The 57,671-nt window shown below is 45.3% G+C and carries 51 protein-coding genes and 1 tRNA gene (1 of these 52 cut by a window edge); 32 read left to right on the forward strand and 20 right to left on the reverse strand.

Annotated features, from left to right (window positions below):
- The first annotated feature begins 179 nt into the window (after positions 1-179).
- The 8 genes from VCHENC03_RS17695 to cobA all read left to right on the forward strand — a co-directional run bounded on the left by VCHENC03_RS17695 (position 180) and on the right by cobA (position 9,333).
- Positions 180-253 (forward strand) — tRNA-Cys (locus VCHENC03_RS17695).
- 427 nt (positions 254-680) lie between these two features.
- Entirely contained in the window at positions 681-1,127 is a 447-nt protein-coding gene (locus tag VCHENC03_RS17690; RefSeq protein ID WP_005440991.1) for a hypothetical protein, read from the forward strand.
- 126 nt (positions 1,128-1,253) lie between these two features.
- Positions 1,254-2,606 (forward strand): sensor domain-containing diguanylate cyclase, encoded by a 1,353-nt coding sequence (locus VCHENC03_RS17685; RefSeq protein ID WP_083481818.1) that lies wholly within the window; start codon positions 1,254-1,256, stop codon positions 2,604-2,606.
- Between the two features lie 68 nt (positions 2,607-2,674).
- A complete protein-coding gene (locus VCHENC03_RS17680; protein ID WP_009705341.1) occupies positions 2,675-4,159 on the forward strand; it encodes a nucleoside hydrolase in 1,485 nt (494 codons plus the stop codon).
- Between the two features lie 280 nt (positions 4,160-4,439).
- The gene (gene nirB / locus VCHENC03_RS17675) at positions 4,440-7,004 is read left to right on the forward strand and encodes a nitrite reductase large subunit NirB (RefSeq protein ID WP_009705342.1); all 2,565 of its coding nucleotides are present in this window, start codon (positions 4,440-4,442) and stop codon (positions 7,002-7,004) included.
- Between the two features lie 13 nt (positions 7,005-7,017).
- Entirely contained in the window at positions 7,018-7,341 is a 324-nt protein-coding gene (nirD, locus tag VCHENC03_RS17670) for a nitrite reductase small subunit NirD (protein WP_005387969.1), read from the forward strand.
- 177 nt (positions 7,342-7,518) lie between these two features.
- Positions 7,519-8,367: a formate/nitrite transporter family protein gene (locus tag VCHENC03_RS17665; RefSeq protein ID WP_009705343.1), complete on the forward strand. Its 849-nt coding sequence runs from the start codon at positions 7,519-7,521 to the stop codon at positions 8,365-8,367.
- Positions 8,368-8,574: 207 nt separating this feature from the next.
- On the forward strand, positions 8,575-9,333 hold the full coding sequence (cobA, locus tag VCHENC03_RS17660; RefSeq protein ID WP_005440981.1) for a uroporphyrinogen-III C-methyltransferase: 759 nt from the start codon (positions 8,575-8,577) through the stop codon (positions 9,331-9,333).
- A gap of 21 nt (positions 9,334-9,354) precedes the next feature.
- On the opposite strand, the gene VCHENC03_RS17655 is transcribed toward cobA, so the two are convergent.
- Positions 9,355-9,795: a DUF4174 domain-containing protein gene (locus VCHENC03_RS17655; RefSeq protein ID WP_005440978.1), complete on the reverse strand. Its 441-nt coding sequence runs from the start codon at positions 9,793-9,795 to the stop codon at positions 9,355-9,357.
- Between the two features lie 120 nt (positions 9,796-9,915).
- Between VCHENC03_RS17655 and VCHENC03_RS17650 the strand changes: the two genes are divergently transcribed.
- A complete protein-coding gene (locus VCHENC03_RS17650) occupies positions 9,916-10,407 on the forward strand; it encodes a LabA-like NYN domain-containing protein (protein WP_032802386.1) in 492 nt (163 codons plus the stop codon).
- Positions 10,408-10,506: 99 nt separating this feature from the next.
- On the opposite strand, the gene VCHENC03_RS17645 is transcribed toward VCHENC03_RS17650, so the two are convergent.
- Together VCHENC03_RS17645 and VCHENC03_RS17640 are read right to left on the reverse strand one after the other, a co-directional pair.
- Entirely contained in the window at positions 10,507-11,838 is a 1,332-nt protein-coding gene (locus tag VCHENC03_RS17645; protein WP_009705346.1) for an anaerobic C4-dicarboxylate transporter, read from the reverse strand.
- A gap of 349 nt (positions 11,839-12,187) precedes the next feature.
- Positions 12,188-12,376 carry a DUF2986 domain-containing protein gene (locus tag VCHENC03_RS17640; protein WP_009705347.1) on the reverse strand — a complete coding sequence of 63 codons (189 nt, stop codon included), beginning with the start codon at positions 12,374-12,376 and terminating at the stop codon, positions 12,188-12,190.
- Between the two features lie 72 nt (positions 12,377-12,448).
- Between VCHENC03_RS17640 and VCHENC03_RS17635 the strand changes: the two genes are divergently transcribed.
- Both VCHENC03_RS17635 and VCHENC03_RS17630 read left to right on the forward strand, forming a co-directional pair.
- Positions 12,449-12,958 (forward strand): GNAT family N-acetyltransferase, encoded by a 510-nt coding sequence (locus tag VCHENC03_RS17635; RefSeq protein ID WP_009705348.1) that lies wholly within the window; start codon positions 12,449-12,451, stop codon positions 12,956-12,958.
- An 84-nt stretch (positions 12,959-13,042) separates the two neighbouring features.
- A complete protein-coding gene (locus tag VCHENC03_RS17630) occupies positions 13,043-13,438 on the forward strand; it encodes a nitrous oxide-stimulated promoter family protein (protein ID WP_009705349.1) in 396 nt (131 codons plus the stop codon).
- Positions 13,439-13,450: 12 nt separating this feature from the next.
- On the opposite strand, the gene VCHENC03_RS17625 is transcribed toward VCHENC03_RS17630, so the two are convergent.
- Entirely contained in the window at positions 13,451-14,836 is a 1,386-nt protein-coding gene (locus tag VCHENC03_RS17625) for an MATE family efflux transporter (protein ID WP_009705350.1), read from the reverse strand.
- 52 nt (positions 14,837-14,888) lie between these two features.
- Between VCHENC03_RS17625 and VCHENC03_RS17620 the strand changes: the two genes are divergently transcribed.
- Positions 14,889-15,788 (forward strand): helix-turn-helix transcriptional regulator, encoded by a 900-nt coding sequence (locus VCHENC03_RS17620; RefSeq protein ID WP_009705351.1) that lies wholly within the window; start codon positions 14,889-14,891, stop codon positions 15,786-15,788.
- Positions 15,789-15,899: 111 nt separating this feature from the next.
- Here VCHENC03_RS17620 and VCHENC03_RS17615 read toward each other — a convergent pair whose 3' ends face one another.
- Together VCHENC03_RS17615 and trxC are read right to left on the reverse strand one after the other, a co-directional pair.
- Positions 15,900-17,060, reverse strand: a complete 1,161-nt coding sequence (locus VCHENC03_RS17615; protein ID WP_009705352.1) for an MFS transporter — start codon at positions 17,058-17,060, stop codon at positions 15,900-15,902.
- Positions 17,061-17,236: 176 nt separating this feature from the next.
- On the reverse strand, positions 17,237-17,671 hold the full coding sequence (gene trxC, locus VCHENC03_RS17610; RefSeq protein WP_005443913.1) for a thioredoxin TrxC: 435 nt from the start codon (positions 17,669-17,671) through the stop codon (positions 17,237-17,239).
- A 165-nt stretch (positions 17,672-17,836) separates the two neighbouring features.
- On the opposite strand from trxC, the gene VCHENC03_RS17605 reads away from it, so the two are divergent.
- Entirely contained in the window at positions 17,837-18,934 is a 1,098-nt protein-coding gene (locus tag VCHENC03_RS17605) for a ketoacyl-ACP synthase III (protein ID WP_009705353.1), read from the forward strand.
- Between the two features lie 84 nt (positions 18,935-19,018).
- Here VCHENC03_RS17605 and VCHENC03_RS17600 read toward each other — a convergent pair whose 3' ends face one another.
- Positions 19,019-20,344, reverse strand: coding sequence for a DUF1501 domain-containing protein (locus VCHENC03_RS17600; protein ID WP_009705354.1), 1,326 nt, complete (start codon positions 20,342-20,344; stop codon positions 19,019-19,021).
- Between the two features lie 9 nt (positions 20,345-20,353).
- The gene (locus VCHENC03_RS17595; RefSeq protein ID WP_032802388.1) at positions 20,354-21,916 is read right to left on the reverse strand and encodes a DUF1800 domain-containing protein; all 1,563 of its coding nucleotides are present in this window, start codon (positions 21,914-21,916) and stop codon (positions 20,354-20,356) included.
- A gap of 578 nt (positions 21,917-22,494) precedes the next feature.
- On the opposite strand from VCHENC03_RS17595, the gene VCHENC03_RS17590 reads away from it, so the two are divergent.
- Positions 22,495-24,963 (forward strand): hypothetical protein, encoded by a 2,469-nt coding sequence (locus VCHENC03_RS17590; RefSeq protein WP_009705356.1) that lies wholly within the window; start codon positions 22,495-22,497, stop codon positions 24,961-24,963.
- A 124-nt stretch (positions 24,964-25,087) separates the two neighbouring features.
- On the opposite strand, the gene VCHENC03_RS17585 is transcribed toward VCHENC03_RS17590, so the two are convergent.
- On the reverse strand, positions 25,088-26,350 hold the full coding sequence (locus VCHENC03_RS17585; RefSeq protein WP_009705357.1) for a hydroxymethylglutaryl-CoA reductase: 1,263 nt from the start codon (positions 26,348-26,350) through the stop codon (positions 25,088-25,090).
- A gap of 541 nt (positions 26,351-26,891) precedes the next feature.
- The gene (locus VCHENC03_RS17580) at positions 26,892-27,905 is read right to left on the reverse strand and encodes a helix-turn-helix domain-containing protein (RefSeq protein WP_009705359.1); all 1,014 of its coding nucleotides are present in this window, start codon (positions 27,903-27,905) and stop codon (positions 26,892-26,894) included.
- A gap of 160 nt (positions 27,906-28,065) precedes the next feature.
- On the opposite strand from VCHENC03_RS17580, the gene VCHENC03_RS17575 reads away from it, so the two are divergent.
- From VCHENC03_RS17575 to VCHENC03_RS17560, 4 genes are read left to right on the forward strand one after another with little or no spacing between them, the layout of a single operon-like run.
- Positions 28,066-29,187, forward strand: a complete 1,122-nt coding sequence (locus VCHENC03_RS17575; RefSeq protein WP_009705360.1) for an HlyD family secretion protein — start codon at positions 28,066-28,068, stop codon at positions 29,185-29,187.
- On the forward strand, positions 29,177-30,190 hold the full coding sequence (locus VCHENC03_RS17570; protein WP_005435260.1) for a DUF2955 domain-containing protein: 1,014 nt from the start codon (positions 29,177-29,179) through the stop codon (positions 30,188-30,190). Before VCHENC03_RS17575 ends, VCHENC03_RS17570 begins: the two co-directional genes overlap by 11 nt.
- Before the next feature lie 29 nt (positions 30,191-30,219).
- The gene (locus VCHENC03_RS17565) at positions 30,220-31,341 is read left to right on the forward strand and encodes an AI-2E family transporter (RefSeq protein WP_009705361.1); all 1,122 of its coding nucleotides are present in this window, start codon (positions 30,220-30,222) and stop codon (positions 31,339-31,341) included.
- Positions 31,338-31,997 carry a potassium channel family protein gene (locus tag VCHENC03_RS17560; RefSeq protein WP_009705362.1) on the forward strand — a complete coding sequence of 220 codons (660 nt, stop codon included), beginning with the start codon at positions 31,338-31,340 and terminating at the stop codon, positions 31,995-31,997. The genes VCHENC03_RS17565 and VCHENC03_RS17560 overlap by 4 nt, the downstream gene beginning before the upstream one ends.
- A gap of 67 nt (positions 31,998-32,064) precedes the next feature.
- On the opposite strand, the gene manA is transcribed toward VCHENC03_RS17560, so the two are convergent.
- The 5 genes from manA to uhpT form a co-directional block, all read right to left on the reverse strand.
- Entirely contained in the window at positions 32,065-33,273 is a 1,209-nt protein-coding gene (manA, locus tag VCHENC03_RS17555; RefSeq protein ID WP_032802391.1) for a mannose-6-phosphate isomerase, class I, read from the reverse strand.
- A 118-nt stretch (positions 33,274-33,391) separates the two neighbouring features.
- On the reverse strand, positions 33,392-34,732 hold the full coding sequence (locus VCHENC03_RS17550; RefSeq protein WP_009705364.1) for an MFS transporter: 1,341 nt from the start codon (positions 34,730-34,732) through the stop codon (positions 33,392-33,394).
- Positions 34,733-34,737: 5 nt separating this feature from the next.
- Positions 34,738-36,237, reverse strand: a complete 1,500-nt coding sequence (gene uhpB / locus VCHENC03_RS17545) for a signal transduction histidine-protein kinase/phosphatase UhpB (RefSeq protein ID WP_009705365.1) — start codon at positions 36,235-36,237, stop codon at positions 34,738-34,740.
- Entirely contained in the window at positions 36,237-36,845 is a 609-nt protein-coding gene (gene uhpA, locus VCHENC03_RS17540) for a transcriptional regulator UhpA (protein WP_009705366.1), read from the reverse strand. The genes uhpB and uhpA overlap by 1 nt, the downstream gene beginning before the upstream one ends.
- Positions 36,846-36,981: 136 nt before the next feature.
- Entirely contained in the window at positions 36,982-38,379 is a 1,398-nt protein-coding gene (uhpT, locus tag VCHENC03_RS17535; protein ID WP_032802392.1) for a hexose-6-phosphate:phosphate antiporter, read from the reverse strand.
- Positions 38,380-38,775: 396 nt separating this feature from the next.
- Between uhpT and VCHENC03_RS17530 the strand changes: the two genes are divergently transcribed.
- The 5 genes from VCHENC03_RS17530 (at position 38,776) to VCHENC03_RS17510 (ending at position 44,032) form a co-directional block, all read left to right on the forward strand.
- Positions 38,776-39,774 (forward strand): helix-turn-helix domain-containing protein, encoded by a 999-nt coding sequence (locus VCHENC03_RS17530; RefSeq protein ID WP_009705368.1) that lies wholly within the window; start codon positions 38,776-38,778, stop codon positions 39,772-39,774.
- A 558-nt stretch (positions 39,775-40,332) separates the two neighbouring features.
- Positions 40,333-41,664 (forward strand): metal-dependent hydrolase family protein, encoded by a 1,332-nt coding sequence (locus tag VCHENC03_RS17525; RefSeq protein ID WP_009705369.1) that lies wholly within the window; start codon positions 40,333-40,335, stop codon positions 41,662-41,664.
- 79 nt (positions 41,665-41,743) lie between these two features.
- Positions 41,744-42,376, forward strand: a complete 633-nt coding sequence (locus VCHENC03_RS17520; protein ID WP_009705370.1) for a DUF3299 domain-containing protein — start codon at positions 41,744-41,746, stop codon at positions 42,374-42,376.
- A gap of 111 nt (positions 42,377-42,487) precedes the next feature.
- On the forward strand, positions 42,488-43,714 hold the full coding sequence (locus tag VCHENC03_RS17515; RefSeq protein WP_009705371.1) for a carbohydrate porin: 1,227 nt from the start codon (positions 42,488-42,490) through the stop codon (positions 43,712-43,714).
- A gap of 99 nt (positions 43,715-43,813) precedes the next feature.
- On the forward strand, positions 43,814-44,032 hold the full coding sequence (locus VCHENC03_RS17510) for a DUF6500 family protein (protein WP_005446898.1): 219 nt from the start codon (positions 43,814-43,816) through the stop codon (positions 44,030-44,032).
- Between the two features lie 48 nt (positions 44,033-44,080).
- Here the strand turns inward: VCHENC03_RS17510 and VCHENC03_RS17505 are convergent, their stop codons facing one another.
- The gene (locus VCHENC03_RS17505) at positions 44,081-45,784 is read right to left on the reverse strand and encodes an FAD-dependent oxidoreductase (RefSeq protein WP_009705372.1); all 1,704 of its coding nucleotides are present in this window, start codon (positions 45,782-45,784) and stop codon (positions 44,081-44,083) included.
- 151 nt (positions 45,785-45,935) lie between these two features.
- Here VCHENC03_RS17505 and VCHENC03_RS17500 point away from each other — a divergent pair, with 151 nt between their 5' ends.
- The 3 genes from VCHENC03_RS17500 to VCHENC03_RS17490 are packed head-to-tail and all read left to right on the forward strand — an operon-like array spanning position 45,936 to position 47,111.
- Entirely contained in the window at positions 45,936-46,229 is a 294-nt protein-coding gene (locus VCHENC03_RS17500; protein WP_009705373.1) for an ArsR/SmtB family transcription factor, read from the forward strand.
- Positions 46,230-46,239: 10 nt separating this feature from the next.
- Positions 46,240-46,656, forward strand: coding sequence for a YeeE/YedE family protein (locus VCHENC03_RS17495; protein ID WP_332307000.1), 417 nt, complete (start codon positions 46,240-46,242; stop codon positions 46,654-46,656).
- A 14-nt stretch (positions 46,657-46,670) separates the two neighbouring features.
- Positions 46,671-47,111, forward strand: coding sequence for a YeeE/YedE family protein (locus VCHENC03_RS17490; protein WP_009705375.1), 441 nt, complete (start codon positions 46,671-46,673; stop codon positions 47,109-47,111).
- A gap of 14 nt (positions 47,112-47,125) precedes the next feature.
- Here VCHENC03_RS17490 and VCHENC03_RS17485 read toward each other — a convergent pair whose 3' ends face one another.
- Positions 47,126-47,989, reverse strand: coding sequence for an endonuclease/exonuclease/phosphatase family protein (locus VCHENC03_RS17485; RefSeq protein ID WP_009705376.1), 864 nt, complete (start codon positions 47,987-47,989; stop codon positions 47,126-47,128).
- Between the two features lie 308 nt (positions 47,990-48,297).
- Between VCHENC03_RS17485 and nrdD the strand changes: the two genes are divergently transcribed.
- Both nrdD and nrdG read left to right on the forward strand, forming a co-directional pair.
- A complete protein-coding gene (gene nrdD, locus VCHENC03_RS17480) occupies positions 48,298-50,418 on the forward strand; it encodes an anaerobic ribonucleoside-triphosphate reductase (RefSeq protein WP_009705378.1) in 2,121 nt (706 codons plus the stop codon).
- Positions 50,419-50,503: 85 nt separating this feature from the next.
- Complete coding sequence (gene nrdG, locus VCHENC03_RS17475) at positions 50,504-50,974, forward strand: anaerobic ribonucleoside-triphosphate reductase-activating protein (protein ID WP_005435220.1); 471 nt, start codon at positions 50,504-50,506, stop codon at positions 50,972-50,974.
- Between the two features lie 146 nt (positions 50,975-51,120).
- On the opposite strand, the gene VCHENC03_RS17470 is transcribed toward nrdG, so the two are convergent.
- The gene (locus tag VCHENC03_RS17470; protein ID WP_009705379.1) at positions 51,121-52,506 is read right to left on the reverse strand and encodes an MATE family efflux transporter; all 1,386 of its coding nucleotides are present in this window, start codon (positions 52,504-52,506) and stop codon (positions 51,121-51,123) included.
- Between the two features lie 155 nt (positions 52,507-52,661).
- Between VCHENC03_RS17470 and VCHENC03_RS17465 the strand changes: the two genes are divergently transcribed.
- The 3 genes from VCHENC03_RS17465 to VCHENC03_RS17455 all read left to right on the forward strand — a co-directional run bounded on the left by VCHENC03_RS17465 (position 52,662) and on the right by VCHENC03_RS17455 (position 55,552).
- The gene (locus VCHENC03_RS17465; protein WP_009705380.1) at positions 52,662-53,519 is read left to right on the forward strand and encodes an AraC family transcriptional regulator; all 858 of its coding nucleotides are present in this window, start codon (positions 52,662-52,664) and stop codon (positions 53,517-53,519) included.
- A 155-nt stretch (positions 53,520-53,674) separates the two neighbouring features.
- Positions 53,675-54,862, forward strand: coding sequence for an amino acid aminotransferase (locus VCHENC03_RS17460; protein WP_009705381.1), 1,188 nt, complete (start codon positions 53,675-53,677; stop codon positions 54,860-54,862).
- Between the two features lie 12 nt (positions 54,863-54,874).
- Complete coding sequence (locus VCHENC03_RS17455) at positions 54,875-55,552, forward strand: putative ATP-dependent zinc protease (protein ID WP_009705382.1); 678 nt, start codon at positions 54,875-54,877, stop codon at positions 55,550-55,552.
- Positions 55,553-55,635: 83 nt separating this feature from the next.
- Here the strand turns inward: VCHENC03_RS17455 and VCHENC03_RS17450 are convergent, their stop codons facing one another.
- Positions 55,636-56,166, reverse strand: a complete 531-nt coding sequence (locus VCHENC03_RS17450) for a hypothetical protein (RefSeq protein ID WP_009705383.1) — start codon at positions 56,164-56,166, stop codon at positions 55,636-55,638.
- Between the two features lie 173 nt (positions 56,167-56,339).
- Positions 56,340-56,711: a YgiW/YdeI family stress tolerance OB fold protein gene (locus tag VCHENC03_RS17445; protein ID WP_005427087.1), complete on the reverse strand. Its 372-nt coding sequence runs from the start codon at positions 56,709-56,711 to the stop codon at positions 56,340-56,342.
- 164 nt (positions 56,712-56,875) lie between these two features.
- Between VCHENC03_RS17445 and VCHENC03_RS17440 the strand changes: the two genes are divergently transcribed.
- Positions 56,876-57,671, forward strand: the 5' portion of a protein-coding gene (locus VCHENC03_RS17440) for a cobyric acid synthase (RefSeq protein WP_032802394.1). The gene runs 656 nt beyond the window's last position; 796 of the gene's 1,452 nt are visible here — the first part of the coding sequence; its start codon is at positions 56,876-56,878; the stop codon falls past the right edge of the window.

Genomic DNA, 57,671 nt, shown 5'->3' on the forward strand with positions numbered 1-57,671 from the left:
TCGATAGAGTGAGTACCATCGCATCTCATTATCGAATGTGCGATTAGGTTGGTGTGATTATTTAAATGATTTGAAGCTGATTTAGCTTCTGGCAAGTTTAAATAGAATCTTTCACAACGACCATCGAAAGGGCAATCCCTTACGAAAACCTCAATGTTTCATCTTAGAAGCAACAAAATGGCGCCTTGGCAGAGTGGCTATGCAGCGGATTGCAAATCCGTGGACCTCGGTTCGATTCCGGGAGGCGCCTCCATTATCTTTCCTCGTAACTCAAACATCTTTGTTCCTAAATCAAACCAGAAGCTTCAATTCAGACCTCTGACCATTCAAGAACTTCAGCAAAACTAACTTCTTAAAATTTCGAAAATAAGTGCATTTCATCGCTATTTACCGACGTAAATTCGACATAAGCCTCATTTTACACTTCTCATCACTCTCGTTAGTTCCCAAAATGCACATTCAACTCTATTAACAGAACGTTGTTAATTATAAACTGAGTGCATTACTAGAATCTAATTGATAACATCATATATAACGTTTTGTTAATATATAACATTTTGATTTTAGCTCAGGATGAGCCCATTTTGTTTTAGGGAGAAGTACACGTGTTATGTCATTTAAGCAGGCGATTCGTAGCCTTATTGTTGGGTGCTACGTCATTTACTGCTTTTGCCGCATCTATGGCTAGCTATCCGGAAGGGTGGCAGGAATGGCCAGTTGTTAAAGAGTCACAAAACCTACCTGCAGACACGATTCTGCCTCCAGACACCTCATTGTTTATTCAAGAATCTGTTCGTGCTTACAGTTGGATTAATAACGGACAAGGATCACCGCTTACGATCCGTGTGAATCCGAAAAAGATTGAACAGTACAAAACCCATGGTCCATACACAGATGGTCCTACGGCAGTCGCGATTTCCGAGGTCGATGGCATTGTTTGGGTGACAGAACACATCGGTGGTATGGCGATTTATGGAAGTTACGATCGTCAGGGGAAAGATATTAGCCACACACATCCTTCATTAGAGCCTTCATTTTGCCAAAGTTGCCACACTACGTATCAAGACATTTGCATTAATGGTACGTGTGCAGAGCCAGTTTTGGGCGTTTATAAAGATAAGCAGTAGTTTATTGTGAGTAATCGAGTTTTCGGCTGGTTGACGATTAACCAGATGCTATTTGTTTCGCATTTGGTGTTGGTTCTGTCCATCATCCTAGGTCTGTCTTTCACGCGTTTTCAAAGCGAATGGAACATGCGTATTGAGCATGCCGCTACCATGGCGAAAACTCATCTCTCTTCTCAAATGACTTTCCTTTCTGGATCGATTGCGGGTCGCAATTACGCTAACTTAATGATGCCATCGACTAAGGCTAACTTAAGTGCGATAGACGATCTGCTCTTTATCGAAATTTCCGGCGTTTCCGATTACAAAACCCAGACGGTTGCTGTCCGTTACTTGGCGGAGTCCAATCAGGTGTGGCGTATCGATGTAAGCGATCTTGAAGTCAATGTCTTAAAAGACCAAAAGGGCAACTTAGTTCGAATGTTATCTATGACGCCAGAAAAAGACGAGATCAAGCGTAATAAGCTGCAATATTTGATAAACAAGACCAACGTTGATTTAGAGGCGTTGCAAGCGAGTCAGTTACTCAATCGTAATACTGAACTGCCTTGGAATAAGGACTATCTGCGCCAGACGGATTTTTACTACGATTCGACACTGTCGGTACTTCACGTCTGTTTACCGCTACGCAATATTAATGGCGGTTACATTTGGGCAGTGCTAGATGCAAGTGACCTCGATACGATTAAAGTCACCTTGATTAAAGAGCTGATCAACGAAGCCTTGATTGCTGCACTTATTTCAATGGTACTGATCTACATGGTGACAATGTGGATTGTGAGCCCGCTTAAACGCTTGTCTCAATCAATGAAAAAAGACATTGAGAAGATCGATCAATCACACATTCCGGAGATCAAACGCTCGGATGAAATCGGCGAACTCGCTCGTTCATATTCAAGCTTAATTACCAAAATAAAGAACCAATTAAGGGTGCTTCGCCAGCAAACTGATACCGATACCTTGACTGGAATCGGTTCTCGCTATTTGTACAAGCGTAGTGCGCCTGTTTTTGTTCATGAAACCCTGAGTAACATGAAATACGCCTGTTTCGTCTTGTGTGATATCGATAATTTCAAAAAGTTTAATGATACTTACGGGCACACCGAAGGGGACAACGCCTTATGTGATGTCGCGGAAGTCTTCCGTTCTCATTTAGGTAAAGACCAGCCCTCGTTTCGTTTAGGCGGCGAAGAGTTTGCTTTGCTTGTCTATGGCAATACGCTAGAGGTGTTGAACTCCAAAGTTGAACACTTAAGACAAGCGGTCGAAACCCTCGCCATACCACACATCAAAAACCTTCCTTCTGAAGTCGTAACGATTTCGGTTGGAGCGGTTCCACTAACTAGAGCCGCGTCTCATCCTAACTTGAACGACTGTGAGAAAGCACTTGAGCGGGCCTTTCAAGTTGCCGATAAGAACCTATACGCAGCAAAAGATAAAGGACGAAACGTTGTCATTATGGCGGAACCCATCACGCTGTAGTTTTTAGTTTCATTGCATTTAATTCGGCCACTCGGCCATTTAAGACCAAAGAAGAGAAAGGAGTCTCGATGCACAACATCGGAGAGGATAAGCATACGTGTCGCCCACAAACACGCGTCTGGGTTGATACAGACATCACCATAGGCCATCACGACGGGTTTAAGCTGTGTGATGTTGACGATGGTTACGCGCTGGGGTTATTGCTCAGAAGCCAAGAAGTCGACATCGTTGGCGTGAGTTCAACACTTGGCAATTGTGATGACATTAAAGTTACTACGGACATCGCTCGCTCTTTTATTAGCCAGTTTGGTCCAACTTACCTCAGCGTTTCTCAAGGAAGCGCCACTTACTTTGATTCAGCCAAAGATATTCCGCCAGCGGTAAAAGACCTTGCTGCTCAACTTGAGCAAGAGCCTTTGACTATTCTCGCTATCGGTGCACTTACCAACATCGCCTTATTGATTCGTGATTTTCCGGAACAGGCCAAAAACATAGAAAAGGTAGTTTGTGTTGCAGGCAGACGAAGCACCGACCAGCATTTTGTTGCCGGAAAGCGTCAACCAAGGCCGTTTCGTGACCTGAACTTTGAGGTGGACCAAACTGCATTTCAAGTACTTCTTGATAGCGACGTTCCGGTGACTTTAGTCCCGTTTGAAGCCTGTGCTCAAGTTTGGGTCGATTTTAAAGAACTTCATAAGATGAGCCATGGCAGTAGTCTTAGTCACTTCTTAGAGTCGCATTCCATTGCATGGTGTACTGAGTGGGAAGTGGTGTTTGGTTCTAAAGGTGGCTTTATTCCTTTTGATATGGTGGCCGCGGCCTATGTGGTGAATCCAGGGTGGTTTGTTTCTCACGCTTGGAAGTCCAAGGTGGAGATCATCGCAGCAAGTGATACGGACAAACACAAAGAGAAAGCTTATCTGGTTTGCAACGAATCGATAGAGCAAGGACGAGTGGTCGACTATGTGGTTGAAGTATCGCCAGATGCTGAACCGGAAATGCTTAAGCGTTTAGCGGAGCGTGATATTGGCGCATTTGTACTTGGTTTATCTCATATCAATATCATTGTCGATGATGTTGATAAGGCGGCTGATTACTACCAACGAGTACTTGGTTTTGAACGCGCACTTGATGCTCAGGGGCAAAAAATGGATTACCGCGGCGTGAGTATGGCCGAGTTTAACCAAGATGCGGGTTTAGCTGGACAAGACGTTGTTGTTGACGTGCTGTTTGTGAAGCATCCGTATGCGTCGGTTTATCTGGAGCTGATGAAATACCATTCGCCTGTTGGTGCGACGGCTATACCGCCACAACCAAGAACCTATGATCTTGGTGGTCCTCGACATATAGCACTCGAAGTTTCCAACTGTGGTGAGGTATTTCGATACTTAAAACAGCAAGAGGGGGTCACTATGATTGACGAGTCTAAAAGTTACCACCCAGAAAAATTGAATGGCTTCCCGATCACCTTTTTCTATTGGATAGACAAATACGGTATTCAATGGGAGATGGAAGAAGGGCGTAGAGTAGGGACATCACGCGGCATTATTTAACGCGAACCTATAAAATCCACTCAAATGTGATTAAAAAGCAAGCGGTTAGTCGCTTGCTTTTTCTTTGTTATGAAGAAATGTGACAAATATGTTGAGTTCATTTCGGCTGGATTACATGAATTTTGTTTAAATTACGAAAGCAAAGGTTTAAACGCTGTTTAAAAACTGCACCTACCCCTTTAGGGTAGTTTAATTCCGTAATTGATTTACATCATGTATTAATTTTCTTTCACAATTAACAATGCGCTCAGTGATAAGAACCTAACCCTTAGGAAGTACAATGAGCAAGTTGAAGCTAGTAGTCATCGGTAACGGTATGGTAGGCCACCGTTACATTGAAGACTTAGTCGAGAAAGCTGATATGTCTAATATGGACATTACGGTTTTCTGTGAAGAACCTCGTGTCGCATACGACCGTGTGCACCTTTCCTCTTACTTTTCTCACCATACTGCAGATGAACTTTCTTTAGTGAAAGAAGGCTTCTACGAGAAACACGGTATTAACATGCTGATCGGCGAACGCGCGATTAACATCAACCGTGAAAACCGCATTGTTTACTCAAGCACTGGTCGCGAAGTTCAATACGACAAGCTGATTCTTGCTACTGGCTCATTCCCATTTGTTCCACCTATCAAAGGTCACGAAAGCAAAGACTGTTTTGTTTACCGTACTATCGAAGATCTTAAAGCGATCGAAGCGTGTGCGAAGAAGAGCAAATCAGGCGTTGTTGTCGGTGGTGGTCTGCTAGGTCTTGAAGCTGCGGGCGCATTGAAAGCACTAGGTGTAGAAACACACGTTGTTGAGTTCGCACCAAAGCTAATGGCTGAGCAACTTGACCTTGCTGGTGGTAACCAACTTCGTCAAAAAATCGAGCGTATGGGCGTGAACGTTCACACCAGCAAAAATACGCTTGAGATTGCGGCAGAAGGCACAAACGCACGCAATGTTATGCGTTTTGCTGACGGTTCAGAGCTAGAAACAGACTTCATCGTATTCTCTGCAGGTATTCGTCCACAAGACAAACTAGCACGCCAAATGGAGCTAGAAGTGGCACCTCGTGGCGGTGTTGCTATCAACGACCATTGTCAGACTTCTGATGAGAACATCTACGCGATTGGTGAGTGTGCGTCTTGGAACGAAATGTTCTACGGCCTTGTTGCTCCTGGCTACAAGATGGCGACAGTTGCTGTTGATCACCTTCTAGGTAACACAGAAAGCAAATTCGAAGGCGCTGACATGTCTGCGAAGCTGAAACTTCTTGGCGTGAAAGTAGGTTCAATTGGTGACGCGAACGGTCGTACTGAAGGCTGTAAGAGTTACGTTTACCAAAACGAAGAGCAAGAAGTTTACAAACGTCTTATTGTTTCTGAAGACAACAAGAAACTGCTTGGCGCGGTTATGGTTGGCGATACGTCTGACTACGGCGACCTGCTTCAACTTATGTTGAACGAAATCGACCTACCAGAACACCCAGATGCGTTGATCCTTCCTGCACACGCAGGCGCTGAGAAACCAGCACTAGGTGCAGACGCTCTACCAGAAAGCGCAGTGATCTGTTCATGTTTCGACGTGACAAAAGGCAAGATCGCACAAGCGGTTGCTGATGGTCACCACACATTGGGTGACATCAAAGCTGTGACTGGCGCAGGTACAGGCTGTGGTGGTTGTATTCCTCTAGTCACTTCTGTCCTAAACGCAGAGCTTGCTAAATCTGGTATCGAAGTGAAGAACGACGTGTGTGAGCACTTTGCATACTCACGCCAAGAGTTGTTCCACCTAATCCGCATTGAAGAGATCAAAACGTTTGATGAGCTTCTCGAGAAATACGGTAAAGGTTACGGCTGTGAAGTTTGTAAACCATTGGCTGGTTCTATCTTGGCTTCTTGCTGGGGTGAGCACATTCTTAAGCCACAACTGGTTAAGCTGCACGACACGAACGATAACTTCCTAGGTAACATCCAAAAAGACGGTACTTACTCTGTTATCCCACGTATGGCGGGTGGTGAAGTAACACCTCAAGCATTGGGTGCGCTAGCGAACGTTGCTGCAGAATACAACCTATACACCAAAGTAACCGGTGCTCAACGTATTGGTCTGTTCGGTGCTCAAAAAGACGATCTTCCAGAGATCTGGCGCAAGCTTATCGACGCTGGTTTCGAAACAGGCCAAGCGTACGCAAAAGCACTTCGTATGGCGAAGACATGTGTTGGCTCAACGTGGTGTCGTTACGGTGTTCAAGATTCTGTTGGTCTAGGTTCTTACATCGAGAACCGTTACAAAGGCATTCGTACACCTCACAAGATGAAGTTCGGTGTTTCTGGCTGTACTCGTGAGTGTGCGGAAGCACAAGGTAAAGACCTTGGCATTATCGCGACTGACGCGGGTTGGAACATGTACGTATGTGGTAACGGCGGTATGAAACCTCGTCACGCAGACCTACTTGCAAGTGACCTAGATAAAGAAACGCTAATCAAGTACATCGACCGCTTCATGATGTTCTACATCCGTACTGCTGCGCCACTACAACGCACATCAGTTTGGATGGAAAACATGGAAGGTGGCGTTGACTACCTACGCGAAGTGATTGTTAACGACAAACTTGGCATCAACGCTCAACTAGAAGCTGACGTAGCGAAGCTTGTAGACGAGTACGAGTGTGAGTGGACTGCGACCATCAACGACGAATCACAACTGACTCGTTTCGCGCACTTCATCAACTCTGACAAGCGCGATGATAACGTTGTGTTTGTACAAGAGCGTGAACAGCACCGCCCAGCAACCTTCACGGAAAAACACCCTGAAGCGAAAGGCGACATCCTACACGTAGCGATCACTGAAGCATAAGGGAAGGTTGATTATGTCATTTGAAAAGATTTGCCAAATCAGCGACATCGTACCGGGCACGGGTGTTTGTGCACTGGTTGATGGTCAGCAAGTTGCGGTATTCCGTCCAACACAAGCAGAAGAAGTGCTAGCGATCAGCAACACTGACCCGTTCTTCCAATCAAATGTGCTTTCTCGCGGTTTGATTTGTGAGCACCAAGGCGAGCTTTGGGTGGCAAGCCCACTTAAAAAGCAACGCTTTAACCTGACAACAGGTGCGTGCATGGAAGACGAGCGTTTTAGCGTGAAAGCGTACAAAACGCGCGTAACCAACGGCGAAGTAGAAATTTCTGCATAAGCTTGGTTTCCATTCCCTCCTCTAAGGGGGAGGGAATGAAACGAAATCTAGATTTAATAGGTAAAGGCTTTCCGTGGTTCATCTTCGGGGACAGGGAAGCTAGGTGTTACTCAGCGGCAAGCCTTTCTCTATTCAATCTTTAATTTTTAACTTTCACTTTTGAATAAGGACACATTCATGTCTACTGATTATAAGCCTGCAGAATTCGTTCAAACCATGATCAACGTGGGTGAAGCGAAAACCAACACTAGCACTCGCGACTTGTTACTTCGCGGTACTATGGCGGGTATCATCCTATCGCTAGCGGTTGTCGTTGCTATTACCACTATGGTTCAAACCGGTATTGGCATCGTGGGTGCGCTTGTCTTCCCAGTTGGTTTCGTGATTCTAAGTGTGATGGGTTACGACCTAGTAACGGGTGTTTTTGGTCTAGCGCCTCTGGCTAAGTTTGCAAACCGTCCTGGTATCACTTGGGGTCGTATCTTCCGTTGTTGGGGGCTTGTAGGCTTGGGTAACCTTATCGGTTCTCTAATCGTTGCTTACCTTGTGGCTATCTCACTAACAGGTAACTTCTCACTAGAACTGAACGCAGTAGCGAAGAAGTTTGTCGCTGTTTCTACCGCGCGTAGCCTTGGTTTTGAAAACATGGGTATGGACGGATGGATCACGTGTTTCGTACGCGGCATCTTCTGTAACCTAATGGTGTGTCTTGGCGTTATCGGCAACATGACAGCACGTTCAGTGTCTGGTCGCGTAGCAATGATGTGGTTCCCAATCTTCATCTTCTTCGCACTAGTATTTGAGCACACAGTAGTAAACATGTTCCTATTCCCACTAGGTATGATTCTAGGTGCTGATTTTGGTATCGCGACTTGGTTGAACTTCAACCTTATCCCAACCATCCTAGGTAACATTGTTGGTGGTCTAGTAATGACTTGTATTCCACTGTACCTAACTCACGCTAAAACTGCGCCTTCTATCAATGCTGAAGAAGAAGTAAAAGCACGACCTGCAATGGCTAAATAACCATTAACGGGTAATTCGCTTAATATGGTCCCGCTTCTGGATGGGCGGGACTGTTCTCTAACTTGGATTTCAATTTTTAACTTTCACTTTCGCGACATATTTTATTGGTTTAGCTATAAAAAGTAATAACTCCTTAGAGTGGTTTTAGCCCTAAGTGCATAACGCGAGTGTTACTCTTTATATCTAAATTTTTCGATAGGCGTTGATATGACTACTGCTCACTCATCTTTAAACAGCGGCTTTGTTTCTCTTGTTGGTGCAGGTCCAGGAGATCCTGATTTGCTCACAGTAAAAGGCTTAAAAGCCATTCAAGCGGCTGAAGTTGTGGTGTACGACCGATTGGTGTCGAAAGACATTCTTGAATTGGCTCACGCATCAGCAGAGATGATTTACGTAGGAAAAAAATTGGACTTTCACTGTGTGCCTCAAGATCAAATCAACCAAATCTTGGTGCAGAAAGCACAAGAAGGTAAGCGTGTTGTACGTCTAAAGGGCGGTGACTCATTTATCTTTGGCCGTGGTGGTGAAGAGCTAGAAGAACTAGCGGAATTTGGTATCAAATACGAAGTGGTTCCGGGGATCACAGCAGCAGCGGGTGCAACGGCTTATGCTGGTATTCCCTTAACACACCGCGACCATGCGCAAAGCGTTCAATTCATCACTGGTCACGTACAAAAAGATGGTCGTGAGATTGAGTGGCATTCACTGGCGCAATCCAACAACACGCTTGTGTTCTACATGGGTTTGAAGCAAAGCGGACACATTATGGATAAGCTGATCACGCATGGATTAGACCCTGAGATGTCATGCGCCATTATTGAAAACGGTACGCGCCCGGAGCAGCGCGTGTTCCAAGGAAAGTTGAACGAGCTATCGAGCATGGCAGAGCAAGCCGTAAGCCCAGCATTGATTGTAGTTGGTAGCGTTACACAGCTGCACAACAAATTGGATTGGTTCGGCAAGTAACCGAAGATGTAATCCTAAGCATTAGATTGCGCAAGGACTGCGTTTCTGCTGCATCTCTCTTTTACGCATTGGCATTTCATCAATCAGATTGTTGATGAATTGCCAATCGGTCTTCGCTCCCCAGCGGTGTTTCTCTTCACCATCTTTACCTAATAGAATCGCCGTGTGTTGGCCTTGTTTCACTTCGTAAAGTTTCGCCAACATTTTCAAATCAAACTCTTCTTTAAGCCATGATGGTTGCGTGTAACCGTCTTCGGCAATAACGAGCGTAATAACGTCACGGTCTTCTAGTTCACATTCATTCATCAGTGCTTCAAGCAAAAACTGCTTAACGTGGTCGTCATTTGCAGGGGCGAAATACAGCACGCTGCGGTGCGGCCAATACTGAGAGTGCGCTGGATATCCAAATGCAGCACTTGATATGAGGCATGAAAGCAACAGGGCAATGGTCGTCTTGTTCATGGCTTCACTCCTTGAAACTCGAATATCAAGTTATACGATAAGTTTAGTGGAATTAGCTCATTGTGCTTTGAGCCAAAGTGGCATAGGGTATGCGACAAACAAATAAAGCGTATTAAGAAGATGAATTCGGATAGCAACAAACAAAAGATCGCAATCTTGGTCGATGTACAAAACGTGTACTACACCTGTCGTGAAGCGTACCGCAGCAATTTTGATTACAACCAGTTTTGGTATGTTGCGACACAAGGGAAAGAAGTGGTGAGCGCACGAGCTTATGCTATTGCGAGTAACGACCCTAAGCAGCGTCAGTTCCACCATATTCTTCGTGGTGTCGGATTTGAGGTGATGTTGAAACCTTACATTCAACGCCGTGACGGCAGTGCGAAAGGCGACTGGGATGTAGGTATCACCCTAGATGCGATTGAGATTGCGCCGGAAGTGGATGAAGTGATTCTGGTATCTGGCGATGGTGATTTCAGTTTGTTGGTGGAACGCATTCAGCAACGCTTCAACAAGAAAGTCACTATCTATGGCGTACCAAGGCTCACTTCCCAAACCTTGATTGATTGCGCGGACCATTTTGTTGCTGTCGATGACGACTTTCTTCTTTGATTCTCGCTTGCGCTAGAAATAGGCAAAAGAAAAGGGCGAGTCACTTCAGGCTGTACGCAAACGTACAATGACTTGCCCCTTATTTCTGATTCAGATGATTTACGAAGGAATGATCATTTGCCCTAGTAAGTAACCCAAACAACACGCACCAATCACGCCGATTAAACCCACAGACATGAATGAGTGGTTGAAGTACCACTTGCCAATCTTAGTTGTACCTGAGGTATCGAAGTTCACAGTCGCGATATCTGAAGGGTAGTTTGGAATAAAGAAGTAGCCGTAAACCGCTGGCATCAAGCCGATAAGCAGAGCAGGCTCCAAACCTAGACCTAAACCGACTGGCAACATCATACGCGCTGTTGCTGCTTGAGAGTTCACCACTACAGATACGATGAATAGCGCAAGCGCGAACGTCCAAGGGTAGTTGGTAACCATCTCTACGATGCCGGATTTAAATTGAGGCATTGCGTATTGGAAGTAGGTATCTGACATCCATGCAATACCGAAGATAGCAATCGCCGCCACCATACCTGATTTGAACACTACGCCATTTGGTACGTCGCGAGGATCGGTCTTCGTCGCTAGCAAAATGATACCGCCGAAGCAGAGCATCATCATTTGAATAACAACGGCCATACTGATTGGTTTTGCACCTTCAACGATGGTACGAACCTCTGGCCACATCGCAATAACGACAATCACAAGAATCGATAGGATGAACAGTAGAACGGAGTTACGCGCACTAGACGGTAGCACTTCATCCAATGATGTCGCAGTTGTGTTTAAGATCTTGTCACGCCAAACCGGATCTTTTAGGCGCTCTTGATACTCTTCATCGTCTTCTAACTCTTTACCGCGTTTTAAGCTGTATAGAGACATCAACAAGGTACCAAACAAGGTTGCTGGCACGGTAACGAGCAAAATAGAAAGTAGGGTGATCTCGTGTTGGATATCAGACAATTGTGCAAGGTAGTAAACCACTGCAGCTGAAATTGGTGACGCAGTAATGGCGATTTGAGAAGCAACCGATGCTGCTGCCATTGGACGTTCAGGACGAATGCCGTTTTTAAGTGCAACGTCGCCAATGATTGGCATGATAGAGTAAACCGCGTGACCAGTACCAAGTAGGAAGGTCATAAAGTAAGTCACGAACGGCGCAATAAGAGTGACGCGTTTAGGGTTCTTACGTAATACGCGTTCTGCCACCTGCAACATGTATTTTAAGCCACCTGCGGCTTCAAGAATGGAGGCACAAGTCACCACCGCGAGGATGATCAGCATTACGGTTACTGGTGGAGACGTTGGAGGCATCTTGAAGATGAAAACCTCAATGACCAAACCAATACCAGAAACGACACCAAGACCAATGCCGCCATACCGTGAGCCGATATACAGCATCACGAGCAAAAATAGAAACTCAAGATACAACATGTTTAATTTCCTTATTAGAAACAGGGACTTCTATTGTTTCGGTATTGAAGGAAAAAATACTTAGCCTTGTTCACATTCCGTTTTATAAGAAACAGCAATGTCCAATAATTGGGAATAACTCACGCTGAGCCGTGTCAGTGTTAATAGCGGTTTGAAAGGGTGTTGAAGGATTGTTTGAATCGTCGTCAGCTAAGGTTACAGCGGTCCATTTTGGTGCAAGGATTTTCAGTGGTTTTGAGTGCTTTTTGACCTAGATGATAATTTAAACGATAGGCGTTAGATTTTCAGGTTACTTAATGCCAAGTTAACCTTGGTTAAAATAAAAAAGCCGCGTTATGCGGCTTTTCTTTTATGCTTCGTCAGTTGCTTGAGTTTCTTCACTCACTTGCGAAGTTTGCTCAGCTGCTTTTTCTTCAGCTTCCATCTTCGCGCGCTCTGCTTTTGAGATATAGCGAGGCTTGTTGCTCTTATGAAGCTTTGCATTTTGTTTTTTCAACTTCGCTTTTAAGATCGAATTGATTTTCTTCTTGCGGTTCATGGTGTTGGTCCTTTAATTTAGCGGGGCAGGATAGTGATTTTTCCACCAAGTTACAAGCCTAATGGATCCCTTATGAAAACACTTATTACAGAACGCCTGACACTTCGTCTTGTTAGTGTAGAAGATGCGCCGTTTATTTTAGAACTCTACAATCAGCCTGACTTTTATCGTTTCGTCGGTGACAAGCAAATTCGAACCCTAGAAGAAGCAAAACGCTACATTCAAGACAACATGTTGAGGATGCAAGAACTCAAGGGTGTCAGTTTGCTGGTGGTAGAAACCAATCATGATAAACAACCTATCGGTATTTGTGGTTTGGTCAAACGCGACACATTAACGGCGTTTGATATTGGTTACGGTTATCTACCTAGCGCTTATGGCAAAGGTTACGCAAAAGAAGCGGCGAGTGTCGTGGTCGACTTTGCTCGGGACGAGATGAAAATAGAAAACTTGGTCGCTATCACCAATAATGACAATATTCGTAGTATAAGTTTGCTAGAAAAATTGGGTTTTCAGTTTGAACGTGTCGAGCAGACTTACGATAATGGCCGTACATTGCAACTCTATACCATGAAGTTGTGACCCGATAAGCGGTAACTAAAGCTTTTTGGTTAGTGCCTTATTGTTAAGGTCTCTGAACCAAAGCTGTTTTAGATTGAGGAAAGAATGAGCGACATTTTATTAGGCAAACTCGCCACAGAATTTAAAACCGTTAAAGCGATGGTGGAGGTTTACTGTAAAGACCACCACGGCACCAAAGGTGAGTTGTGCGCGGAATGTCGTGAATTATTAGAGTACGCGGAAGTGCGGCTTGATCGTTGTCCTTACGGAGAAGACAAGCCGACTTGCAACAAATGTCCGATTCACTGTTACAAGCCCGAGCCGAAAGAACAAATGCGCTTAGTGATGTGTTACTCAGGACCGAGAATGTTGCTTAAGCATCCAATCTTGGCAATTCGACACTTGATGCATGAGAAACGCGAGGTACCTGAAAAGCCTGCTGCCAATGCGTCAAATCGCCACAAACGGATGAGTGCAGAGCGCGAAGCTAAGAAATCCTAGCCAATATAAGAATTAAGAAGTTGTCACGACCGTTAAGTTCTTAATCCAATACTTTTGCGTGTACCTGCGGTAACACAATGCTAGTTTCACCACTTCTTCAGCGATCATGAGTGCGTAAACGTATTTGAATTCCCAACCTAATACAAACGCCGCAACTGCACATAAAGGCAGGCCCGTCATCCACATCGCGATAAAGTCCATGCGCAAGCAAAAGACGTTATCGCCACCCGCACGAATAATACCGTTGATGATGATCATGTTAAGCATGCGAAGCCAAATCGCGCTGCATAAAATCACCACCGCAGGTGCTGCAAGTGGGTAAAGCTCAGGGTTGTCTAAGTTCAAAGCAGCAATGATTAATTCTCGGTTTAGTAGCAATAACGCACCGATCGAAATACCAAACACAAACACTGCTTTGATGAAGAAGCTTGCCATGTGCTGAGCTTGTTCAAAAGCATCACGCCCTAACGACTGCCCAATCATCACTGAACACGCTACAGAGATACCAAAGAAGATGGAATAACATAACGACTCAAACGGGCCTAACATGCTGAATACCGCAAGTTCTGTCGTGCCCATGTGACCAAAAATCATTTGATACACCATGGTGCCAATAGCCCAAAGTAGCGCACCTAAGGTCATTGGCAGCGCCAAGCGGCGGTAGGAGAGCCACAAAGAAGGGCGCTCAGAACCTTCTTTCACCTCCAATAACCAATGCTTACGCCAACGCATGTAGCCAACCATAGCTAGCACTTGGAACAGGCGAGAAATTGTTGTCGCCAAAGCCGCACCCGCAACACCCATTGCTGTTACACCGAACCCACCTTTGATGAGCCAGAAGTTCAGTGCGATATTGAGAACAATCGTCACCGCGCCCATAAGTAAAGGAGTGACGGTGTCACCAGAAGAGCGCATGCTCGCTTCTAAAACAATGATGATATGAGTGAGTAACAGAACAGGGAACGCATACCAAAGATAGGTGGAGCCTAGTTCGATGACTTGCGTATCGTTGGTTTGTAGACGCATGATAAGTTCGCTACCGACAGTGATTATCAGGGTAACAGGAATCAAGACTTTTAAACCAAATCGAATCGCTATACCAGTAACAGTTTTTGCGCTTACTGCGTCATCACGTCCCCAATATTGAGCCACAAGCGTACCATTTGCGGACGCTAAACCTGCCATGATCATAATCGCGACAAAATGCCATTTTGATGCAATTCCCACAGCTGCGGTTGCTTCTTTACCAAAGTCACTAACCATGAGAACATCAGCCAAGGCGAGAATCGCCACCAACGCACTCTGGATCGCGACAGGGAAACCCAAGCGGATGATCTGCTTCAGTAGCCCGCTAGATAAAGAGTTGTCGCTGTTTTTGATGCCAATGTTGTTCGTCATAGTTACTCCTCGAAATTTGTGAGGAATATAAAGCCAATAGGGACAGAAATACATGTGCGAAAAACCACAAAACCTGTGCAAATCCGTCATCGAACAATTTGCCATCAAAACAGAGTGGCATGACGATGTACATTTAGCACCAGCATGTAAAGAACGATTCCTGACCCTAACTGAAATCCCTGAATGGAAACGAGCAGATATCTTTATGGCGGGGCTTGCTGAACTGCGCGATGGTTACCATGTCGAGCGAGACAAAGTGGGCGTTCATACCTTGCTGTTTACCATTGAAGGTGGCGGTGTTTTGATTACACCGGATTTCGTTAAAGAAATTGAGCCTTATACGCTGACTATTTTGCCCGTAGATACGTGTTTTCGATTTGAAATGAATCCAAGCAAAGGACTCTGGAAGATGGTTTGGCTTCTGCCACAAAATACCGAGGCTTGGCAGCATCTCTCCGACTTGGGGCAAACCGTGGTGCCGTTTAGGGGCTCTGAGCAGGTATGGTCATTGATGACCTTACTCTACAACGAAATTGGGGGACGAACGGGGTTTCGTCAGCTGTTGATCAGTGAAGTGCAGCGATTGGTAAAAAGTGTTGAAACCCCAATCAGTACTTCGCTATCGCGCGTTCAAACACTCTTTAACGAAGTGGAAGGTCAGTTACACTTGCCGTGGACCATTGCCGAAATGGCCAAGCAGTGTTTTATCAGTGAAGAGCAGTTCAATCGTTTATCTAAACAGCTTTTCAATATGAGTCCGCGAAGCAAGTTAATTGAGCTTCGTATGCACAAGGCCGCAGACTTATTGCAGTATCCAGCTTGGTCAGTCGCTATGATTGCCAACCGATTGGGTTATCGCGATCCTTACAACTTCACTCATCGATTTAAAAAGTTCTACGGCACTTCGCCAACACGTTATCGCAAGAGGCTACTGGAGAATCAAAACCAATGAGTCGTTTTGATTTCTAATGATCACCTAATGATCGATAAAGTAGAGAATTCAGAAACAAAAAAACGAGGGCATTGACCCTCGTTTTTGTTTGTCTTTTTGGAAAGGCTTGAATTACAAACCCGCAGCCATTTGATGTTTTGACTTGGTCGCTGCGATTAGCATGTAGATGCATGTAGCAAGCAATGCTGCGAACAAGTAGCCCAACAAGCCGTGCATTTGACCCATGAACTTATCAGCAACCACCGGACCTGCTACCGAGCCAACGCTGTAGCTGAACAGCATGACTTGCGTTGCAGAAACAATAAAACGCTCATCCAAACCTTCACAACCCAGGTTAATCGCAATTGGGTATAGTGCGAATGTCGCCATGCCCAATAGGAACAGTGCCGCTGCCAATACTACCGCTGACGAAGAAACGAAGGTCAGACCGATAGAGAAAATACCAAGGATACAGAAGAACGCCATTAGCACTGTACGCGCCATGTACTTGTTTAAGGTTGTCACCATAGGTTGAACCAGCATGCCGCCTAGGATCACTAGCGCCATTAGAGTGCCAATGTCTTGGTGGCTGATTTTGCGGTTTGCAAGCTCAACAGGCATCAAACCGTAAATCGCCCCTAAAGTAAGACCAGACACTACACAACCAATGATCGCAGCGTGGCTTAGTTTAGAAATCTGTTTAAACGACAGTGCAGTCGATTCATGGCTGTTTGGTTGTTCACAATCGATGAACAGCAGCACTAGCATCGCCATTAAGATCAGTGTTGTGATGGCAATAAAAGGAACACCGCCGCTCACACCAAGGATACCAATACCAAACTGACCTAGTGCAGAACCACCGTATAGTGACAGCATGTACAGGCTCAAGCGTTTAGCACGTGATGCTTCATCACCAGACATTAGCCATGATTCAACAATGACAAATACGCCAGCGACCGCAATACCTGCGATAAAACGTGCGACAAGCCATACCATGCCGTTAGGGATAATAGGCAGTACGATGATCGTTAGTGAGAATGCAGCTAAGCTACCTACAAACGCTTTACGGTGACCAACGTTGCGAACAATACGTTCAAAGAACATTGCGCCGATCAATAGACCGCCATAGAACACACTCGCCAACCAACTCGCGTAATCAGCAGAGATGTTGTATTCACCAAGCATAAGAGGGATCAAGCTCATCAAATAGCCTGACGCCACTGCATAAAGAGACAGTGCTACGACAGGAACTGTGACTCGTGGTGATGCTGCAGGAATGGCTGTGTTTTCCAATGTTTTGCGCCTATAAGTTAAGTAAAAATCAGGGGTTATTCGGCGCGAATATGAGGCTAATTAATAGGCAAGTAAAACGATATATTTGAGTCGTTTCGACAAAAGAAATTTATCGAAATTCTATGGGGGAAAGCTGCATAAAAACGCCAGCCTGTAAGCGAGGCTGGCGGAAGGATTTATTTGCTAAGTGCTTGATTTAACCACTGATCGAATTGAGTCTTCGGTAGGGCGCCGTTGATCATATCCACGCGCTGGCCATTCTTGAAAACCATAATGGTTGGGATGCTACGAATACCAAATTGAGCGGCAAGCTGCTGTTGCGCTTCGGTATCAATCTTGACAAAACGAGCGTTTCCGGTCTGTTCTTGTGCCACATCCGAGAAAACCGGCGCAAAACCAACACATGGATTGCACCATGGTGCCCAAAAATCCACCACAACTGGCGTGTTACTTTCTAGCAGCGCCGAGAAGTTATCGACAGTGCCTTCTATCGGTGCGCCATCAAACAGGGCGTTTTTGCATTTACCGCAACTTGCAGCTTCTGCAACTCGCTCATTAGGGACACGATTTAAACCGCCACAAGACGGGCAACGAGTTTTAAACGATGACATGACTTCTTCCTTTATGACAACTTGATGAAAACATGACTTACCAGTCAGCCTCATAATTTGTATACTTATTTTTTAGCCTGCCGAATTATAAGACGGCAAGTCTGTATTTGGACCCGAACAGGTTCTAAGAAATTTCATTAAAATACAACAATAAATAGGTCTGCGATGACAAATTACTACGCTGAAATTACCGGTTGGGGAAAATGTCTTCCACCAGCCACGCTCTCTAACGATGACCTTAGCACTTTCCTTGAAACTTCAGATGAATGGATTCGCACCCGTACTGGTATTGAAAACCGTCGCATCAGCCACGTAAACACGTCTGACATGGCAACGGTAGCCGCGCAACACGCGATGGCTCGTGCAGGTGTAGAAGCGAGTGACATCGACCTAATCATTGTTGCGACATGCTCTCCTGATTCTCTTATCCCAAACATTGCTTCTAAGGTTCAGCAAAACCTTGGTATTCGCTCTGCTGCTGCATTCGATTTAAACGCGGCATGTACTGGCTTCGTATACGGCCTAGAAACAGGCACACGTTTGATTCAATCGGGCAACTACCGAAACGCAATCATTATTGGTGCTGAACGTCTTTCTTTCTACATCGACTGGGCAATGCGCGATACTGCTGTACTGTTCGGCGATGGTGCTGGGGCCGTTGTTCTGACTCGTACAGAGCAAGAAACTGGTCTACTGCAATCGCAAATTGGTTGTGATGCAAAAGGGCGCGACATCCTCTCCGTACCTAAGTTTGGTACATGCATGGATCGCTTTGCGGAAGACAACGGTTACTGGGACTTCAACTTTGTAGGTCAAGAGATCTTCAAACGCGCCGTAAAAGGCATGGGTCTAGCGGCGAAAACGGTTCTGAAAGCTTCAGAACTAACCACAGATCAAATCGACGTGGTAATCCCGCACCAAGCAAACATTCGTATCATCCAAACGTTGTGTGACCTTTCTGGTATCCCGCAAGAAAAAGCGTTTGTGAACATCCAAAACTACGGCAACACTTCGGCAGCGACGGTGCCAATCGCATTGTGTGAAGCGCTAGAACAAGGTCGTGTTAAGCCAGGCGACAACATGTTGTTAGCAGCGTTCGGTGCTGGTCTAACATGGGGTGCAGCTGTGTTGAAGTGGGGTGACCGCGTAACGCCAATTGCTGAAAGTGACGCTGCGCTACCTGAGAGTGACAAGTCTGCACTTGAGCTACTAGAGCGTGCTATCAAGCTTTGTAATGAACGCCCACGTGGTGAAGACGCATAACTAGCGCTAGCGGCTAACTGGTCAAAATAAGTAATAAGCGAAAGGGAGCATAACGCTCCCTTTTTTATGCCTATCCGGTAGGTATTAAGACATAAAACCGAGATTTGATGAAGAGAAGTTTCGGATGTTGGGGAACACGTAATCCAACGCTGCGCCATCGGTAATGCCCATCCATTGTGCGAGCGTTGCGCCCACTTGATCAGTACCGATTTTCGGAATCAAACGTCCTTTCGAGTAATCATCTTCACCATCCAATACCAATTCAGGCCATGTTCCAATTGGCTTCGACCCGTTAACCGCGCCACCCATAATAAACTGATGTCCGCCCCAACCGTGGTCGGTACCGTTACCGTTGTTTGTCATGCGGCGGCCAAAGTCAGACATGGTAAATGTAGTGACATTGTCACGCATTCCAAGTGCATCGATTGCTCGATACATGGCAAATAGGTTTGTCGCCAAGTCTCCCAACAACGCAGGGTGTTTCGACAGTTGCGAATCATGAACGTCATAACCAGTATGTTTAACGAAGAACACTTGTTGCTGTTGATTCAAGTGGCTTTGGCTCGCAATTAATTTGTAGACCGTCTGCATTTGCTTGCCGAGCGTTGTAGAGGAAAACAGCGGTGCATCCTCTACATTGTGCAGTTGTTCAGCCAACACGCCACTCATGGTCATAGACTCATCAACCATTAGATTAAAGTGGCCACTGAATGGATTATTAGGAGAAGTCGCCAAGAGTTGGTCATAGACCTCTTTGTAAAGTGGGTTGCCAATCGCGCTCAGCTGAACAGCTCGGTCTTTCTTAAGCACGGTTTGTCGGTGTTCAAGTGAGCGTAACCACAAGGAATCACCATGAACACTGTACAGAGGCGTAATCTCTGAGTGTGAGCTCATGACGTCAAGCATTCTTCCTGCCCAACCTAGGTTTGTGAACGTGTTCATGCCGCCGCGCATTAAGGTGTTGCTTTGCGAGTTGTGAGAAAAGAGCTGATCAGGCAAAGCAACCTCACCAGATTCAATCATCTGTTTCGTCATGGGTTGCTCAAGGACACCACTGTTAAGCACGACAGTGGCATCACCGTTATCGAACATCTCAGCCAGCCGAGCTAACTTTGGATGCATACCCAAGGGTACCGTATTGCCTTGGTTGTCTGTGGCATTTAGCCCAATAGGTATGATGCTGTTTTTGGCAACAGAGAGTTTGCCTCTCACGTTGGCGTATTGGTCGTAATGGAAGTCGGACAAGGGCAGGAATGTATTAATAGCATCATTACCGCCAGACAAATACACACAGATAAGCGCACGAAAATCATTGGTTTGTGAAGCCATTGCATAACCTGGTAAACCCACGGAAGCCATAGCACCCAAAGAAGCCGTACTTTTCATAAAATTGCGTCGTGAAAGTTTCATAAGTCGCTCCTAATTTTGAATGTAGAATTCGCCGCCAGAAATCGCGGTGAAAATCACTAAGGCAAGTTTGGTGGTGGGAACATAGTTGGTTTGGTATTTGTTGAGTGCGTTGTGCATGATTTGTTTTAGCTGCGGAGAAGCCGTGCCCGCAAAGAAACGCACATCGATGGCCTCAACCAATGCCTCATGATCATCAAGCAACTCGTACAACTCAGTCATATCCAATGAGTAAGTCGAGCCAGAACCTTTGCGTACGCTGTAAAGCATGAAGTTAACCAACTCTGTATATACCGACCAATCCAATAGTTCGTACTCAGGCGAAACCATTCCGGTAAACACAAAGTCGGCTGAAGGCTGATAATCGGGTGAATAGAAGTTAAACACAGAGGGTGACCGCAGTGGTCCTTGATTGGCGATGTTCATCACCGATACAGCGCCATCGTATCGGGCAGCGTCGAGTGTAAAGCCCGCCGCGCGATGGAAATTGGTGAGCACCAAGATTGGCTCTTTTACTTTTATTGGGCGAATGGATGTTTTCCCGCGAGCCTCATCATCAAGCAAGATCGCTCGGATGACAGCATTCAAATCGCCCTTTACATCATTGCCATTGTTATTGAAGACGGTTGCAACTCTGGCAATGTATTCTGGTGTTGGATTAGAGGTCACAAAGCGTTGGATGAGCAGTTTAGAGACAAACGGCCCGATATTGTCGTGACTCATCAAAATATCAATGACACGTTCCAATTCCTCTTCGGCGGTCAATCCCGCAGGGATCTTGCTACCGAGTACGTGTTTTTCGCCAGTATCGTGACGGTTTTTAATCACGCGCATAGGCTTAACAAACGCGGTGTCTGACTTGTTCCAACCCGTCAGCGCGCGTGCGAGTTCTTGTATGTCTGTTTGTGTGTAGGTCGCGAGCGCATGCCCTGTTTCTAAATCGTATTTGACGCTACCGTCTAAGTTCAATTGATACAAACCGATGGTGAACAGTTGCATCAATTCACGAGCAAAGTTTTCATCTGGCAGTGCACCTGTCGCCGCGTTTGCTTTTGCGCTTCCCATCATTGACAAATAGTTTCCCATGGCAGGGTGCATAGCGGTTTTTAGCAACAAGTCACGATAGTTGCCAAAGGCATTTTCGACCAGCAAGTCATAATAATTGACCAGACTTTCCGGCTTGCTACCTAGTAGGCCGCCATATCGGGATACGACGAGCACTTGGCTAAGAGCAAAGGCCATTCTTTGTCTGAGTTGATCTTCCGAAGTGAGGACGATTTGATACCAAGCGTTTTCTCGGTTTGCTTGTGCCCCTTTACTAAAAGGCGTGAAGTAAAGATCACTGTGATAAGTAGGAGGGAGAAGTATTTGTTCTGTAATCCATTCCTCGTAATTGGTTTGGTTTATTTGGTCGATCAAAGCAGGAGTGGGACCAAATGTAGTTTGATATAGAAAGCGTGCAGTTGGTAGATCTGGGTCGTCTTCGTCGGCCGATACTGGTCCTACAAAAAACAACAGCATGGCAACAAAACCTAGCACCCAACAAGAAATCTCATTCTGTTTCTGACGTCTCATAGTTAACTCGCTTACCCAAAGGAACGACTTAAATCCATTTAACGGGAGTAAAATGAAGCTCATAGTGAGCTGTAAAATAAAGTAACAAAATCAAGCAGCTGCAGAGCGGAGTATAGACGGGAAAATTCACTAACAAAGTATGATTTCTCAGAAAATAATCTGGATTGAAAAACGTAGGCTCACGTTTGGTTTGATAAATAACTGATAGATAAGCACCAAAATTGCCTTGTTAAACTTCAAATTAATTATGAAATTTTTAAGCAGGCTTTCATGTTTTGCCTGTTTTTATCATTCGAACACTCAATGGTGGGCTTGTTGATATATCACTTAGTTTGGTTGAAGTGAGCCTTTAAAGAAGTTAGATCTAAAAAAACATGCCAGAGTGATTACTTTACTGATCGATTTATTAATTAAGTTGCATAAAGCGTGAATAAGCTCACGATTGTACATAAATTGCACAAATAAATGCGATCAATAGCTAACATTTACCGGGTCGATAAGTTCGACACAATTCAATCCGCAGCTAGTAAAGAGGAGAGGTAATAGCTGCACCATAAATGTTGGATAGGAGAGCACACATGGAAGCTCGCAAAACTATGCTCGCTGTTGTTATTGCATCTACGGTCGCTGCGTGTGGCAGTGATGACAATGATGAGAGCGCCAGTCAAACGTACACACTTAATGGTACCGTCGTGGATGGGTACATCTATAACGCCTTAGTCTGGTTGGACATAGATAGAGATGGTGAGCCAGACACCGATGAACCTCAGGCAAACACTGGCCTTGATGGTACATATTCATTTCAAATTTCAGAAGCACAAAAGGACACCTTATTGGGTGTGCCAATTTTGGCTCAGTTAACAAACGACTCTGTCGATGTGGGGACTGAACCCCCAACCACGATGGAAGAGTTAGAGCAGAAAATTGCTGCCAATGAAGCAGAGAAAGTCTTTGAAGATGCTGAAGATGGACACGCCATTGTTCTTGGGATGCCACCTTTAACACAAGCCGACTTTGATGATCTTGAAGACGGTGAACTCGATGGTCAGGTCATAAACCCTTTTACTACCCAAGTTCATGAAGAGCTGACGTCTCGAGTAAGCGCCGTTCTGGAAGATCAAAACCTGGATGAGTTGAGTGATGAGGAAATCGCAGCGCTGCTTGTTTCGCTTGGAAGCCTAGTGAACCAAGCAATTGACGATGCAGTCGACGAGTTAAAAGAAGAGCTCGAAGACAGCACCTTGACCGATGAAGAACTTAAAGACCGTTTGATGGGTGATTTTATCGCTGAAGGCGACACAGGCGAAATCCTCGAATTAGCCGAAAGCAAAGTCGACGAGCGTGTATCGGATGAGCGAGTTGCCGAAGAGCTAGAGGATGAATACCCGGATGGTAAGGTTACCCATTACTCGTATACAGACAGCTACTATGGCACGCCGGACAACATGGATATCTCATTGGACTTCACGGTAGAGGGCAGTGAAACGGAGATCGTCGATGAAACCGCGAACACGTTGACCTATCAAGCCACGGCTACAGAGTATTATGAACGAGCCGGCTTAAAAAAGGTGTTCAGTACGTTCACAGAAGAAGCGGTGCAGAACCTCGATGACGGTACTTTCACGGCCAAGATAACGTTTAAAGCAGACTTGAACTTCGATGGCGAGTTTGATTTTACCAGCCATGTATATGATGTTGGTGTCGCAGATGAGGGGGTGACCCGCGGTCAGTGGGAATTTACCCGTTACGTTGATGAATCCAACCCTGCCGATTCTGGCGGTGACAGCGTCACTACGGATGACCCAGAACGCGAGTTAAGTTACAGCACGGTGAATTTGTTTGCAGAAGCGGTTATGGCCGGCGATATGTCTGGTGTGGACTTACTTCAAACCATGGTTGAGATAGAAGAAACAACGGCAGATTATGATTACGAATCTCGTGACTTTAAAGAGTACGACCTAGATGCTGCAGTTCCTCTAGAAGCGGCCACCTATGCGCAAGTTCGTGAACGATGGGACTATGTGGATGGTGGTAACAAAGAAGTCATCAAGCATGATTGGGATGCAGACGGTTCAGTTAATGAAACGACAACAAGTATGAATAATGCCGATGGCTCCGAGTCATACACGAAAGCAGCCCCAGTTTGGAACTGGGATGGTTCAGTTAGCTTCGAATACCAAGTCAATTATTGGGAAGAATATACCTATACCAAGGGTGTCAACGACGACGGTCAGAAAATCGAAACGAGTGTGGGTGGCAAATATATTCTCGATGAAGCTAACGCGGTCAAGAAAGTTGATGAGAATGGCGATGGTATGATGTTCAACCGTTGGGACGAAGTGAAAACCTATTGGTCAGAGACAGATATTCGTACTCATGTTGAATGGCAACACTTTGCAATTGAAGGGTATGACTACACCTTTAATGATGGTGGACAAAAATACAGTACTCTGATCAACGACAATTACACAGGTTATCCTGAGTACGTCGGTCCTTATATTGAAGACTTAGATGAACTGGTCGACGGTTGGCTCGAAGAGGGACTGTCTGAACAAGCGATCTGGTTGCGAGTCATTGGTGAGTCTATCCGTGGCGTGAGCCGCAGTGAGGGTTACGATTACTGCGAGGTCAATGCGACTGGTGAATCAGTCAATGCCGAGTTGTTCGCGACAGAGCTGACAAACTGTGGCGGACTTCAACCATTAACGGAGGATGACGTTGTCGATTCAAGACTGACGAGACGCAAAGGAAACGGAGTCGAAGTTCGTTTCTGGGACATCTATGAAGGTGGTATGGCGGATCGCGAGACTTGGAAAGCCGAAGGCAATACTGAAAACCTCGGGTGGGATTGGAGTATCACTTCAGAAGGATACTTAAGGTTAAGCAAAGGAGACGATTTTGTCCGTTTGATTGCGCCTTACTTCAAAGGTGAATATGGCGCTGCAGTTATTATCTTTGACGAGTACTCAGATACAAGTATGAACGAAATGTGGAGTACGTATTTTGTCGATACTGTGGATTTATACATACCACCGCAACCAGAGTAAAAAAGCGAAGGTGCTTGCAGCATCAATAACGAAATAAGCACAAGAGCTTAAACTAAAAAGCCGCTCACTCATTGCATTAACACGAGTGCGCGGCTTTTTGTTTTAACGAATTAGGCTCAATAGCTTATTTTCTCGCAAGCTTATGATGTGCTCTAGAAAAATGATCGGCACAGAATGCGCCAACAATGGAAAGCTCACCAGCCAAGCAGAGGCCAGCAGCGACTTCTGCTAACGCTTTTGCTTTGCCATTGCCGTGCAAGCCAAGTATGTCCAAACACGCTTTTTGCGTTGGTAAGCCAGTACCACCACCAACGGTGCCAACCATAATGTTTGGTAAAGTGACTGACGTATACAGGTCGCCGTGAGAATCCACATCCATTCTAGTAATACCAACCGCAGATTCTGCAACGCACGCTGCATCTTGCCCGCAGGCGATGTACAGAGCGGTGAGGGCATTGGCGTAGTGCGCATTGATACCGATAGTGCCGCTTAGCAATCCACCTACAGTATTCATTTTGCCAAACTTCACCATCGCCTCTGGTGTGGTGTGCAGGTATTTCTCGACCAAAGCTGCAGGAATCGTCACTTCAGCTGAGACTTTTTTACCGCGCACAGAGCGTAAAGTGTGGGCGTTGGCTTTTTTATCACCAGACAAGTTACCGTCAAGATAAGCATCAACCGGTGCTACCGGGCTGTGTTCAAGAATGTAATGGAAGACTTTGTGTGTCGCGATGGTCACCATGTTTTGGCCAGACGCGTCGCCCGTCACGTATTCAAACACCAAGTAAACATGATTACCCTCAATGTTGACGTTGATGTCTTTAAGCTTGCCGTGCGTGGTGGTGGATTCTGCTTCTTTACGGAAGATATCGTATTGAGTCACCACCCAACATACGAACTGCGCTGCTTCTGCAAGTGATTGGAAACCAAACACTGGAGTACGACTGACGCCTTCGCTGATCAAAAGCGTACTTGCGCCACCAACTGCGGTAATCAAGTTCGCGCCGCGGTTATAAGAGGCAACGAGAGCGGCTTCTGTTGTTGCGAGTGGTACTAGGTAGTCGTCATTCGCGAACAAGCCGTTAATACGTAGAGGTCCAGCAACACCGACAGGGACGTTAACGGTACCAATAAAGTGTTCAATGTTGTTGGCGTATTGGTCGTAATGCGATTGTGTGAAAGGATCCAGAAGAAGATCTTTGTCCGTCATCGATTCGAGTATTTTCCAACGGCGTTCAATGTGCTTTTCCGTCAGACCCGCACTGAGGCAAAGTTTCTTTTCTGGCTTGTGGTATTTCGGTTCTAATGCCGATTGTACTTTTTCGCAGGTTTCATTATCAGAGAGTGCAGAGCTATTCCTTGCGCTGTCTAAATTTAATTTCGGCATACAAACGTTTCTTTATTCATTTGGTTTGGAATTGTAGTGATACAAAACGTGATTACAATCCCGCGTATACGTTTTGCAACAAAAGGCTGCTCAGCTTCAAACTGATGAACATTCGGCTTGACCAATAGATAGAGCGTTATCCATTGGCTGACAAAAACGACATTCTGGCTGATCAATGCAGTATGTTATTGAAAATTCGCCAAAAACCAATATGGAAGCGGGACTGAGAAGTAAAACGCAATGAACAAACCACCGAATTTCTTCTTATTGTAAAAATTGTGCAAAGTGGGCGAACTACTCTAATTTGAGACTTCAAATAATGAGATTGGAATGTGGTTGTGTGGCGTAAAATGGTAAATAACTTGGTTTGCGCCACGGCATAATAGCACCACGTTTTCAATTGAGGGTAATGTATGATTGTTTACTTTCGAGTTCAGGACGTAGAAGTGTTGTGTGATGAAATAGACCTCGCAACACTGATGCAAGCCAAGCTCAAACAATTACCAAGTTCCAAGCCTCAAATGGACTGAGCAGTATAACGTCACGAAGTGCTGGATGCGTTCAGCGCAATAGACTGTTTATACACTTTAGGAGATAACCCGGACACTCTTTTAAAGGCGCGCGAAAAGTGCGAAATACTGGTGTAGCCAAGTTGATTGGATATATAAGTGAGAGAGTGTCCTTCTTCCATCAATTCGCAAGAAACAGAGAACATCAATGACTCTTTAATATGCCGAAAAGAAGTGCCTTCATTCTTTAACTTTCTTTGAAAGGTTCGAACAGAATAGCTCAGCAACTGAGCCGCTTCTTCTATCGACAAATTACGCTCTCGCACATAAGGGCGCAGGAGTTCAAACACGCTATCGGTAAAACTTGTATGCCACTGGATCTGACTCGGTTCAGCGCCTAACTGTGAGTCCGATATTTGGATTGGTACGTTAAGAATGTCCGCGGGAATGTAAACACCGGTCTTCTCTTGACCCACAAATATCTGGCACTGGCTAGGAACAACACTTTTTACGATATCGCTGTTACTGCCTTGCAGGCGTACCTTGCTTGGATACCAAGCGGCTTTGGTCAAAATGCTAATGAGCTCAATGATGTAAATCACAGCAAATGCTTCAGACCAGTTAGCGATTTGCGTGTCTTTCTGTTCCGAATATCGACAGAACCAGGCGTGGCTATGATGGGTTTCGAAAGAAACGTTACTGCCAGGTGAGTCTAAACTGAAGATTTCATCAATGTGCTGCATTGAATCGCCGATGGTTTTAAATGGTACAAACTGATGCAAGACATTGGGTATAACGCGGCGACGAAAGACTAACACCAATAAGTCGGTGAATTTCGTGACGCCAAGTTGAGAAGAAGTGAGATGAATTAAACGTTTTATCGATTCAGACGGAATGTAGTCGCTCTCGGTTTGGAATAAGTCCGCAGGTAAGCCAGCGTCACTAAGTAGCTTATGCTTGTCCAAGCCATAGTCAGCAAAGACCTCGACCAGAATACGAGCATAGTTAGTCTGAATAACGGGTAAATGAAATGTTTGATTTGGCATCAAGCGAATACTCCATGTATGCCCAAGTGACCTTCAACCAATCTTAGCGCATAACGCACGGTTTTAGATATAGCTCGCTATTTATTATTCATTTAATTGAAGGTTGAGCAGGACGGTATATTCTTAAAATGTTCAATCTATTCAATGGCAAGGGGAAAACATGTCCGAGAACGAAAAACAAAAACAGCCAACGGAAGTGGCGGATAATAACGAGGCAAGTAAAAACGACAAGGTGAAGAAGGTCACTAACTATCTCATTTTGTTTATTGTCGTCATGCTCGGGTTCAGTATTGTGGCAGATCGGATTATCCCAGTAACCGATAATGCGCGAGTAAAAGGCTACATCGTTCCGATTAAACCTCAGGTCTCCGGTAACGTTCTAGATATTAGAGTTCGCCCGAACCAACTGGTGGAAGAAGGTGATGAGCTGGCTATTTTGGACAAGTCTGATTACGAGATAGCAGTAAAACAAGCGGAAGAGAATTTAGAGATCGCTGGCCAAAACGTGGGAGCGCAAACCGCTTCTATTGCTTCCGCTCAAGCGCGATTGACTTCCGCGATAGTAGAACGTCAGAACACCGAAGCTCAAGGCAATCGAATTCTTGCGATGGCAGAGAAAGGTGTGGTGTCGAAATCAGACGCTGATAAAGCAAGAGCGGCATTGGCAACCGCAAGAGCGAACGTGTTAAATGCAGAAGCGGATCTTGAAAAAGCGAAACAACAACTTGGCGCAGAAGGTGAAGAAAACAGCCAAGTCAAAGCAGCATTGCTGGCACTTGAGCAAGCTCAACTGAATCTAGAACGTACTGTGATTCGAGCGCCAACTCAAGGTGGTGTTTCAAACTTCAGCTTGACCGAAGGTTTCTATGCTTCAGTAGGTCAGCCAATCATGACGTTTGTATCGACAGAAGACATTTGGATTGAGGCTTATTTCCGAGAAAACAGTCTAGGCAACGTGAGCGTTGGTGATGAGGTGGAAATCGCATTGGATTTCGCTCCAGGTAAGGTCATCAAAGGTAAAGTCAGCAGCATCGACTGGGGTGTGGATTGGGGACAAAACCAACAAGCTGGTAAGCTCGCGCAAGCTAATCAACAAACTGGTTGGTTACGTCAAACGCAAATGCTTCCGATTGCAATCGAGTTTGACCGCAGTGAAACGAGCGGAATGCTTCGTGTTGGTGGACAAGCAGATGTGATTGTCTACAGCAGCGATAACTTTATCTTTAACGCGGTTGGCAAACTTTGGATTCGTCTACTGAGTGTATTGTCTTATGTCCGATAACGTGAGCATTGATAACGCCACGCAACGCCGGATATTACGTTTTACTTTTGGTGTCGCGCTGGCGGTATTTCTTGCGGCTTGGTTGAATTGGTCACTGGCGTTTGTCGCGCCAGTGTTCACCGCGAAGTTTCTCGTGGACAAACCCAAAGCCCACAAAGAAACCGTGTATGAGTTGCTTTTGGCAATGATTGCGACAATGGGGCTAGGGTTGCTGTTATCGGGTGGCATTACGCAATTCCCAATCATTCTGTTATTGGCCGTTGGGTTAATGATGATATGGGGTTACTACCTGTTTACAGACCCTAAGTGGAATTTATTTGCGACGATATTGATGATAGCGGTGCTTATGTTGCCATTTATGGCGATAGGCAACCCAGCAATGTCAATTTATCTCGCAGGTGGCTTGGCAACATCAGGGGCGGTGGCGGTATTCATTTACACCCTGATGCACATTTATCTACCGGAACCTGAAAGTAAATTTGAAGGTTACGCAGAGCCGCCAATAAGCAAAAAACAACGTTGGAATGCAGCATTCAGAGCAATGTTGATTTCCTTTCCCTTGGTGTGCTTCTTCTTTGTTTTTCAAATCTCAGAAGCTTTGCTCACCATGATGTTCGTTGCGCTGTTGTCTTTGATGATTACTTCAGAGAAGTCCGTCAAATTGAGCGCGTTCTTGATCATCAGTAACGGAATCGGTGGTGTACTCGCCATCCTCGCGTTTTCTATCCTCGCGATTGTTCCGAACATTTGGTTTTACACCGCCTTCATCGCTTTGTTGGCTGTAGTGATAGGAACCAAGATATACACAGTGCCAGAGAAGGCGCCGGTGTTCGCCACTGCATTCAGTACGCTACTTGTTCTGATCGGCAGTACGTTGATGAGCTCTGGCGACATCGACAGCAACACATTTATCCGAATCTTCCAGTTGGTGATGGTTGGGACATACATGATTGTCGCCTCACTCTTTCTGGAAACCCGACAATGGAAGTTTTTGCAAACATAACACTTAACTTACAGTGAAAAGGTAACGCTATGAAAGCTTCAAATGATTTCTCTAAACAGGCGATAGATGCCGCAATCAAGATCGGAGCCGTAGCGTTACTGATCTGGTGGTGTTTCTCTATCCTCAGCCCATTCATTATGTTGGTTGTGTGGGGTGGCATTATTGCTATCGCGCTCTACCCAGTCATGATGTCTCTTCATAATCGCTTAGGTATTTCCAAAGGCAAGGCAAGTGCGCTCCTCAGCACGGTAGGTGTTTTGCTGCTTCTGATTCCACTGATTGCTCTTTCATCTGGCCTTTACACCAGTGGTACTGAGGTTGTTACAGGTCTGCAGGATGGCACGCTCGTTGTGCCTAAGCCTCAAGAGAGTCTGAAGGAAATCCCATTGGTGGGTGACAAACTCTATGTCGCGATCAACTACGCTTCGACCAATATGGAAGGCTTCTTGGTTAATTATGGCGAGCAAGTAAAAGGCTTTCTTTCTCAAGCTGCGTCTATCGTTGGTTCCGTAAGCGGTGGTTTCATCCAGTTCATTATTTCGACCATGATTGCAGGTGCGTTCATGAGTAATGCTGAAGTGTGCCAGAAAGGCTTTACCAAGTTGGCTGACCGTCTAACCAACAAGAAAGGCGAAGCGTTGATTGATCTTTCTAAATCGACCGTTCGCAGTGTGGTGCAAGGCGTAATTGGTGTCGCGTTAATTCAATCTGTTATGGCGGGTGTTGGTATGGTCGCGGTTGGCGTTCCTGCTGCTGCGCTTTGGATGGTTGCCGTGATTCTGATTGCGATTGTTCAGTTGCCGCCGATTCTGGCATTGATTCCTGCGATCATTTACGTGTTTAGTGTCGAATCAACACTGGTTGCTGGCATCTTCCTAGTCTGGTGTATTTTGGTGAGCGCAAGTGATGCGGTACTGAAACCTGTTCTTCTAAGCCGTGGTTCTGACACTCCAATGCTTGTGACACTGTTGGGTGCACTGGGTGGTATGGCAATGTCTGGTATCGTTGGTCTGTTTGTTGGTGCCGTGGTACTGAGTCTGACTTACCAGTTGATGGTGAACTGGTTAGATGAAGATGACACTGAAGCAAACAAAGCACTGAGCATGGACCAAAAAGCGAAGGAGGAAGACAAAGTAGAGGTGGCATCATGAAACCGATGACCAGGGAAGATAACTTCTACTTTTTGTTTTTCGCACTCATTGCGTTGTTTTTTGGCTGTGCTGTGATGCATCAGTTTTATCCAGATGGGCAGGAATTTGTTCTCGCCCTTTTGGTGGTGACACTAGGCGCTTCGATCGCAGGTATCAACAAGAAGAACAAAACCAACCGAACATGGTATGGTGTGTTACTGATTGTGGCCGTCATCTCCTACGGGATGTCGTTCTTAGAGCATTTAGATCTGTCCATTTTGACGCTAGGTGCGTTATTGGTGTTCTTGTTTTCGCACATATACTCGGCATTAAAGCAGGTGGTGTTAACTAAGTCGGTGACGACAAACCACATCATCGGTTCGATTTGTATCTATCTGTTATTAGGGCTTGCGTGGGCGGTGATTTACTTATTGGTGCTGGAATTCTTCCCGAGCTCTTTCACAGGATTAGAAGCAAAACCTTGGCTGTCGAACTTGTTTAATGCTTTGTACTTTAGCTTTATCACATTAACGACAGTGGGCTATGGTGACATTTCACCAACGGTTCCAGTGGCTCAGTTCTTCGTTTTCTTTGAAGCGATAGTCGGGAGCTTTTACTTAGCCATCATGGTGGCAAGTTTGGTGAGTATTCGTTTAGCTCAAGCACAGAGTGAGTAAACAAATGAATGGTTTGAATGGCGGAGCTGAAAAGTCTCCGCCATTTTTGTTTTAAGAGGAAATGAACTTAGCCATTAAACGCACGAGCAACGCGACCTTCACAACGGATCGTGTAGTTCCCTACATAAGCAGGGATGAAAGCCGATTGCCCTTTGCCAAGCACCAATGTTTCACCGCTTTCTGCAAGTAGCGTGACGTCCGCATCGATCGGCATCAAGATTTCCGCACTGCTCATCTCAACTTGTTGATCTTTCGGCTCTTGGAAGACAGAGAATTTGAAGTCTTGTACAGGAACAGGGAAGTGATGCTCAGAGCCGTTGATTGCTGCATGGGTTAGTAGCGTATTCATTGGTTTTGGGATGAAGTCGGTACACTTAACCAGTTCTTCCACATCCATGTGTTTTGGTGTTAAACCAGCGCGAAGTACGTTGTCTGAGTTCGCCATGATTTCCAGACCAGTGCCTTTGATGTAAGCATGAGGCGTTCTTGCGCTCAGGAACATAGCTTCACCTGGTTTAAGCGTAATAACATTCAGCAGTAATGGGGCAAACAAACCTACGTCATTCGGGTACTGAGCAGCAAGATCTAAAATCAATTCGCACACAGGGCGCACTTGGTTGGCTGCTGCGTAACTTAATAGATGGTCAACTGCGTTAGCCTTGCGTGCTTCTTCCATGGAAAGGATCTCTACGAAGAACTGACACAAGCCGTCTTGATTAGGATTGCGCTCAAATTGTTCTACGTAACCGTTAATCTCTGGAATGTCACACAGGCGGAACTCAACGATGATTTCATCAAACGGGCGAAAGCCGTTCATTGCTTGATATTCAGTAAGTGCGTAAACCAGTTCTGGCTTGTGGTTGGCATCTTTGTAATTACGATTGAATGCACTCAACGGGACACCTAGCTGTTGTTCTCTTGCATAACCGAGCTCCGCATCTTGCTTGTTTGGGTGCACTTGAATCGACAAGGCTTTATCCGCCGCAAGAATCTTGAAAAGGAAAGGTAGGTCACTAAATACTTCAGCCGTGTTTTGGGATAGAAACGCTGAAGGATCTTGTTTGATCAATTCTGATAACGACACATTTGTACTTCCTTGATTGACGATAGAGCAACCATTCGGATGGGTGCCCATCCAAACTTCGGCTTGAGGTTGCTGAGCTTCGTTAGCGAAGCCAAACAAATCGTGGATAGCGGTGCGGCTTCCCCAGTCGTAGTTTTGGATCTTATTGTCCATTTTGAAGAAGCATTTTGATGAAATAGTATTCGAATTCATGAATTTTACCCGTGAAAAACCCTCCGAACTGAATCGGAAGCAAAAAATAGTGGAGATTGGACGGGTGAGTGGTTAACTCACCCTAAGAGGTGTAGAAGTCGCTTCTACAATCAGATGTCTACAACCTAAGCTTGGGAGCGAGCGGCTTTCTTGAAGGTTGAGCCTGCAAGAACGGTAACAACAGCAAGCCAATAACGGCTGCGCATACCGAGATGGTGATAAAGAATCCAGTCCAGCTGTATTCTTCAAGAATCAATGCCAATGGGTAGCCAGAAAGTGCGGCCCCCATGTAAGCAAACAAACCAACAAAGCCCGTTGCAGCACCAGCGGAATCTTTGTGTGAACATTCCGCTGCGGCCATGCCAATCAACATTTGTGGACCAAATACGAAGAAGCCAATTGAGAATAACCCCGCAGCTTGGAACGCAAAGTTAGTTAACGGCATCAACCACAGTGCAGCAACAGATAGGAATATACCTGCGGCAAACAACAGGTTCATCGGACCTCGGTTACCACCGAACAGTTTATCCGAGCCCCAACCAGCCACCAGAGAACCAACAAAGCCACCGATTTCAAACATCGACAATGCCGCGTTAGCATTGATTAGACTGTAGTGGTGTTGTTCTGTCAGGTACAAGTTACCCCAGTCATTAATGGCGGTGCGCACGATATAAACCAGTACATAGCTGAATGCGAGCAACCAAATGTACTTGTTGTTGAACACGTATTGTTTGAGGATTTCTTTATAACTCAGACCTTGTCCGTGATTTTCTTGAGCGAGTTCTAACTTGTCATCTCGCCATTGACCAACCGTTGGTAGCCCTTGAGTGGTCGGTTTATCGCGCAAACGCCAACAAACAACCACACCAAGAATCACGCCGATAACGCCCGGTACGATAAAGCCTTCTCGCCAGCTGTAATGGAATGTAAGAAATCCGACGAGTAGGGGAATTAAAGCGCCGCCTACGTTATGGGCGGTGTTCCAAATTGCCCACAAGAAACCACGTTCTGAGCGCGAATACCACGTCGTAAGTAACTTAGAGCAAGAAGGCCAGCCCCAACCTTGGAACCAAGCGTTCATCACCCAAAGTGCAGCGAGTGCAACCAAAGAGCTAGAGAAGCCAAACGCGATATTGATAAGGCCTGTCGCGATTAAACCGACACCCATGAAAAAGCGAGGGTTAGAACGGTCAGAAATGGTGCCCGAGATAAACTTCGACAAACCATAGGTGATGTAGAAAAGCGTACCTATCATACCGATATCGGCTTTATCCAAACCTAAATCAGCAATCATCGCGGGTGCAGCGTAGTTGAAGGTTTTACGAGTGAAGTAAAAGCCCGCATAACCAAGATACATACCCAGCATGATGTGCAGACGCCAATAGCGATAGCGTTCATCCACTTGGTCTTTGCTAAGGGGAGCTTGGTTGTAGCTCGGAGACTGAAAAAATCCAAACATGCTCGTTACACCTTAGGTAATGTGATGGCGATTTGCGTGCCATCCACATGATCGTTCAAAGAGTAGATATACATTTTGCCGCCGAGTGCTTGTACGCGTTCCTGCATGCCACGAACGCCCATGCCTTTCATGCAGTCTTCGGTTTTGAAACCAATGCCGTTGTCAGCGATGTTCAACGAAATGTTCTCGTCAATAGACAGCTCGATAACAATAGACGTCGCATTCGCGTATTTCGCAGCGTTGTTTAACGCTTCTTGACACAAACGGAATAGGGTGACTTTTAGCGTGTCGCCTAAAGACTCATAGTCACCTTGCCAATCGAGTACAACGCGAGTGCCATGATTGTCGAACTCCATTTCACGAGTTAACTGGTGAACGGAATCTTTCAAATCCAGATCGTCGAGCATTTTCGGGCGTAGTTTGCTCAGTAGATGTTTGGTGGTGTCATAAACATTGAGAGAAAGGTTTTCGATCATGTCGGCACAGCGTGTGTTCATTTCGGCATTATCAACGCGCTTAATGATGCTCGCTTGGGTACGAATCGCCGTGATGTTCTGACCAATTTCATCGTGCAGCTCTCTTGCCACGTCACGACGTACCGACTCTTCCGCTTGAATGAGTTGTCGTGACAAGGTTTGGTTTCTCGACAATTCGCCACGCAGCTTATGGTTAAGATCTTTTTGTTTCTGCACCGCTAAACCGAGCATAATTCCAGTTAAGGTTTGTGCCGAAAGGGACAAGAGCAGATCAGTGATTTCCAGATTCGAAACACCACTTCGCGCAGCAATCAGCGCAATACTATTTAACATGGTCGCAAGAAGAGCGCCTTGCCAACCATAGCGTAGCGCCAGCACAATGATTGGGATTGCCATACAGAAAGGTGCGAAGCGTTTTAACTCATCTGGCAAACTGGTTTGAACTAAAATGCTGGCAATCAATAGCACGCTATAAAGCAGAATATGACGAACTTTGAACTGAACTTCGTTGGCTAACAAATTCGAGGTCAGCGGTGACCAAGGGCTTTGGAAGAGGTAGTTCCAGAGTAGGTAACACATTGGCAGCACCAACAAACCGCCCGCAATGCTCGCTAACCACGCCATGTAGACAGATTGAACGTGATAACCAACCGCAAGTACGTTAATACAAGACGTCACGAGCAAAACGACCGCCATCACCGCTAAATGCTGGTTCTGATCGCCTTTGTAATAGCGCTTAGCAAGGTAAACAACCGGAATGCTCAATACGCTGGCCACCAACACCATCAACCATTGTGGCTGTTCAAGAAGTAAAGCGAGTGCAACGGTTAATCCCCATTCGGCGAGATAAATCGTTGCCCAATACTTTGTACGCGTGTGCAGTGTTAACCCCAAACGCAACGCAAAGGGGAACAACAAGATCGCCAGTTCAGCATCATTCACAAAGTAATAAGCGATCACCCACAGACAGAACCACGAGCATCCTGTCATGAATAAACCGCAAATTGAGGTGATGGTGTAGCTACGCATTAAAACGACTCTTGCGAGAACAGTTTGGCGAGTTCAACGTTGTTCTTTACGCCAAGCTTATCCATGGCGTTTGCACGGTGAACGTGAACGGTTTTATGGCTCAAGCCAAGCTCAGTGGCGATAGACTTCACATCCAAGCCACGAGCCAGCAATTGGCACACTTCGTTTTCTCTGCGAGTCAGTTGAGTCAGCGTTGCCGCTTTGTCACTTGGTGTCGCGAGCTTCAACGCAATATCAAGCGTTAAATAACAACCGCCCAAAGCACTGGTTCGTACGGCTTGAATCAACTCATCAGGACTACAACGTTTACTTAGGTAACCTTTAGCGCCAAGTTTGAGTGACTTTTCAACCATTGCCGGAGAGTCGTGCACGCTAAGCATGACACATGCAATGCCTGAAGGGATTTCGGAGAGTAGGGTAAGCCCACTTTCGTCTGCCATCGAGATATCTAGGATAACCACATCTGGCTTGCACGCAGGTAATCCCACTCGAGCTTCTGCTACCGAGCTAAATTCACCTACAACATTCATGTCTGTCTCAAGGCTCAACAATTGAGCAAATCCAGAACGAACAATGACATGGTCATCAACAAGCGCTACGTTAATCATCTTAAATACCAAACTTCAGCAATACACAAACGAAAATGAGCTCTCAAAGAGCCCAATAAAAACCTACTATGATACTAAACTGACCAAGTTTATTTAATGATCTAGCGCGCTTTGACTACCAAAGCGCGCTGGTTGATTAAGCTTGGTTTTCTGCGAGTTCAAGCTTCTTCTTGTTTTGACGGATCTTTTTCTCTTCCGCGATAGCAACGAAAGCAAGCAAAACAATACAAATCATTGCTGAGGTATCTAGGGCAGCGAACGTACCTTTCCAACCCGTAAGACCAAAGATTGGTGTGCCATCTGCAATCATACCAAGACCTAATTTCGCGAAGCTGTCACCAATTAGGTAAGCGAATGTGCCTTTTACGCCGTCTGCCACACTGATTGCTTTCTTAGGAACAAAGCCAACCGCGGCAACACCGATAAGCAGTTGAGGACCAAACACTAGGAAGCCAAGAACAAATAGCGACGCTAGGTACATGAACTCACTGGTTGCATGTTGGTAGAACTCAAGTGATACGATGATCAAACCCAAAGAAACACAAGCCACTAGCGCACGGCGACCGTTTGCAAGGTCAGACAGGTAACCCCACATCAAAGTACCCACAAGCGCACCCACTTCGAATAGGGTAAAGCCAGAGATTGCTGCTTCTTTTGATAGACCAAGTTCTTGGTATGCGTAAACCGTTGACCATTGGTCGATACCGATACGCACGATGTAAAGGAAGATGTTTGCGAAGCAAAGTAGCCAGATCACTTTGTTTTTCAGAACGTACTCAACAAAGATCTCTTTCTTAGTCATTTGATTGCCTTCAGCCGCTTCGTCTTCTTCGCTGACGGCTTCATCAAATAGCTCTTCTACTTTACCTAGGCCGTAGGCTTCAGGAGAGTCGTTACCGTAGCGCATACCGATGAAACCAACGATGATCGCAATGATAGAAGGGAACACGAACATGCCGATTACGTGACCGTCGAACAAGTAGTTAGCACCAAACAGAGCCACACCTGCAGCACCCGCGCCCCCTACGTTGTGAGACATGTTCCAAAGACCTAGGTAAGAACCACGCTTGTTACGCGGTGTCCACTTAGTGATGGTTGAGTAACTAGAAGGACCACCAGTACTTTGGAAGAAACCACTTAGTGCGTAGAACGCCACCATCAAGAACAAGCTCGCGCTTCCACCACCCATGCTGAAACTGAAACCAAGCATTGCCAGGCCAGAAAGGATAAGCATGAAAGGAAGGAACTGCTTGGTGTTTTTACCATCGGCGTAGTAGGAAACCACGGTCTTACCGATGCCGTAAGTAATCGAGAAACCGAGGCCAATCAAACCTAGATCTGTCATCGACAAACCGTAAGTAGAAATCATGTCGTTTTGCGCGACGTTGAAGTTTTTACGGATCAGGTACATGGTCAAATAGCCAATAAATACCACTAGGTAAGATTGGATAAATGGTTTGAACCACATTTTTCTACGTACTTCGACAGGAAGATCGAGGGTAGGCTTCCGGACTTGTTCAAGGAATTTTAACATCGTGAACTCTCTTGTATTAGTGTGATGCACTTGCGTGCTCGCTTTCTTTTAGCTGTCGGCGATTGTAGAGAGTCCTCTTTTGAACCACATGAGAGGAGGGCTTAGATCGACTAGGAAAAATTCCTAGAAAACGATTGCTGATTAAGAAAGCGTGAAAATCATCACATTCATAGAAATATAAATAGCGCTTAAAAAGTGGATAAAACGCATTTGTGGCGCGAACTGGCAAGTATTCGCTCTGGCGCTGATCTATGTTGAAGGCCGATATTGGTTGGCTTGTTTGTTCGGAGTGAGTCACTTCTCAATATCAAATTGCACTTGGATTGTGACTAATGACAGCCCGGAAGTTTGTGCTTAAACTAAAATAATCCTTGGTATTTTAAGATGATAGCTTGCATGCCCAATACAGATATTCCTTTGGTTCACTCGGAAGAAGTAAAGCTTTTTGCCACTATGCTCAATGAGCTGGATGGCGATATCCATTCCTTACTTGAATCCGCACGTATGCCACAGGATATCTTATCCACCCAATCCCCTGATGCGTTTGTGCCAGAGAGTGCATTAAAATCGGTATTCCAAACCTTAGGTGAACGAGCATCACCAGAGAAGTTTGCTTTGCTTACTTGGACGCTTTGCCACGACATCTACGTTCCTAGGCTTGCCAATCAAATTACCCAAACGCACTCACTTAAAGCGGCATTGGAAGAAGTCTCCCAACTGCTAAAACAGATCTCAGATAATGTCAGTCTTTCGGTCGTATCGCGGGGCGGTAAATGGTGGCTAGTGAGAGAAAAGCAGGACGCAGAAAGAGAATGGTTTCGTTATGCAGAAATGTTCTCAGCTATGTTCATGAATGAATTGCTCAAAAAGCTTGTGGGTTCACAATGGCGATTGGCTGAAGTCGGGATTCAAGATGTAGAAGCCGAGCCATTCAATCTATTACCGGGTATGAAGAGTGCGCAGTTCTTTACTGGTAGACCGGTTACTGCCATCTCGATTCCTAATAATTGGATTAACCAGCCGATTGCTTTCACTCCATCCCAGACGGCGCCAAGTACAAGTTTTCGGGGTGAGGATGATAAGTTCAGTGACGCATTAGCAAGGGCACTCACGCCTTATCTCTCGATGGGCAAGATCTCTATCCAGTTTGCTGGCGAGTTGATTGACATGAATGCTCGCACCATACAAAGGCGGCTAGCAAATGAGGATACGACGTATAGAGAAGTGATCGAAGGCTTGGTGCTTAAACAAACGCTGGAACTGTTAGCAGACCGAGACCTGAGTATCACACATATTGCGCTCAAAACAGGCTATTCAGATTCTGCTCATTTCACCCGTGCATTTAAGCGAATGATGAATCTCACGCCTAAAGCGTACCGTCAATCTTTGTTGTAATTATTAGGGTCTGTTTATCTTTCGTGGTTAAATTTCGTTCGGATGGGGACGCCTAGTCAAAAGCGTTTTAATCGCGACGAGTCGATTGAAGCCTAGTGGTTCTAAGTAAAATTGACTCAACAAAGAGTAAAACGCTTTTAGCCGGGGGCGCCTAGCCGAACCCTTTGGGCAGCGTTTGTAGGTGCCTTCTACTGCGTTATCGGCTTATCAGGTAGAATCGCTACATATCATGCATAAAACACCTGCAAACTGCTGCAAAAATCATCACGAAAGGTCAACAGACCCTGAGACATAAAACCTCTGAATAATCGGAGGTTTTCGTCTCAACTCACATTTCTATAACAATATCCGCATGTTGTCGTGTAAAGGCAATTAAACCACCTTGAAAGTCGTCATTATGACTTCTATGTTTTTAACGTAAGTCGTCTGTTTCATATGTATTTTTATCTGATCAGTTGTTTTTGGTGATCACTGAAATAGACGCCCTCATAACGCCGCTGCTTAAACAGGGAGGTTATAGGAAATGGACTCCAACTATCCAAAAACATAGGTGTAATAATGACAATTTCTAAGAAGAACCTTTCTTTCGTTGCGCTATCTTGTGCGTTCGCCCTTAATGCCAATGCAGCCTCAACGCTGTTTACCAACGTCGATGTTTTCAATGGCACGGATGAAAAGCTACTGCAAAACCAGAACGTATTGGTTGTCGATAACTTAATCAAAGAGATTTCGGCTAAACCGATAAAAACCGACAAACAAACCACAACGATTAACGGCGAAGGCTTAACCATGATTCCTGGCTTGATCGATATGCACTCACACATGTGTATTCAGGAAGGCATGTTGGTAGGTCGAGATGGTTACGATCAAATGGCGATGGGGGCTCGTGCCCACGTTTCCATGATGCAGTACCTCGACCAAGGTTTTACCACAGCTCGTGACGCTGGCTGTAACATTCTTGGTATGGCAAAAGCCATTAACAATGGTTTGCTAGAAGGCCCACGACTCTTCCCAGCGGGCGGTTTCTTGAGTCAAACTGGCGGTCACGCAGATACCGGCAGCTTCAATGATGTACCAGGGCGCGTTGACGATCTTGAACGCCACGGCTTTGGTTATATCGTCGATGGTGAAACAGAGGCTCGTCGTGCTGCGCGTCAGAACCTACGTTCGGGGGCAACTCAAATCAAGATCATGGCTGGCGGCGGTGTTGCAAGTGAGTTTGACCCAATCCATATGACACAATTCTCGAAAGAGGAAATGGAAGCGATTGTGGGTGTAGCGGAAGACTATGGCACTTATGTCATGGCACACGCTTATCATGACCGTTCGGTTAATCGCGCCATTGATGCTGGCGTGAAAGTTATCGAGCATAACTTCCTTATCTCTGAGGAAACCATCAAGCGAATGAAAGAGAAGGGGGTGGCACTTTCTGCGCAAGCGGTGATGTCTCTCGAAGCCTTTGCAGAACCAGAAAAGATCACCTTCTTTAGTCCAGATCAAAAAGCCAAAGCGACCAAAGTAAACGAAGGCGCAAAACAGATGTTTGAGTGGGCGCGTAAATACGACCTGTTGATTGTGACCGGCGGCGATATGTTTGGTCCAGCTTACAATACACGTCAAGCAGACAATATGGTTTGGATGGAGAAAGTCGGATTTACCCCGTATCAAATCATGAAGATGGGTACATCAAACGCAGCAGAAGTGCTTAGTTGGTCGGGTGGTATGAATCCATATAAATACGGCAAATTGGGTGTCGTAGAGCCTGGTGCATATGCAGATGTGGTGCTGGTGGACGGAAATCCTCTGGAGGACATCACAGTTCTTAACGATTACCAAGATAAATTCAAAGTAATTATGAAAGACGGCAAGATCCACAAGAACACCTTGTAGTAAACTCTGCAATCAGTTTGGGGGCATACGTTGTCCCCAAATTTTTCTCTAAAAGACAAAGAACTATTCAAGGGAACGTATGAAGAAGTACCTATTGGCTGGCTTAGTTTTGCTGGCTTCATCAAATGTATCCGCCGATCAATTAAGCTGGGAGCAATTGCTGCCGGTGAATGTTCCTCAGATTGAAGACCCATTTGTAAAACTCACAGACCAACAACTTTTTGAACTGGGCTCTCTTGCAAGATATCGCGATTCTCAAAATCTTAACGAGCAACAAAAGCAAACCATGAAAGAACTGGAAGACAGTTTAAAAGCTGACGACTTAGACATTGAGTGGTTGTTCAAAAAGCGCAACGAAATTACTGAACATCGTCGTATGTTGGCATCAATGCCAAACACAACGCTAACAGAAGAAACTTATGAAATTCCTGGCTTTGTTACGCCGGTAGAATTTAACAATGACGTTGTCACAAAATTCTTCCTTGTTCCAACCATGGGCGCATGTATCCATACACCTCCGCCACCTGCAAACCAGATTGTATTGGTTGATTATCCAAAAGGTTTGAAACTGACTTCTCTTTACGAACCAATTTGGGTGAAAGGGGATCTGCATGTGAAAAAGACCAAAGCAGACGTTTCATACTCTGATGGTGCTGCGAACGTAGAAACTATCTACCAAATGGATGAGGTTTCTATCCGACCTTATCGATAAGAGTACATATCGAAAATACATAAAAGCAGTGAGCTGTCGCTTAATGGCAATTTTCAAAACTCTGAATCATTAAAATCTCTTTCTAGAAATCAATTTAATGAGAACCCAGACATGAAAGTAACTGTTCCAAAGCTTAGTTTTATCGCTCTTTCACTTGTAATAGCATCATCGGTTAACGCGGCGAACTTTGGTAGCCCTGATACGGTGGACAATACTATTGCGGAAAACGCTCGAGAAAAACGCTCATGGCGTGAGTCATTAGCAGAGGAACACAATGTTACTTTCGGTCTGGACTATCAATTCCTTGGTCTAACGGCCTCAGACCCTCAAAGTGGTGGTGAAGATACAGCAAGCGCTGGTGTTGCTCGTTTTTACGGTAGTTGGAATCTTGTTGGGCTTGAATCTGGCAATACGGGCGGATTGGTTTGGAAAGTCGAACACCGCCATGCGTACAGCGATTTGTCACCGAAAGAGTTTAGCTTTATCGGTAACGGGTTAGGTTATGCAGGGATGATTGGTCCAGCATACAGTGATCAAGGGGCTCGTCTAACCAACCTATATTGGAAGCAAAAGCTCAACGGTGGCAAAACTTCCTTCATGGTTGGCTTTCTAGATACGACTGACTACGTTGATGCCTATGCATTGGCAAGCCCTTGGACCGGATTTAGTAACCTTGCATTTAGCACTGGTGGAGGCTCTATTGGTCTACCGGATGATGGAATTCTCGGCTTAGCCGTGGGACACATGCTAACTGATAACTTTTATATGGTTGCTGGCGTCGCAGATGGTAAAGGGCGTTCAGATGAGCCATTTGATGGCTTTGATACCTTATTCAACGATCATAAACTATTTACTACGTTCGAGCTGGGTTGGACGGCCTCACAAGACCAAATCTATACCGACAATGTTCACCTAACTGCTTGGCATTTGGATGGCGACACGCAACATAACCTAACGAATAAAGACAGCGGGCAGGGTATTAACTTTTCAGCAAGTTATTTTGCTACAGAGCAATTGATGCCATTTGTTCGCGGCGGCTTTTCGGAAGGTGATGTGGCGCTTTATGATCGATCGCTAACGGTAGGAATTGGTTACTTTGGTTTAGGTAAGCCAACCAACAACCTAGGCTTCGCGGTTAACTGGAGCCATGTTAACGATAACCTAGAGCACGCTTATGGTGTGGATGACTCTGAACAGTTCACGGCCGAGCTTTACTACAACATGCAGTTGAACGACTACATTCAAATTACCCCTGATATTCAATACATCAAAGACCCAGCATTTTCGAACAAAAGCAGCACTTGGGTATTAGGTCTCCGCGCGAGAATATTCATCTAGATGATTATGTTTATTTGCCTTACCAAGAATAACTGTATATAAATACAGTTATTCTTGTTTTAGGTTAATTTTGCTATCGCAAAGAGAAAGGGAATGGCAATGAACATCGCGTTAAGAGACAAAATCATACAGGTGTGTAAGAAGAAAATAGAGCAGAAAGGCGACAATGTTGGCGTGTCCTTTTATGCCTTTTTTGCTAATAAGAATGACAATCCTGAGTTATTGATGGAAGCGGCGACTTGGTGGATTCAAACTCATCAACTCGATCACTTCGAAAAAGCGACCAAGATTATTCAATTAGTCGAATCCGAAATGTAGAAAGGGGCACATAACGTGCCCCTTTGTCTACCTAAGCAGAATCAGAGATTAAGCTTTTGCGAACTTGTAAGTACGGTAACCGCCAAGCAGGTTACGCGCTTTAAACCCTGAGTTGACCAGTTGACGATAGGCGACGTTACCGCGCAAACCGACCTGACAATAAATCACGATCTCTTTGTCTTTCGGCAGTTCATTCATACGTTGGCGAAGTTGGTCGACAGGAATATTGATCGCGCCTTCGATGAAGCCTACAGATTCCAATTCTCCCGGATTACGAACATCAAGCAGCACTTGGTTTTCTGACAGGTTGTCAATCTCATCAAAATGAATCGCTGTTGCGTCACCTTTAATGATGTTGTTCGCAACGAACGCCGCTTGGTTAATCACATCTTTCGCTGAGCCATAAGGTGGCGCGTAAGTGAGTTCAAGGTGTTGCAGTTGTTCTACCGTCATACCTGCACGCTGAGCAACTGCCATTACGTCGATACGTTTATCAACGCCATCTTTACCTACTGCTTGTGCACCTAAAATCTTTCCGGTTGCTGGATCAAACAACATTTTGAACGACACAGTTTCTGCGCCAGGGTAGTAGCTCGCGTGGCTTGCTGTGTGGACATACACTTTTTCATAAGCGATGTTTTCACGTTTTAGCTGCTTCTCGTTTTTGCCAGTAGAAGCGACGGCCAAATCAAAGATCTTACAGATCGCCGTGCCTTGTGTACCTTGATAAGTTTCTTGGCGGCCAAGCATGTTGTCCGCTGCCATACGACCTTGACGGTTTGCCGGACCTGCCAACGGAACAAGCGTTTGTTCGCCAGTGACAAAGTCTTTCTCTTCAACCGCATCACCAACGGCATAGATAGAAGGATCGCTGGTCTGCATGTACTCGTTGGTGTAAATACCACCTAGTGAGCCAATTTGAAGTCCGGCTTCTTGCGCGAGTTTTGTCTCAGGGCGAACACCAATCGCCATGATCAGGATATCGGTGTCCAGCTGATCACCATTGTTTAGAGACAGCGTCAGTTTTCCTTGAAGGTGTTGGTGCGTGTCATCTTCACCCGCTTCAGTGTTGGCGACAGATTGGTTTGCAACATATTCAACGGAAGATAGAGCAACGCCTAAACGCAGGTCGATGCCTTTCTCACGAATTTCAGCATGAGCAAAGCCTGCCATTTCTCGGTCAACGGGCGTCATCACTTGATCCGCCATTTCAACCAATGTGGTTTTTACACCAAGCTGGTGGAAGGCTTCCATCATTTCCAAACCGATAAAACCACCGCCAACGACCGTAGCGTGTTCAACTTTGTTGGTTTCGATCGTTTTAATGATGCGATCCATATCTGGAATATTGCGCAGCGAATGCGTTAACGGGTTATCAATACCCGGAATAGGCGGCACAACTGGACCTGCACCAGGGCTGAGTAGAAGAAAGTCGTAGCTCTCTTGGCATTCAGAGCCATCAAGTAGGTTCTTAACCGTAACCGTTTTATCTTGGCGGTTAATTGAAACCACTTCATTCATCACACGAACATCAACATTGAAACGCGCTAAAAAGCTCTCAGGCGTTTGAAGAAGCAGTTTGCTGCGTTCTTGGATATCGCCACCAATGTGGTACGGCAAGCCACAGTTTGCAAATGACACAAATGGACCGCGTTCAAACATAATGATTTCTGCGTCTTCACTAAGACGACGAGCGCGAGCTGCTGCAGATGCACCGCCAGCAACACCACCAATAATCACGATTTTGCTCATGGATTTCTCCTACTGAATGATCGAAAACGCCTACACCTTACTTAAATAAATTAGCTGTGTCTAATGTTAATTTAACTACATTAGCATTGACTTAATAATATTAATTAGTAATATCTAATAAAACTTAACGTATTGATGAAGGGGCATAAGAATGGGCGACAGTATGCTACAAAGCGCGACCGAAGCGAGTGAGCTACTTAAAATTATGGCTCATCCGGAGCGCTTAATCGTGATGTGCAAGCTAATTGAAGGCGAAAAAGGGGTCGGTGAACTGTTTGAAGGCTCAGCATTAAGCCAATCAGCCTTTTCACAACACCTCACCGTATTGAGAAAACACGACATCATCAAAGCTCGAAAGGTGTCTCAGCAGGTGTTTTATTCGATTTCTGATGGGAGAGTCGCTCCGCTGATCGAAGCGTTTAACCAAGTTTTCTGTAAGCAATAATTCAAACTTTATATTGGTGATTATTATGTTTGAAGTTCCTTGGATGTCGCTTTTGGGCGGCGTAATGGTTGGCGCATCAGCGGTAATATTGATGCTCTTCACTGGTAAGACAGCGGGAATCAACGGGATATTAAATGGCGCTGTTGAGAATACAGATCGCGTTTGGCGAATTGTGTTCTTAATTGCGATGGCATTAGGCGGTGTGTTTGCTGTTTATGCCCTTGGCGGACACGTACCAACTGAGTACAGCGGTTCTCTTGGTTTGGTTGTCGTTGCTGGTTTGCTTGTCGGAGTCGGTACACGTATTGGTAATGGTTGTACAAGTGGTCATGGTATTTGCGGAATGGGGCGTTTCTCTGTCCGTTCTGTTGTCGCGACGTGTACTTTTATGGCAACAGCCATGTTAACCGTCTTGCTAGTCTCGTAAGGAATAGTGTCGTAATGAAAACCCACGTAATGAAAAGTATTAAGCAAATTTCCATCGTTGCATTTTCTGGTGTGCTTTTTGGTATTGGTATGGTGATTTCCGGTATGGCTGATCCGGCCAAAGTTATCGGCTTTCTCGATATTACCAGTGCGTGGGACCCAAGCTTAGCCTTCGTTATGGGCGGAGCACTTGCGGTGTTCGTTCCTGCTTATCTTTTATTAATAAAGCCAAGAAGCAAATCTGTGTTTGGTGATGAGATTGTCTGTCCGACTTCTAAAACGATAGACAAAAAGCTAGTTGGTGGTGCAGCACTGTTTGGTATTGGTTGGGGCTTATTGGGTGTGTGTCCTGGTCCTGCGGTTGCCAGCCTTTTTACTGGCAACGTACAAGTTCTGCTCTTTATAGCGGCAATGTTGGTTGGGTCATTCACCGCTAAAAGAGTGGTTCGTGGCTAAAGAAAGTATCAACGTTAAAAAGAGAGCGTCGTAGAAACTGGGCAATGGTCACTCAGTTTGTAGTCGAGCACATCTTGTGTTTTGAAAACGGTTTGAACACCAGACGACGCCTTTAAATCACCACTCACAATAATGTGGTCTATCACCGAGCGGAATTGGTGGGTTTTATTCGGATTACGATTAGAACGCACTTTACATTCCGCTTTGGTATTTTTGGTCACTAACTTAGCATCGGTATTGCCCGATAGTACTTCCCATAACCAATCTCCTCGATAACCCAAATTGTGGTTAAAGTCGCCAAGCACCACATATTGTTGTTTGTTGTCTTCGCGCGCTTTTATCCACTTAGCTAGTGCCTGTCCTTGTTGTTTCACTATCTTACAGTCGCGGTTATTGCGATATGCGCCACTGCAACCCGCTTTTAGATGCACAGAGAGTAGGTGAGTCTCGTTGTCTTGGTTTGGATTCAAAACAAGGTAGCTGGCGAAGCGGAGCTTGTTGTTGCCTCGTGTGATAGAAAAGTCTGGTTTGTCTAATACGTTTACGCCATTACGCACCGCGAAACCTGTGTATTGATTGGTATCGTTGAACTGAAGATGTCGATTAGAAGCGTTCGCACGATCAGACAGATAAATAGTGAAGTCATTGCCAACGGCTTTTTGGATGGCAGCAGGACTTTCGACTTCTTGAAAAGCAAGAATGTCGGCTTGTGTTTTATCCACATAGTGGGTCAGTTTTTCAAAATCTTGTGGTGTTCTCGAAACTTTTCCGCCATCTATAGATAACCATTCAATATTCCAACTGGTTAAGTTGATGGAATTTTGAGCGAATGAAAGAGAACTAAAAAATAATATCGTCGTAACAAAAAGTGATCGCATTTTGGTCTGTTGCACTCCTATTATTTAGCGCATTCCTTTCCATCCTTTATCCTATAAGACCTCGAAAAAAAGCAAGTGGATTTCGCTCCAATTTTGCAATTTTCACAGTTTTCTTCGCAACTGAGATCAGCGCCAATAAGATCGATTTGTTCTTGTTCGCTACCCATTTTTTATTGATCAAAATCAATGTTTTCAATTGGTGCTTCTCGTTAAATACGCCACAATATATTGTGTCATCAGAATAAGAAATAACCCCATATAGTGTATTTGTGGATAAGTCTGTGAGTATTTTGGGGTAAGGAGAAAAAGTGAAACCAATCGTAATCAAGCGTGACGGCTCAAGAGCTCCGTTTAACAGGGATCGTATTCAAGCAGCAGTAGAAGCAGCAGCGGAAAACAAAGACAAAGATGTCGCCATTTATGCACTAAATGTTGCTCTGGCAGTTGAGTTACAGCTTCAGGATCACGATGAAGTTCACATTCATGAGATTCAAGACTTAGTCGAAAATGAACTCATGCAAGGTCCTTACAAAGCCCTAGCACGTTCTTACATCGAATACCGCCACGATCGCGACATCGCTCGTGAGAAACAAAGCGCCCTAACTCGTGAAATCGAAGGTCTGATTGAAGAAAGCAACCTAGACCTAATCAACGAGAACGCGAACAAAGACGGTAAAGTGATTCCGACTCAACGTGACTTGTTGGCTGGTATCGTAGCGAAACATTACGCGAAGACACACATCCTTCCTCGTGATGTGGTTCAAGCGCACGAAGTAGGTGACATTCACTACCACGATTTGGATTATGCTCCGTTCTTCCCAATGTTTAACTGTATGCTTATCGATCTTAAAGGCATGCTAACGCACGGCTTTAAAATGGGTAACGCTGAGATTGATACTCCTAAATCAATCTCGACTGCAACTGCAGTAACGGCACAGATCATTGCTCAGGTAGCGAGCCACATTTACGGCGGCACAACCATCAACCGTATTGATGAAGTTCTAGAACCGTACGTAATCACAAGCTACGAGAAACACCTAGAGATCGCAAAAGAGTGGAAAATTGCTGAGCCAGAAGAGTTCGCAAAAGCACGCACTGAGAAAGAGTGTTACGACGCGTTCCAATCTCTAGAGTACGAAGTAAACACGCTACACACGGCGAACGGTCAAACACCATTCGTTACGTTTGGTTTTGGTCTTGGTACAAGCTGGGCATCACGCCTTATCCAGAAATCGATTCTGAAGAACCGTATTGCAGGTCTAGGTAAGAACCGTAAAACAGCGGTATTCCCTAAACTGGTATTCGGCATCAAAGATGGCTTGAACCACAAATCAGAAGATCCAAACTACGACATCAAGCAACTTGCGCTTGAGTGTGCGTCTAAGCGTATGTACCCAGACATTCTTAACTACGACAAAGTAGTGGAAGTAACGGGTTCATTCAAAACCCCAATGGGCTGTCGTAGCTTCCTTGGTACTTACGAAGAAAACGGCGAGCTGATTCACGAAGGTCGTAACAACCTTGGCGTAGTGAGCTTGAACCTTCCTCGTATCGCTATCCGTGCAAACGGCAGCGAAGAGAAATTCTACGAGCTTCTAAACGACCGTCTACGTCTTGCTCGTAAAGCGCTAGAAACACGTATCACTCGTCTAGAAAACGTGAAAGCACGTGTTGCACCAATCCTTTACATGGAAGGTGCGTGTGGTGTTCGCCTGAAAGCTGACGACTCAATCGCAGATATCTTCAAGAATGGTCGTGCGTCTATTTCTCTTGGTTACATCGGTGTACACGAGACAATTAACGCGCTATTCGGTACAGAAGCGCACGTTTACGATGACGCTGTGCTGCGTGAAAAAGCAGTAGCGATCATCAAGCACCTGAAAGACACAGTAAACGGTTGGGCAGAAGATACTGGTTACGGTTTCAGCCTATACGCAACGCCAAGTGAAAACCTATGTAGCCGTTTCTGCCGCATCGACGCGAAAGAGTTCGGCGTTATTGAAGGCGTAACAGACAAAGGTTACTACACCAACAGCTTCCACCTAGATGTTGAGAAAAAGGTGAACCCATACGACAAGATCGACTTTGAGATGCCTTACCCAGAAATCTCAAGCGGCGGCTTTATCTGTTACGGCGAGTTCCCGAACATGCAACGTAACGTTGAAGCACTAGAAAACGTATGGGACTACAGTTACACCCGCGTACCTTACTACGGTACAAACACTCCAATTGATGAGTGTTACGAGTGTGGCTACAACGGTGAATTTGACTGTACAAGTAAAGGCTTCACTTGCCCAAGCTGTGGCAACCATGATTCAACCAAAGTGTCAGTGACACGTCGTGTTTGTGGCTACCTAGGCAGCCCAGATGCACGTCCGTTTAACTTCGGTAAGCAAGAAGAAGTGAAGCGTCGAGTTAAACACCTGTAAGGTTTACTTAAGCTCAAACCCAATAATGAAAATCAACCTGTCGTGGGTTGATTTTCTTTTCTAGCCAGCAAAACAAGGCACGATTATGAACTACCACCAATATTATCCAATTGACGTTGTTAACGGACCAGGTACACGCTGCACGCTATTTGTGTCGGGCTGTGTACACCAGTGTCGCGGCTGTTATAACCAGTCGACGCAACGCTTGGATTCTGGTGTGTTTTTCACGCAAGAAGCAGAAGACAAAATCATTGCAGACTTAAACGACACGCGTATCAAACGCCGTGGTTTATCTCTGTCCGGTGGTGATCCTTTGCACCCAGCGAACGTGCCGCACATTCTTAAGCTTGTAAAACGCGTAAGAGAAGAGTGCCCGGGCAAAGATATTTGGGTTTGGACAGGTTACACGCTTGAAGAGCTAGACGATGCGCAGCGTGAAGTGACGCAATACATCGACACATTAATTGATGGCAAATACGAGCAAGATAAACGAGACCTCAATCTAGAATGGCGAGGCAGCTCGAATCAAATCATCCATCGATTCACTGAGCTTTAAGCGTTCCAACTCAAGCAAAGCCAAATATAAAAAGGGCACATTCGGATATTTCGAATGTGCCCTTTTGGTGTGAGTTCTTTTTAAGCTTTGATTGATGAAATCGTCCTGTTTTGAGCTTACTCAACAACTATAGCACAACGTTTCAGTTACGCCGTCACACTGGAGTCATCATCAACCATGTTATTAATCCATCGCTTAGACTGAATTCGGTGAGTCGTTAGAATGCCTTTTACTAATTCTTCGACCAGTAGGGACATCAACACCCAATGCAGTGGTAAACCTAACACCATCCCGGTGTAGTAGGTAAGCGGAATACCAATCGCCCATTGACCAAACGTGTCGATGAAAATGCTATAGCGAATATCAGCGCCACTCTTTAATACGCCTCCAATACCAACCATATTAAACACGCGCAGTATCATGCCTAATGCGAGCACCAAACATACATTCAACGCCATTTGTTTGTCTGTGAGCGGGCTCATCTCTAACAAATTCAAAATCAAAGGCGAACAAATCCATACGGCAAAGAACAAAATGGTTGCCAATACTGCGCTCGTTAATACATACCACCACGCGGTCTTATCTACACGGTCATATTGTTGGGCACCAATGTCATTCCCAAGCAGTACAGAAGCGGCAACAGCGAATCCCATAAAGGTTGAAATCAATACTCCTTCAATTGGTGATAGGAACGAGATAATCGCCAGTTCGGTTACGCCCAATTGGCCGTAAATGATGCTGTAGACTATCAATCCGCCAGTCCACAACGCATCGTGGATCAGCATTGGCATAGAAACTTTGAAATATTTGTTTCGATACTTCTTTATTGTGCCCTCACGCCAATCTGAAAGAGTAGGGAGCAGATGTGAATACCGACGGCAAAAGAAGTAAACCAGAACCGCAGTTTGGAAAAAGCGTGAGATAAAAGTACCGACTGCAGCCCCAAATACGCCCCATTGCGGAAAACCGAGTAGGCCAAAGATCAAAACCGCATTAAGGAAAACGTTCACGATGATAGCGGCAATACTGACGTAAGTCGGCATCTTTGCCTCACCAATGGATCTCAACACCGACTCAATAGGAACGACAACTGCCGTGCCTAACAAACTCAAACCTGTTACGACTAAGTATTCTCTCGCATAGCCAACATACTCAGGATCGTCCGCCATAAAAGAGACGATTTGTTTGTCATAAACCACATACAGCCAGATAAATGGCAGAGTCACCACTAGCGAAATAAACCAAGATTGCGCTAACGTTCTGCGTATGCCAGAGAGGTTTCCAGAGCCATAATATTGGGAGGCTAAAACCGTTACTGCACCACACAATCCAAACACCACGGCGAGATTAAAGAAAAAGATTCGATTACCAACGCCAACCGCTGCTGTTGCAGATTCACCTAACTGACTCACCATAAAAATATCGATGGCACCAAGTAACGAAAACAGCATGGATTGCAGTGACACAGGTACACCGATCGCAATCAGTTTTTTCCAAAATGCTTTGTCTATGTATTGACGTGTTAAGAGCATCGCATTTCTCCTCTAAGAACAATGCGAGTAGTTTATCCGTATGATTTGGCGGTGTATTTTTCAAAGACATCCAAAAGTTTTGTCAAACTATCCAGTCTTTATCGATGCTTTGATAAAACGCGTTTGCCTTTAGTGCATTTGTGAGTTGTCGTCCCATGGAAGAAAAACAAGAACGCTACGCTATTTCAGATAAGACCTATCAAGAATTTGTCGATCACACTCGAGTACTTGCCCTCGAAGAAAGGGGGATCGTCCAATGCGGCATCGCGACTTGCCGAGATTTCTTTTCGGTTTATCGCAAAAACCAGAAGAAACACATGTTGCTGTATACGGTTCGTGGCAAAGGCTGGTTGGAGAGCGGAGCTTGTCGTTATGAACTTGAGCCAGGATCGTTAGTGATCGTGCCAGCAGGCATTGAAAATGGCTTTGGGATGGAAGACGAGACATGGCAAATCGCATGGGTGTTTCTTTCCCAATATAAAGAGTGGGAAATGGTGAATGACGATATCGACTATCAACTCACCCCTGCGCCAGAGGTGATGTATTCCTGTATTCAAACCCTATTACGCAGTATCAATTTGCCCATAGATTATGGTGGTGAGGTCGGGGCGCATAGCGTTGCTCAGCTAGAGCTTATGTTAAACATGCCGCACTCTGACGCCCTTTCGAGAAACCAATTAAAACTGCGTCGTGTATTCGATTTGGTTCAACGACAGCTCCATAAAGATTGGACAGTAGAGCAACTTGCCGCACTTTATCCTTGTTCGGAGCCTCACTTACATCGACTAACGCAACAGCAGTTTGGGCGAAGCCCAATGGCACACCTAACTCGTATGCGAATGGAATACGCAGCCCGTTTACTGAGATCGACTGAGTGGTCCATTCAACATATTGGTGAAATAGTTGGTTATCCAACTGGTGCAAACTTTAGTACTCGGTTCAAGGCATGGTCGTCAATGACCCCTCGTGAGTTCAGAAAAAATGGCAAACTCGATATCAATTACGGTGAGTGAATCGTTCTTTTTGTGACCGATTGAGTTCATAAAATTCCGCAGTCACCAGAATTTTGTACTCTAATTGGCGAAATGAGTAAAAAATCATTTCGCCATTGTTAGCGAAAGTGTTACCGTGAGGTTCGATACTTGAATTTCAAAGGGTTATGACTTTCATGTTTTCTAATCTACCAACTCCCGTATTAGATCCCATTTTGTCTCTTTCCGTCGCATACCGCGGCGATGAACGTCCAAACAAGGTTGACCTTGGTATTGGCGTATACAAAAACAGCGCTGGTGAAACGCCAATCATGAAAGCCATTCAAATGGCTCAAGAAGTGGTTGTCGAAAACCAGAAGACCAAGTCTTACGTTGGCCTTGCTGGCTGTGAAGAATTCAACCAAAGCATGATCGATTTGCTTCTGACTGGCACGTCAGCAACAGATCGTGTGGCTGCGATTCAAACGCCTGGTGCGAGTGGTGCGTTACGTATGTTGGGTGACCTAATGAAGGTTGCACAACCAGATACAACGGTTTGGATTTCAAACCCAAGCTACGTAAACCACAAGCCAGTGATGGAAGCGGCTGGACTTAAAGTGAAGTTCTACCATTACTTCTCTCCAGAAACCAAGCAAGTTGATACTGCGAAAATGCTAGAAGACCTTTCTAAAGCTGGTCCTTCTGACGTGGTTCTTCTCCATGGTTGCTGCCACAACCCAACGGGTGCAGACATTGACTTCTCTACATGGCAAGCGATTACTGAGCTTTCACAAAAGAACGGTTTTACTCCGTTTGTAGATATTGCTTACCAAGGTTTTGGTGACGGTCTAGAAGAAGACGCAAAAGGTCTTCGTTTTATGGCCGACAATGTTGAAGAGATGCTGATCACAACTTCATGTTCGAAGAACTTCGGTCTGTACCGTGAGCGTACTGGTGCAGCGATTGTAATCGGTAAAAATGCAAAAGATGTGGCGAATGCCAAAGGCAAACTGCTTACGTTAGCTCGTTCAACATACACTATGCCGCCAGATCACGGTGCAGCATTAGTGAAAACCATCCTTCAAGATGCAAATCTGACTTCCGTTTGGAAACAAGAATTGAACGAAATGCAGCAACGCTTGCTGAACCTTCGTCAAACTTTGTGTAACGAATTGAGAAACAACCATAATACAGATCAATTTGATTTCATTGAGAGCCACAAAGGCATGTTTACTGTGCTAGGCTTTAGTGAAAACCAAATGGCGCAACTGCGTGAAGATTATGGCATTTATGGTGTCGGTGATGGTCGTATCAACATCGCTGGTTTAACCGAAACTCATATTCCTTACGTTGCTGACGCTATCCAAAAAGTATCTCAACGTTAATTGGGAGAGTTAATGAAGAACTGGAAACTGATTCTGCCGCTAATGATGAGCGGCGGTCTTATCGCTTGTACGTCGACACCGACGACCACTGAGCCCGTTGAGCCAGAGACACCAGTCGTTGAGCAACCGGTTGAAACACCGGATGTGAAACCTGAAGTAGAACCAAAGCCTGAGGTGAAGCCGGAACAAAAACCGGAAACTAAGCCTGAGAAGAAACCAGAACCAAAGCCAGAAAAACCAGCTAAGGTACAAAAAACACCTGATGGTATGTTGATTCTGGGTGCTGAAGAGTGGGTCCACATTCCAGCTATCAACCAGACGTTCAAAGGTCGTGTTGATACTGGCGCAACGACATCATCGATCAGTGCGACTGAAGTGGTTCCATTTGAGCGTGATGGCAAAGACTGGGTACAGTTCAAAATCGACATCAATGGTAAGGCGAGCAAAGAGTTCAAACTGCCTGTTGAGCGTTGGGCCAAGATTCGTCAATCTTCATCTGAAGACGTAGATAAGCGTCCCGTCGTTTTAGCTTATATCCAAGTCGGTGACTTAAAAGAGCAAACCGAGTTTACGTTAACAGAACGTGGTCACATGAAGTTCCCAATTTTGTTAGGTCGTAGCTTCTTCCGTGATGTAGCCGTTGTGGATGTATCTAAGAAATACGTTCAGAACAAACCAAGTGGCAAATAACTTACTGTTAAGTGCTTAATGTAATAACAAAAAAGCCTCTCAATCGAGAGGCTTTTTAATTTTAAATCAGTTACTTATTGGTATTAATAAGCAAAGCGCGCAGAAAGAACAAGCTGTTGACCATACGTGCCATTGTCTTTTAAATCTGCACCCAACGACAGTTGCTGTGTTGAATGGAAGCGAGCACCAAGGTTGTAGATGGTTTTAGAATCATCATTGTCGATCAACTGGCCAATACGACCGTGTAGTTCAACGTTCTGCATAAACCAAATACGTGTGCCAATGTTAACTTCGGTTTTCCATTCGTCGCCATCACCATTGTCTTTTTTAATGTTGTGGACCAACATTTGGCCGACGATATCCGCGAACTGACCAGCAGGACCATTAAAACCAATACCACCTGCAATGTCCCAATCGCCGCTGAACTCACTATCGGCACGGCCTACAAAGTGCGTGTTTTCTGTGAAGTAGGTTGTTACTTCTCCACCAAACGTACCTGGGCTAGTACCCATGCGGAATTCCATCGTGTTGTAGTTGAAGTTGTTTGCATGTGCAGATAGTGGCAAAACAGCGCACAAACCAAAGGCAGCAACCTTTAGAGCTTTACCTAACATGGGTGTCTCCGGGCAAGAAAATAATACGAACGAAAAAAAGGTCTGCAAAATGCAGACCAAGATTTACAAAGTATCATTTTAGGCGTTTCCCGTCACCTAATGCACTAGGACAAAGTGCGTATGATTTTTCAGTTCAATGTTGTGCAGCTCAATTGAGCGGCGAAAAGGCAAAATTACATAACAACAAGGTGTTCTACTTCAATCTCTGGCTTGCTGCCGCCTTCAAACTCGCCAAACAGACGTACTTTTGTCGTTTGGTCAATTGGCGTCGTTAGGCGGATGTCGTCGTCCAGCTCAACCATGATTTCACCAGAGCCGTCGCTAAAGATAAATTGGTCGGCACGAGTTTGACGAAGTAGGTTGCCTTCTACAACCACGTCTTTCTCAGTGAACATGCTTGAGTCTTTAATCAATGCATCGACTTTCTCAACGGTAACAGGGCCATTAAATTGAATGCTTGATTGGCCATGGTTGTGGTCTTTAGCCATTGCAACAGTAGGAGCGATAGCAAGTGCAGCGATAGTAGCGATAACAGTGTTTTTCATAATTTGGTTTCTCTATATAGGTGTTCGTTTTTGATGGTGCTATTAAAACAAACCTTATTTGAACCATTACTGATTCGAACATTCATATTCGATTCATTTTCTTGAGTCCTATACTGAGATAACGTTATGATTGTTCACCTTCTTTTTTCTCTTATTAAACGTTCATGAAATCACCAATCCCTTCATTAATGGTTCAAGGCACAACTTCAGATGCCGGAAAAAGCGTCCTTGTGGCAGGTTTATGCCGGGTATTAGCCCGCAAAGGGATAAAGGTTGCCCCATTCAAGCCACAGAATATGGCTTTAAACAGTGCAGTAACCAAAGATGGCGGAGAGATTGGTCGTGCTCAAGCGGTTCAGGCACAAGCTTGCAACGTTGAGCCTACGGTTCACATGAATCCTGTGTTGATTAAGCCGAACAGCGATACCGGCGCTCAGATCATCTTACAAGGCAAAGCGTTGTCGAATATGGACGCTGTCGGCTTTCATGATTACAAGAAAGTAGCAATGGGAACAGTGCTGGATTCATTCGCAAAGCTAACAGATGAATTCGAATCCGTGATGATTGAAGGCGCGGGCAGTCCTGCAGAAATCAATTTAAGAGAAAATGACATCGCAAACATGGGCTTCGCGGAAGAAGCCGACGTTCCGGTCATTATTATTGCGGATATCGATCGTGGTGGTGTGTTTGCCCATCTGTATGGAACGCTGGCGTTACTATCCGAATCTGAACAAGCTCGCGTTAAAGGCTTCGTTATTAATCGCTTCCGTGGCGACATCAGTTTGCTTGAATCTGGTCTTGATTGGCTAGAAGAAAAAACGGGCAAGCCTGTACTTGGTGTACTGCCGTATCTTCACGGATTAAACCTCGAAGCGGAAGATGCCATTACGGCACAACAAGAGCTGTCTTCACAAGTGAAACTCAATGTTGTGGTACCAGTATTAACGCGCATTAGTAACC

Source organism: Vibrio sp. HENC-03 (genome assembly GCF_000305755.2).
GTDB classification, from domain to species: Bacteria; Pseudomonadota; Gammaproteobacteria; order Enterobacterales; family Vibrionaceae; genus Vibrio; species Vibrio owensii.

Bases quoted from the DNA above. Each gene is read 5' to 3' on its own strand.
- VCHENC03_RS17690 (WP_005440991.1), top strand. From the start codon at position 681: ATGGCTAGCTATCCGGAAGGGTGGCAGGAATGGCCAGTTGTTAAAGAG.
- VCHENC03_RS17685 (WP_083481818.1), top strand. From the start codon at position 1,254: ATGCGTATTGAGCATGCCGCTACCATGGCGAAAACTCATCTCTCTTCT.
- VCHENC03_RS17680 (WP_009705341.1), top strand. From the start codon at position 2,675: ATGCACAACATCGGAGAGGATAAGCATACGTGTCGCCCACAAACACGC.
- nirB (WP_009705342.1), top strand. From the start codon at position 4,440: ATGAGCAAGTTGAAGCTAGTAGTCATCGGTAACGGTATGGTAGGCCAC.
- nirD (WP_005387969.1), top strand. From the start codon at position 7,018: ATGTCATTTGAAAAGATTTGCCAAATCAGCGACATCGTACCGGGCACG.
- VCHENC03_RS17665 (WP_009705343.1), top strand. From the start codon at position 7,519: ATGTCTACTGATTATAAGCCTGCAGAATTCGTTCAAACCATGATCAAC.
- cobA (WP_005440981.1), top strand. From the start codon at position 8,575: ATGACTACTGCTCACTCATCTTTAAACAGCGGCTTTGTTTCTCTTGTT.
- VCHENC03_RS17655 (WP_005440978.1), bottom strand. From the start codon at position 9,795: ATGAACAAGACGACCATTGCCCTGTTGCTTTCATGCCTCATATCAAGT.
- VCHENC03_RS17650 (WP_032802386.1), top strand. From the start codon at position 9,916: ATGAATTCGGATAGCAACAAACAAAAGATCGCAATCTTGGTCGATGTA.
- VCHENC03_RS17645 (WP_009705346.1), bottom strand. From the start codon at position 11,838: ATGTTGTATCTTGAGTTTCTATTTTTGCTCGTGATGCTGTATATCGGC.
- VCHENC03_RS17640 (WP_009705347.1), bottom strand. From the start codon at position 12,376: ATGAACCGCAAGAAGAAAATCAATTCGATCTTAAAAGCGAAGTTGAAA.
- VCHENC03_RS17635 (WP_009705348.1), top strand. From the start codon at position 12,449: ATGAAAACACTTATTACAGAACGCCTGACACTTCGTCTTGTTAGTGTA.
- VCHENC03_RS17630 (WP_009705349.1), top strand. From the start codon at position 13,043: ATGAGCGACATTTTATTAGGCAAACTCGCCACAGAATTTAAAACCGTT.
- VCHENC03_RS17625 (WP_009705350.1), bottom strand. From the start codon at position 14,836: ATGACGAACAACATTGGCATCAAAAACAGCGACAACTCTTTATCTAGC.
- VCHENC03_RS17620 (WP_009705351.1), top strand. From the start codon at position 14,889: ATGTGCGAAAAACCACAAAACCTGTGCAAATCCGTCATCGAACAATTT.
- trxC (WP_005443913.1), bottom strand. From the start codon at position 17,671: ATGTCATCGTTTAAAACTCGTTGCCCGTCTTGTGGCGGTTTAAATCGT.
- VCHENC03_RS17605 (WP_009705353.1), top strand. From the start codon at position 17,837: ATGACAAATTACTACGCTGAAATTACCGGTTGGGGAAAATGTCTTCCA.
- VCHENC03_RS17600 (WP_009705354.1), bottom strand. From the start codon at position 20,344: ATGAAACTTTCACGACGCAATTTTATGAAAAGTACGGCTTCTTTGGGT.
- VCHENC03_RS17595 (WP_032802388.1), bottom strand. From the start codon at position 21,916: ATGAGACGTCAGAAACAGAATGAGATTTCTTGTTGGGTGCTAGGTTTT.
- VCHENC03_RS17590 (WP_009705356.1), top strand. From the start codon at position 22,495: ATGGAAGCTCGCAAAACTATGCTCGCTGTTGTTATTGCATCTACGGTC.
- VCHENC03_RS17585 (WP_009705357.1), bottom strand. From the start codon at position 26,350: ATGCCGAAATTAAATTTAGACAGCGCAAGGAATAGCTCTGCACTCTCT.
- VCHENC03_RS17580 (WP_009705359.1), bottom strand. From the start codon at position 27,905: ATGCCAAATCAAACATTTCATTTACCCGTTATTCAGACTAACTATGCT.
- VCHENC03_RS17575 (WP_009705360.1), top strand. From the start codon at position 28,066: ATGTCCGAGAACGAAAAACAAAAACAGCCAACGGAAGTGGCGGATAAT.
- VCHENC03_RS17570 (WP_005435260.1), top strand. From the start codon at position 29,177: ATGTCCGATAACGTGAGCATTGATAACGCCACGCAACGCCGGATATTA.
- VCHENC03_RS17565 (WP_009705361.1), top strand. From the start codon at position 30,220: ATGAAAGCTTCAAATGATTTCTCTAAACAGGCGATAGATGCCGCAATC.
- VCHENC03_RS17560 (WP_009705362.1), top strand. From the start codon at position 31,338: ATGAAACCGATGACCAGGGAAGATAACTTCTACTTTTTGTTTTTCGCA.
- manA (WP_032802391.1), bottom strand. From the start codon at position 33,273: ATGAATTCGAATACTATTTCATCAAAATGCTTCTTCAAAATGGACAAT.
- VCHENC03_RS17550 (WP_009705364.1), bottom strand. From the start codon at position 34,732: ATGTTTGGATTTTTTCAGTCTCCGAGCTACAACCAAGCTCCCCTTAGC.
- uhpB (WP_009705365.1), bottom strand. From the start codon at position 36,237: ATGCGTAGCTACACCATCACCTCAATTTGCGGTTTATTCATGACAGGA.
- uhpA (WP_009705366.1), bottom strand. From the start codon at position 36,845: ATGATTAACGTAGCGCTTGTTGATGACCATGTCATTGTTCGTTCTGGA.
- uhpT (WP_032802392.1), bottom strand. From the start codon at position 38,379: ATGTTAAAATTCCTTGAACAAGTCCGGAAGCCTACCCTCGATCTTCCT.
- VCHENC03_RS17530 (WP_009705368.1), top strand. From the start codon at position 38,776: ATGCCCAATACAGATATTCCTTTGGTTCACTCGGAAGAAGTAAAGCTT.
- VCHENC03_RS17525 (WP_009705369.1), top strand. From the start codon at position 40,333: ATGACAATTTCTAAGAAGAACCTTTCTTTCGTTGCGCTATCTTGTGCG.
- VCHENC03_RS17520 (WP_009705370.1), top strand. From the start codon at position 41,744: ATGAAGAAGTACCTATTGGCTGGCTTAGTTTTGCTGGCTTCATCAAAT.
- VCHENC03_RS17515 (WP_009705371.1), top strand. From the start codon at position 42,488: ATGAAAGTAACTGTTCCAAAGCTTAGTTTTATCGCTCTTTCACTTGTA.
- VCHENC03_RS17510 (WP_005446898.1), top strand. From the start codon at position 43,814: ATGAACATCGCGTTAAGAGACAAAATCATACAGGTGTGTAAGAAGAAA.
- VCHENC03_RS17505 (WP_009705372.1), bottom strand. From the start codon at position 45,784: ATGAGCAAAATCGTGATTATTGGTGGTGTTGCTGGCGGTGCATCTGCA.
- VCHENC03_RS17500 (WP_009705373.1), top strand. From the start codon at position 45,936: ATGGGCGACAGTATGCTACAAAGCGCGACCGAAGCGAGTGAGCTACTT.
- VCHENC03_RS17490 (WP_009705375.1), top strand. From the start codon at position 46,671: ATGAAAACCCACGTAATGAAAAGTATTAAGCAAATTTCCATCGTTGCA.
- VCHENC03_RS17485 (WP_009705376.1), bottom strand. From the start codon at position 47,989: ATGCGATCACTTTTTGTTACGACGATATTATTTTTTAGTTCTCTTTCA.
- nrdG (WP_005435220.1), top strand. From the start codon at position 50,504: ATGAACTACCACCAATATTATCCAATTGACGTTGTTAACGGACCAGGT.
- VCHENC03_RS17470 (WP_009705379.1), bottom strand. From the start codon at position 52,506: ATGCTCTTAACACGTCAATACATAGACAAAGCATTTTGGAAAAAACTG.
- VCHENC03_RS17465 (WP_009705380.1), top strand. From the start codon at position 52,662: ATGGAAGAAAAACAAGAACGCTACGCTATTTCAGATAAGACCTATCAA.
- VCHENC03_RS17460 (WP_009705381.1), top strand. From the start codon at position 53,675: ATGTTTTCTAATCTACCAACTCCCGTATTAGATCCCATTTTGTCTCTT.
- VCHENC03_RS17455 (WP_009705382.1), top strand. From the start codon at position 54,875: ATGAAGAACTGGAAACTGATTCTGCCGCTAATGATGAGCGGCGGTCTT.
- VCHENC03_RS17450 (WP_009705383.1), bottom strand. From the start codon at position 56,166: ATGTTAGGTAAAGCTCTAAAGGTTGCTGCCTTTGGTTTGTGCGCTGTT.
- VCHENC03_RS17445 (WP_005427087.1), bottom strand. From the start codon at position 56,711: ATGAAAAACACTGTTATCGCTACTATCGCTGCACTTGCTATCGCTCCT.